The organism is Pseudomonas sp. LBUM1641 (genome assembly GCF_059716235.1).
In genome coordinates, this window is the sequence record NZ_CP166815.1 from 3424169 (window position 1) to 3481839 (window position 57671).

Consider the following 57671-nt stretch of genomic DNA (forward strand, 5'->3'; position numbering starts at 1 on the left):
GATGCGGTCCAGGTAGGCTGCCAGGTAGCAGAAACACAGGAACGGAATCAGCTTCCAGGTGATCTTGTGGTAGAGCGTGTTGACCGGATCGGCGACCGTAGTCGCGGGCGCTGCATTCGCAATGGGCATTGGGGTGTCTCCTGGCGGTGACTTATGGTTTTTATACAGCCGCTTTTTTTTCAGCACTTCGGAGTGCTGAGAAAGCGACGTCCAAAGGCAGTGTCAGAAGAGTGCAAGACCGCGCTCTGTGGCGCGGTTCTTAAAGAAACGTTATTGCTCCTTGAACTTGTTCATCGCCTCCTGCTTGCTGACCACGTCGCCGTACTTGCTGTCGATATCAAACAAGTTGGCTTCATGGGGCGCCGGGTGACGGTCGCCGACGCATTCGCGCACGACGATGGTACGAAAGCCATGTTGCACTGCATCGACTGCGGTGGCGCGGATGCAGCCGCTGGTGGAGCAGCCGGCGAGCACCACGGTGTCGATGCCCTGGGCGTGCAGCATCGGGGCCAGGCTGCTGCCGAAAAACGCGCTGGCGTATTGTTTGGTGATCACCACTTCATTGGCCAGGGGCAGGACTTCGGGGCAGAAGGCTGCCATGGGGTTGCCTTCGACCATGTCTTTCATCACCGGGGCCTTTTTTACCCAAATACCGCCGTCGGCGAAATGGCCGGGATGGTAACGGATATTGGTGTGCACCACGCTAATCCCGTGACGCCTGGCGCAGGCCAGCAGTTCGATGCTTTCGGCCACGGCGATGCGCACTTCGGGGGCAAACAGCGGCGCGCCTTCGGTGGTATAGCCTTGCATGAAGTCGATCATCAGCAGGGCGGATTTTTTGCCGAAGCCGATTCGGTTGCCCCAGACGCCCTGGTAGTTGGCGTCGGCGGATTGTTCGGTCATCTATCAGTCCTCGGTAATGGACAGTGCACATACCTTGTGGCGAGGGAGCTTGCTCCCATTGGACTGCGTAGCAGGCCTATTTTTTGGGGGCGCTTCGCACCCCAGCGGGAGCAAGCTCCCTCGCCACAAAAGCGTTTTTAGTAGGCGCCGGAGAGTAGGGCGCCGGCGCCGGGGACGATGGGTTCCAGGTCCAGGGCCTTGAGCATGGCGTAGGTGGTGGCGATGGCGGCGGTGAGTACCGGCAGGCCGGTTTGTGCTTCGACCTTGGCCACCACCGGCAACGACTGCATTTGCACGCAGGCCGACAGCACGATCACGTCGACGCCTTCCAGGTTCATCCCGGCAACGATGGCCGGCAGGTTGGCCGGGTCGTGGCGGGCCACTTCGAGGTTGTCGGGGATCTCCAGGGCGCGCCAGTCCACCACTTCAAAGCCTTCTTCGCGAATGTAGTTCACCACCAGTTCGGTCAGCGGTTTCATGTACGGCGCGACGATGGCGATGCGCTTGGCGCCCATGACGTTTAGGCCTTCGATCAGGGCTCCGGCACTGGTGATCACCGGGGCGTTGGCGTCGTTGTCGGCAGTGGCCTTGCGCAGGCGTTGCTCGGATTTACGGTGGTAACCCAGCCCCATGGCCATGATCGCCACCAGGCAGGCGTAGCCCAGCACGTCGACCTTGGCGTCGGACAGCTCGATGGCGCAACGGTCGGACTCGCCGTCCATCGCCGCCAGTTCTTCCTTGCGCACTTGCTTCATGCGCATGCGGCTGGAGTGAAAGGTGAAACGTTCCGGGCGGATCGCCTGGCGCGCGTTGAGCATCGCCGGGATCTCGGTTTCCATGGTGGTGTTGGAACTCGGCACGATCTGGCCGATACGGTAAGGCTTGAGCATGATGGTCTCCGTTATGCAGTCAGGGGCTGGCCGAGGAAGTCGCCGAAGGCAGCGAAAAAGCCTTCAAGGTCGTCCCAGGGAATCATGTGTCCTGCATTTGGCACATGGGCGACCTGTAGGGTTGGCTGTAACTGTCGGACTTGCGCGACATCTTCGGCCTGAATTACACCGCCGCGTCCGGCAACAATTAACAGGGCAGGGGCCTCCAGGTGCGGCAGGTCCTGATGGAAGTCGACGGTGTGGAAGTCGTTGAAGGCGCGAACGATGGCCGGCTCGTAACAGGTGTGCAGCCATTCGGCGCGCAGTTGCAGTTGTTCGTCGGTCCAGGTGGCGCAGAAGGCGCGCATCGCCTCCGCATCCATGCCGACCAGGGACTGACGAATCGAATCGACGTACCACGGCAGCTTGCTCGGGTATTCCCGGCGACCCGGGCCGGACACCGGCGGGTCGATCAGCACCACACGGTTGACGCCCTGTGGATGGCGCACCGCACTGCGCACCGCAAACCGCGCGCCCATGGAGTGGCCTACCAGGTGATAGCTCTCGAGCTTGAGGGCGTCGGCAAAGGCGCCGATATCATCGGCGCAGGTGTCGGCGCTGTAGTCCAGTTCCGGGCCGGTGGACGACAGGCCACGCCCGCGCACATCCAGCACATAAGTATCGAAATGCAGGCCCAGGCGTTCCGCAACAAAACCCCAGGTAATCGCCGGGCTGGTGATGCCGGGAATCAGGATCAGCGCCGGGCCTTTGCCGCCATAACGCAGGTAATGCTGGCGAATACCGTTGGCCTGGACGTTGCCACCGTAGAGAAAGCTGCTCACGCGGCCACCCCCGACTTCAGCTGCTGGGCGTAGAGGTCATAGCCGTAGACCCAGTCCGGATCTTCCTGGGTGCGCAGCCAGGTGTTGGCGTTGGACACGGCCTGTACCCGGGACGCGCGTTCCTTGCGGTTGGCTTCATACAGTTCGAAGGCGGTGCGATAGTCGCTGATGCCGGTTTCCTGCAGGCAGCGTGTGAGCATCGCTGCGTCTTCGATGGCCATGCCGGCGCCCTGGGCCATGTGCGGCTTCATCGGGTGGCAGGCATCGCCCAGCAATACCAGGCGGCCGCGGCTCCACAGCGGCAGCGGGTTGCGGTTGCGCAACGGCCATTTGGTCACGCTTTCGGTGGATTCGATCAGGGCCTGGACGGTGGGGTGGTAGCCCTTGAAGGCGTCGAACATCTCTTCGCGACTGCTGTCGACGAAGGCGCCCTGGAAGTCCCATTCCGGGTGCGGCACGCCGGTGACGTAGTAGTACTCGTCGCGCCTGCCGGTGGTGTAGTAAACCATCATGTGCCGGTCCTCGGTCCACCACTTGATGCAGTCTTCAAACTTCAGGTCGTACTTGGCCAGTTGATCGCCCCGGATCAGCGCGCGGTGGGCGACCCAGCCGCTGTACAGCGGCTTTTCCGCGCCCAGCAGCTCTTCACGAATACGCGAGTTGATGCCGTCGGCACCGATCACGATGTCGGCGTAGGTCACCTCGCCGTCGGCGAAGGTCAGGCGTACCTGGGTGTCGGTTTCCTCGAGGGTTTCCAGGCGTTTGTTGAAGTGCAGGGTGCCGGGCTTGAGGGTGGACATCTGCAGCGCGTGCAGGTCGCCGCGGTGCACGGTGATGTAGGACGCGCCGTAGCCGGTCAGGGGAATGCGGGACAGGTAGTCGCCGGTTTCACCGTCGCGGCTGAACCAATGCTCGGGGTGAGAGCCCATCAGGTCCAGCTGCTTTTCAATGCCCATGCGCCGAAAGATTTTCATGATGTTGGGGCCCATGTGGATCCCGGCACCGAGACGGGAAAACTCCGGCGCCTGCTCGTAGATGTCCACGTCGAACCCTGCCTGTTGCAGCAGGGTGGCAGCGGCGGCACCGCCAAGGCCGGCGCCGACGATTGCGATTTTTTGTGTGCTTCCCATGGGGCGTGGTCCTCTTTTTCGAATGATGGCCGGCGGCGTCAGTCCGCAAGGTTTTTAAAGTGTATACGCTCATTTTTTCAAATGAAAAGCCCGCGCTTGAAAAATTGTTTTTTTGGCCAGATCGATCCCCTGTAACCGAGTGTCGCCATATAACATTGGGTTTGTGTGGATTTGTAACGTTTTGGCGTGGCGCTTGCAGTCCATCCTAAAATCAGTTCTTATCGTGATTAATTGGCGTATACGCTATAAAAACGCACTAGAGTGAAGCGCACTGCAAGATCTTGGTGCAGCAGCTGAGGAGACAGGAAATGCCGGTAAGTGATTGCGAACTGACCCAGATGTTTGAGCACGTGTTGAAGCTCTCTAAGGTCGACCCGACCCAGAGCGTTGCCGTGCTCAAGAGCCATTACTCCGACCCGCGCACCGTGCGCGCGGCGATGGATGCGGCGCAGCGCCTGGGGGCCAAGGTGTATGCGGTGGAATTACCGTCGTTCAACCATCCCCGGGCGATGGGCAATGACATGACCGCCTACTGCGGCGACACCGCGCTGACCGGCAACATCGCAGCCCAGCGGGCACTGGAGGCGGCGGACCTGATCGTCGACACCATGATGCTGTTGCACTCGCCGGAGCAGGAACAGATCCTCAAGACCGGCACACGCATCCTGCTGGCGGTAGAACCCCCGGAAGTACTGGCGCGCATGCTGCCGACCGAGGAAGACAAAGTGCGCGTGCTGGCCGCTGAAGAACTGCTGAAAAAGGCCCGCTCGATCCACGTCAAATCCCGCGCCGGCAGTGATTTTCGTGCAGCGCTGGGGCAATACCCGTCCGTCACCGAATACGGCTTTGCCGACGAACCGGGACGCTGGGATCACTGGCCCAGCGGCTTCCTGTTCTCCTGGCCCAACGAAGAAACCGCCGAAGGCGTGCTGGTGCTGGATATCGGCGACATCCTGCTGCCGTTCAAGACCTACACCCGCGAGAAAATCACCCTGGAAATCGAGAAGGGCTTCATCACCAAAATCCATGGCGGTTTCGAAGCCGAATACCTGCGCGACTACATGAAATACTTCAACGACCCTGAGGTTTATGGCATCTCCCACATCGGCTGGGGCCTGCAGCCACGGGCGCAATGGACCGCCATGGGCCTGCACGACAAGAACGACGGCATGTGCATGGACGCCCGGGCGTTCTACGGCAACTTCCTGTTCTCCACCGGCCCGAACACCGAAGTCGGCGGCACCCGCAAAACCCCGTGCCACATGGACATCCCGCTGCGCAATTGCGACGTCTACCTCGATGACCAAGCCGTCGTCATCGCCGGCGACGTCGTAGCCCCCAAGGCCTCCCTGGCCCCCTGACACCTCCACCTGTAGGAGCGAGCTTGTTCGCGAAAAACTCAAGGACACCGAGGGAAACCAGACCCCCCGTGTCATCGTTGACGACCTTCGCGAGCAAGCTCGCTCCTACAGATGTAAGATGCCACCCCATCAACCACCGCCTCCCCGAGCCCGCCGTGCCTGATTCCTACGTTTTCTCCGAGCAAGTCGGCCACCTGTTGCGCAAGGCCTACCAGCGCCACCTGGCGATCTTCCAGCAGAACGTCGGCGACTCCCAGCTCACCGCCGTGCAGTTCGTCACCCTGTGCGCCCTGCGCGATCACGGTGCAAGCTCGCTCACCGAACTCGTCAAGGCCACCGCCGTCGACCAGGCGACCATCCGCGGCATCGTCGAACGCCTCAAGGCCCGCGAACTCATCACCCTCGAACCCGACCCCCAGGACAAACGCAAAGTCGTGGTCAACCTGTCCGACTCCGGCGCCGCCCTGGTGCAGCAAACCGTACCTTGCGCCGCCACCATCACCGAACTGACCCTGAGCAACCTCAACCCCGCCGAACGCGTCGCCGTACTATTCCTGCTACGCAAAATGATCGACGACCCCCAAACCCCCTGACTCCCCCCCGTAGCAGCTGTCGAGCCCCAGCGAGGCTGCGTCGGCCGCACCGCCGTTATCGAGCCAGGCACAAACCCGCGTCGGCCGCCACGCAGCCTCGCTGGGGCTCGACAGCTGCTACGGCGAAATTGGGTTGTCCCCGATAGGCTGGCACCGTTTTTGCTCTACTTTGATGTAGTAACCACTTCACCAGTCAAGTGTGTCGCGAGACCCCAGCTACGCGACGCTTTTTTTTGACTGTTTGATGTAGTGGGCACTTCACCAAACCCAACGGGCGAAGCGAATGATCAGCCAGCACATCACGGTAACGCTTGAGGTCAACGGCCACACCCGCGAAGTCAGCGCAATGGCCGACACTCCGCTATTGCTGATCCTGCGCAATGACCTGCGACTCAACGGCCCCAAATACGGCTGCGGCCTTGGGGAGTGCGGCGCCTGCACGGTAATCATCGACGGTGTGGCTGCACGCTCCTGCGTCTTCCCACTGTCGGGCGCGGTGGGCCGCGACATCGTCACCCTCGAAGGCCTCGGCACCCGCGAAACCCCGCACCCGGTGCAACAGGCCTTTATCGACGAGCAGGCCGCGCAGTGCGGCTACTGCCTCAACGGCATGATCATGACCGCCAAGGCCTTGCTCGACCGCAATCCCAACCCCAGCGAAGCCGAGGTGCGCAGCGAACTGTCGGGCAACCTCTGCCGCTGCGGCACCCATATCGAAATCCTCCGCGCGGTGCTGCGTGCCGCCCGCCAAACGCCTTGAACGTGGATCGATGACCATGACTGACACAATCCCTTCCCGCGACCAATGGCTGGCCAAGGCCGGCGTCCTGCTGATCGTCGACGACGTGCTGCCGCCCTCGGGGCCGGTGGCCAAGGGCGGCACACCGACGGTCAAGCCCAAGGAACTGGGGCTGTTTATCGCGGTGAACGATGACGGGCTGGTGTACGCCTTCAACGGGCATGTAGACCTGGGCACCGGCATTCGCACCTCCTTGGCGCAAATCGTCGCCGAGGAACTGGACCTGGCCATGGAACAGGTGCGCATGGTGCTGGGCGACACCGAACGGGCGCCGAACCAGGGCGCGACCATCGCCAGCGCAACCTTGCAGATCTCCGCGATCCCGTTGCGCAATGCCGCCGCCGAAGCCCGGCGTTTCCTGCTGATGCGGGCGGCGCAACGTTGGTCGGTCAATGCACAGAGCCTGAAGGTCGACGCGGGCGTGATTAGCGCCGAGGACGGACGCACCACCACCTATGGCGAACTGGTCACGGGCGAGCATGACGAACTGCGCATCAGCGGCGATGCACCGCTTAAAGCCACCGCCGATTACCGCCTGGTGGGCAAAGGCGCAGCCCGGGTGGATATCCCCGGCAAAGCCACCGGCGAACTGACTTACGTTCACGACATGCGCGTGCCGGACATGCTCCACGGCCGGGTAATCCGCCCACCTTATGCGGGGCTGGATTGCGGTGATTTTGTCGGCAATAGCCTGCTGAACGTAGACGAATCATCCATTGCCCATATCCCGGGCATTGTTGCCGTGGTGGTGATTCGCGATTTTGTTGGTGTGGTGGCCTTGCGTGAAGAGCAGGCGATCAAGGCTGCCCAGGAACTGCGGGTTCACTGGAAACCCTGGAATAACCAACTGCCGGACATGAGCGATGTGGAACAAGCGATTCGTGACAACCCACGGGTACGCCGAACCGTGCTCGACCAAGGCCACGTCGACGAAGCCCTGGCCGCCGCCAGCCAGCGCATGCCGCGCACCTACCTGTGGCCGTACCAGATGCACGGCTCCATCGGCCCGTCCTGCGGCGTGGCGGATTATCAGCCCGGGGTCAGCCGGGTCTGGTCCGGCAGCCAGAACCCGCACCTGCTGCGAGCTGATCTTGCGTGGTTGCTGGAGTGCCCGGAAGCATCCATCGACGTGATCCGCATGGAGGCGGCCGGCTGCTACGGCCGCAATTGCGCCGACGATGTATGCGCCGACGCGTTGCTGTTGTCCCGCGCCGTGGGCAAGCCGGTGCGGGTGCAACTGACCCGCGAACAGGAACACCTGTGGGAGCCCAAAGGCACCGCGCAATTGATGGATGTCGACGGCGGCCTGAACGCCGACGGCAGCATCGCCGCCTATGACTTTGAAACCAGCTACCCGTCCAACGGCGCGCCCACCCTGGCGCTGCTGCTGACCGGCCGGGTCGAGCCGGTGGCGGCGATGTTCGAAATGGGCGACCGCACCTCAATCCCGCCCTACGACATCGAGAACATGCGCGTCACCATCAACGACATGGCGCCGATCGTGCGCGCCTCGTGGATGCGCGGCGTGTCGGCGTTGCCCAACACCTTCGCCCATGAATCCTATATCGACGAACTGGCGTTTGCTGCCGGGGTCGACCCGGTGGAATACCGCCTGCGTTATCTGAAGGATGAGCGCGCCATCGACCTGGTGAAATCCACCGCCGAGCGGGCCAACTGGGCACCGCGCACCGCGCCGATGCAAACCGCCAACGAAGACCACCTGCTGCGAGGCCGGGGCTTTGCCTACGCGCGCTATATCCACAGCAAGTTTCCCGGCTTCGGCGCGGCGTGGGCGGCCTGGGTGGCGGATGTGGCCATCGACAAGCAGACCGGCGATGTCTCGGTAACCCGCGTGGTGATCGGGCATGACTCGGGGATGATGATCAACCCGGCGGGGGTGCAGCATCAGATCCACGGCAATGTGATCCAGTCCACCAGCCGTGTGCTCAAGGAGCGCGTGACCTTCGAAGAGTCCACCGTGGCGAGCAAGGAGTGGGGCGGTTATCCAATCCTGACCTTCCCTGAAGTGCCGCAGATCGACGTACTGATGATGCCGCGCCAGGACCAGCCGCCGATGGGCGCCGGGGAGTCCGCCTCGGTACCCAGCGCGGCGGCGATCGCCAATGCGATCTACGACGCCACCGGCATTCGTTTTCGCGAGCTGCCGATTACCCCCGAGCGCGTGCTGGCTGCGCTGAATGCCGGCACGCTGGGTGAGCCGGCGAAGTCCCCGGAGAAGCGCCGCAAATGGTTGTTCGGTTCATTGTTCGCAGCGTTTGGCGCGGTACTGGGCATGGCCGCCACCGCGTGGCCGTTTCACAGCGAAATCGCGCCGATCGCGCCGCCCAGCGCCGGCACCTGGTCCAAGGCCACCCTGGAGCGCGGGCGTTTGCTCGCGGCCGTAGGGGATTGCGCGGTGTGCCACACGGCGCCGGGTGGCGCCGCCAATGCCGGCGGGCTGGCCATGCACACGCCGTTCGGCACGCTCTACAGCAGCAACATCACCCCGGATGAAAAGACCGGGATTGGCAGCTGGTCCTACCCGGCGTTTGAGCGGGCGATGCGCGACGGCATCAGCCGCGACGGGCGCAACCTGTACCCGGCGTTTCCCTATACCGCGTTTCGCAACATCAACGATGCGGACATGCAGGCGCTGTACGCCTACCTGATGTCCCAGGCGCCAGTGAGCCAGGCGCCGGTGCCGAATGCGATGAAGTTTCCGTTCAATATCCGGCCGTTGATGGCCGGCTGGAATGCACTGTTTTTGCGCCGAGGGGAAATCAGCGTGCAACCGCAAAGAAGCGAGCAATGGAACCGCGGCGCCTATCTGGTCAACGGGTTGGGGCACTGCGCGGCGTGCCACTCGCCGCGCAACCTGATGGGGGCGGAGAAGGGCGGTAAAGCGTTCCTCGCGGGCGGCAGGGTGGATGGTTGGGAAGCGCCGGCGTTGAATGGCTTGTCCAAGGCGCCGACGCCGTGGACCGAGGACCAATTGTTTACCTATCTGAGCACCGGTTATTCCGATGTCCACGGCGTCGCGACAGGGCCGATGGGGCCGGTGGTGACTGAGCTGGCGAAGCTGCCCAAGACCGACATCCGCGCGATGGCGGTGTACCTGGCCTCGCTGAATGACAGCGCGGCGGCCGAAGCGCAAGTGGTGGCGGCCGCGACGGTGCCCAATGCCAATGGGAGAAGGGTATTTGAAGGTTCGTGCAAAGCCTGCCATGCCGACGGGCAGGGGCCGAAACTGTTCGGAGTCAGCCCGTCACTGGCGACTAATACCAATGTGCACAGTGATCAACCGGACAATCTGATCAAGGTGATTTTGCAAGGGATCAGCACCCCGGCGACCAAGGACCTGGGTTACATGCCGGCGTTCAAGGACAGTCTGTCCAATACCCAAGTGGCAGAATTGGCCGCCTACCTACGCGGGCGCTTCGCACCCAATGCACCGCAATGGAACCGCTTGGAGCAAAAGGTCGCTCACCTAAGAGCCAACCCAGGTACCCATTGATTCACGCGGGCAAAAATGTGGGAGCGGGCTTGCTCGCGAAAGCGGTTCGTCAGTCGCCAAATGCATTGACTGATACACCGCATTCGCGAGCAAGCCCGCTCCCACATTGAGATCCGGGTTCTACCGTTGGACAGGCGGTGTCAGGCATACCCCACGCAATACCAGATCACTGATAAACCCCAGCCAATCCCGCTGCTGTGTCTTATCCGCCAAATCCTCCCCCAAAAACGAACTCAGCGTGTGCTGGTTGGAGTTATAGAAGTAGCACAACGAAGCAATCATCAAGTACACATGCTTGATGTCCACATCCTCGCGAAACAGCCCCTGCGCCTGGCCCGCCTCAATGATCGGCCGCAACACCCCAACCGCCTCCCCGGACAACCGCCGCAGCTCACCCGACTGCTTCGCGTGCTTGCCCTTGTGCAGGTTCTCGATACTCAGGATCGCCACAAACTCGGGATGCTTGACGTAGTAATTCCAGATAAACCCCACCAGCGCCTGCAACGCTTGCACCGGTGCAGTCAGGTCGAGCTTGAGTTTGCTTTCGGCCTTGTTGAACTGTTCATAGGTGTGCTCCAGCACACACACAAACAGGTGCTCTTTGCTGCCGAAGTAGTAATACAGCATGCGGTCGTTGGAGTCGGCCTCCCGCGAGATGCTCTCGACGCGCCCGCCGGAATAGCCGTCGCGGGTGAAGACCTTGACCGCCGCCTGGAGAATCCGCGCGCGGGTCTGGTCGGCTTGCTGGGCGCGGATACCGGTCTTCTTGATCACCATCGAAAAGCCTCTGCTGCGCGGCGTAAAGGCCCGGAATATAGCATGGGCATTATTCCGTTACCGACAGGCTCTGTCACAAATGCGGCATAACGCTGGGGCTTGGATCGGAAACGTATTACTTTCTAGTTCTTCTAATAAACAGAGTATGCAGGGATGAAATACCAACCGTTTACCCGAACGTTGATTGCCACCGCGTTGGTGCTGACCGTCAGCGGTGTACAGGCGGCCTCCCAGGCCCCGGTGGCTGGCGAAAATGGCATGGTGGTCACGGCTCAGCACCTCGCTACCCATGTGGGCGTGGACGTGCTCAAGGCCGGTGGCAATGCCGTGGATGCGGCGGTGGCGGTGGGTTACGCCCTGGCCGTGGTGTACCCGGCGGCTGGCAACCTGGGCGGCGGCGGCTTCATGACCGTGCAACTGGCCGACGGGCGCAAGACCTTCCTCGACTTCCGCGAAAAAGCACCGCTGGCGGCGACTGCCGACATGTACCTGGACAAGGACGGCAACGTCGTCCCCGACCTCAGCTCCAAGGGTCACCTGGCCGTCGGCGTACCCGGCACCGTGTCGGGCATGGAATTGGCGTTGAGCAAATACGGCACCCTCAAGCGCGCCCAGGTGATCGCCCCGGCGATCAAGCTGGCCGAAGACGGTTTTGCCCTGGAGCAGGGCGATATTGACCTGCTGCACACTGCCACCGACGAATTCAAGAAAGACAAAGACCTGCGTGGCATCTTCCTCCACGGTGGCGAGCCGATGCTGGTGGGCCAGAAACTGGTGCAGAAAGACCTGGCGAAAACCCTGCGGGAAATCTCCGCCAAGGGCACCGACGGCTTCTACAAAGGCTGGGTAGCCAAGGCGATTGTCGATTCCAGCCAGTCGGGCAAAGGCATCATCACTCAGGCCGACCTGGACAAATACAAGACCCGCGAACTGGCGCCCATCGAGTGTGACTACCGTGGCTACCACGTGGTCTCCGCGCCACCACCGAGCTCCGGCGGCGTGGTGATCTGCGAGATCATGAACATCCTCGAAGGCTACCCGATGGCCGACCTCGGCTATCATTCAGCTCAAGGCTTGCACTACCAGATCGAGGCCATGCGCCACGCCTACGTCGACCGCAACAGCTACCTCGGCGACCCGGACTTCGTGCAGAACCCGGTTGAGCACCTGCTGGACAAGGACTACGCCGCCAAACTGCGCGCCGCCATCGACCCGCAGAAAGCCGGGATCTCCCAAGACATCAAGCCCGGGGTTTCGCCCCACGAAGGCAATAACACCACCCACTACTCCATCGTCGACAAGTGGGGCAATGCCGTCTCGGTCACCTACACCCTCAATGACTGGTTCGGCGCCGGTGTAATGGCGAGCAAGACCGGGGTGATCCTCAACGACGAAATGGACGACTTCACCTCCAAGATCGGCGTGCCTAACATGTACGGCCTGGTCCAGGGCGAAGCCAATGCCATCGCGCCGGGCAAGACGCCGCTGTCGTCCATGAGCCCGACCATCGTCACCAAGGACGGCAAAGCGGTGATGGTGGTGGGTACGCCGGGGGGCAGCCGTATCATCACGGCCACCTTGCTGACCATCCTCAATGTGATCGACTACAAGATGAACATTCAGGAAGCCGTGGACGCCCCGCGTTTCCACCAGCAATGGCTGCCTGAGGCGACCAATATCGAGCGCTTTGCCCTGAGTCCCGACACCCAGAAAATCCTCGAAGGCTGGGGCCACAAGTTTGCCGGCCCGCAGGATGCGAACCACCTGGCGGCGATCCTGGTGGGCGCACCGTCCCTGGACGGCAAGCCGGTCGGCAATAACCGTTTTTATGGGGCCAACGACCCACGGCGCAATACCGGGTTGTCGTTGGGCTACTGAGGTCAATCGCGCCTGAAAACGGAACGACCGAACACCTTCCGGGCTCTACTCCAAGAGCCCTGGAAGGACCCTTCCCATGAAAGCGCTGAAGATCGCGACCTTCAACATCAATGGCATCCGCGCCCGCCTGCCCAATCTGCTGGAATGGCTGGCGCGGGAACAGCCCGACATTGTCTGCCTGCAAGAACTCAAGGCGCCCGACAGCCTGTTTCCCTTCAACGACTTTGACGCCGCCGGCTACGGTGCGTTGTGCCTGGGCCAGGCCTCGTGGAACGGCGTGGCGATTCTGGCCCGCGACGCGCAACCGCTGGAAAGCCGCCGGGGTTTGCCCGGCGATGACGCCGACCATCAAAGCCGCTACCTCGAAGCCGCCGTGCACGGCATTCTGGTGGGCTGCCTGTACCTGCCCAACGGAAACCCCCAGCCGGGGCCGAAATTCGACTACAAGCTGGCGTGGTTTGAACGGCTGATCGACTACGCCAGGCACCTGCAGTCCAGTGAACACCCGGTGTTGCTGGCCGGGGATTTCAATGTGGTGCCCACCGACCTCGATATCTACAACCCGCGCTCCTGGCTCAAGGACGCATTGCTGCAACCGCAAACTCGTGACTGTTACCAGCGCCTGCTGGAGCAAGGCTGGACGGACGCCTTGCGCCATCTGTATCCCGATGAGCGGGTTTATACCTTCTGGGATTATTTCCGCCAGCACTGGCAGAAAAACGCCGGCCTACGAATTGACCACTTGCTGCTCAATCCGGCGCTCAAGCCTTATCTGAAAGGCGCCGGGGTGGATGCGTGGGTGCGCAACGAGCCCCATGCCAGCGACCATGCGCCGACCTGGATCCACCTCGGCACCCGCAAGGCCCGTTAGAGCCCGCGGATCAGCTCAAGCACCTCGGCCTTTTTCAGCGGGTGCTTCATGTGTTGCGAGAGCAGCGCCATCGCCCGCTGATGTTCACAGGCAATCACTGCTTCCACTTCATCGCCACGGCAGAGCAGGGCGATGAAGTGGTGGTGCTGTAGGTCACCTTCCACGTGGAGTTGGTTCCAGTGGCGGGGATGGCCCAGCAGCTCGAAGGTCTTGCTGAAGTGATAGGTCCAGAAGAACGGCACATCGGCAAACGCCTGCTCGGCTCCCAGCATGTTGCGCGCCGCCAGCACCCCGAGTTGCTGCGCCACGCGCCAGTGTTCGATTCGCGCCGGGTGGTCGTTCCATGGGAAGGTCACCATGTCACCGGCCGCCCATAAACCTGGCGCGACGCGCAAACTCGCGTCTGCTTTCAACGATTGGTCATCGGCGGTTTCCAGTCCGTGTACGAACCCGGTGGCGGGTGTTACGCCGACGCCCATCAGTACGAGGTCTGCGGCCAGTCTGTGGCCGTTTTTCAGCACCACTGTCGTCACGTCCCCGTGTCCTTCCAGACGCTCGGGCTCGCTGGCGCTGTGGAATATCACGCCGTTGGCTTCATGCAACTGGCGCAGTGAGGCGCCAATGCGCTTGCCCAGTTGCGCTGCGAGCGGAATCTCGTGACGGCCCACCACCTGGACCGTCAAGCCGCGTTTGCGTAACGCTGAAGCGGCCTCCAGGCCAATAAAGCTGTCGCCGATGATCACCGCGCATTTGCCCGGTTGCGCAGCCTCAACGATGCGCGCCGCGTCATCCCGCGAGCGCAGCACAAAGACGTTATTCAGTACGGCTCCTGGGATATCCAGTGGTTTGGCCTGGCCACCGGTGGCCAGCAGCGCCGCGTCATAGTCGAAGCGGCGACCGTCTACGAGTTGGAGGCATTTGGCGTGAGGGTCAAGGTTTTGGACTTCGCCGTGGATCTGGATGTCGGGGTAGCTGGCTTCATCCAGCAACGGTGGGGTTTCGTCGGGCGGCATCTCGCCTGCGATGACGAATTTGCTCAAGGCGGTGCGGTCGTAGGCAGGATTTTGCTCCTGATCGATCCACAGCAGGCGGCCGCTGAAGCCCTCGCGGCGCAGGGTGGCGACGGCCGCCGAACCGGCTGCGCCGGCGCCAATCACGATAAAGCAGCGGGAATCATTGGCTTGTGGGGCGGATGAAGAGGGCAGCGCTTTGTCGCCCACACTGACCACGCCATCGTGAATCTCCACCGGGTACTGCGTGAGCTGCACCAATGCGGGCGGCTCGCAGACCTGGCCGTCATCTACCCGGAAAGCCGCCTTGTGCCACGGGCAAATGATCCTCCCGTCACAGATTACGCCTTGCTCCAAAGGCGCCCCGGCGTGGGGACACTCCGCCTGATAGGCCCGCACCTGACTACCCGAACGCACCAGCAGGAGCTTGTGGGCGGCGGTTTCAACACGAACGCCACGGTCTTCGGGCAAGTTGATCAAGCGGGCAACAATGCGCATGTTCATAGGCCAATCTCCTTTCAAGGATTGACCTGTGCCCTGGGTGGAGAACTGCGTTGACCCGATAACCGGTCTTCAGCGCTGTGGGAGCAAGTGCTCAACCGCTGAAAATGCTTGTTGCCTGCGCGCTTGCCAATTGCCCCGGATCACCTGCAGTGGCAGGTGCTGTTGCTCCAGCCAATCGAGGCTGGCCTGAAAGAATGCGAAGCGGTCGGCAAACTCCGGCTGGCAGCGCTGGCCGTCGGCAGTCCATTCCACGTCTTCCGGCGACAGCAGCAGGTGCAAGTCGTAGTGGCGGGCCAGCAGTTCGCTGTCGAGCCAGGTCGGGCAGTCGCCAAACAGGGTCTGGCTCCACAGCTTATTGGTCAGCAGGTTGGTATCCAGGATCAGCAAGTCTGGCTGCCGGGCGCGGGCGGCGTCTTCCCAGGCCAGTTGGCCACGGGCGATGTCGGGGATATCGGCGAGGGTGGTATCGCGCTGGTGGTGGTCGATGAAATGGCGCACGTATTCGCCCACCATCACACCGCCAAAATGCGCCTGCAATTGCGCGGCCAGCCAGCTTTTACCGCTGGATTCCGGGCCGGCCAATACCACGACTTTCATGCGTGCAACGCCGGGTCGGCGCGCCATTCGCGCCAGCCTTGCACGGCGATCACGGTGAACAAGGCATAGAGTGCGGCGGTGAGGTACAGACCTTTGTAGAAGAACAGGCCGACGAAGATCACATCCACGATGATCCACAACGGCCAGCACTGCACGCGTTTTTGCGCCATCCACATCTGCGCCACCAGGCTGAAGCCAGTCAGGGCCGCGTCCAGCCAGGGTTGTGCGGCGTCGGTCCAATGGGCCATGGCGGCCCCCAGCAACAGGCTACCCAGGGCGCCCACGGCCAGCCCTTGCAGGATCGGTTGCAGCCCCAGGCTGGTGACCTGGCGGCCTTGCCTGACCTCGCCGGCGCGGGTCCACTGCCACCAGCCGTAGAGTTGCAGGCCGGCGTAGATGACTTGCAGGAGCATGTCGGAGTAGAGCTTCACATCGAAGAAGATCCAGGTGTACAGCAGCACCATCACCAGGCCGATGGGCCAGCACCACGGGTTCTGTTTAACCGTCAACCAGACAGCGATCACCCCCAGGGCGGCGGCAAACAGTTCAAGCCCGGACATGGTGGTTCCTTGGGGGAGTCGAAGAGGGCGGTGATTGTAACCAGAGTGGTGGGCGCGGGGTAGAGCTCCCCTGTGGCGAGGGGGCTTGTCCCCCGTTGGGCTGCGCAGCAGCCCTGATAAGGTAAACGCGTTTTTTCAGGAAAACCGAGTGGCAGGATTTGGGGCCGCTTCGCAGCCCAACGGGGGACAAGCCCCCTCGCCACAGAAGCCCCTTCAGCAGAGATCTGGGTTAGACCTTGAACTGGCGTAGCAGTCCGTCGAGTTGTTCGCTCAGGCCTTTCAAGTGTGCACTCGCGACGCTGGACTGCTGCGCCGCCAGTGCCGTGCTGTGGGACAAGCCGGCTGCCTGGGTGACGTTCTGGTTGATGTCTTCCACCACATGCGCCTGCTGCAACGTGGCGCTGGCAATCGAAGCGTTCAAACCATTGAGATTACGCAAAGCCTGGCCGATGGCGGTGAGGCTCGCGCCGGCCTGACCCGCTTGTTCGATGGTCAGTTGCGACGCCTGGTGGCTGTCGCTGATGACCTTGACCGCCGCTTCCGAATGGCCTTGCAGGCGCTCGATCATCGCCTGGATTTCAGCCGTGGATTTTTGCGTGCGCTGGGCCAGCAGCCGTACTTCGTCGGCCACTACCGCGAAACCACGGCCTTGCTCCCCGGCGCGGGCTGCTTCGATGGCGGCGTTGAGGGCCAGCAGGTTGGTCTGGTCGGCGATGGAGCGGATCACTTCCAGTACCCCGCCAATCTGCGTGCTTTCAGTCGACAGCGTACGAATCACCTCCACCGCCTGGCTGATGGTGCTGGAGAGCTGGTCGATCCGTTGCAGGCTGCCGTCGATGTTGAGTTGGCCCTGTTCGGCCTGTACTTGGGCATCGCGCATTTCGCTGGCAGCGTGCTCGGCATTCTTGGCCACGTCCTGTACGCCATAGGTGACTTCGTTGATCGCGGTTGCGACCAATTCCATCTGCTGTGATTGCTGCTGGCTGCGGTCATGGGCGTCACTGGCGTTGCTGCCCAGTTCGCTGGATGACTGGCCCAACGCATTGGCGCAGGTCTGCAACTGCCCGACCACCTGCCGCAACTTGGCGGTAAAACTGTTGAAGTGCCGGGACAGTTGAGTGACCTCGTCCTGGCCGTGGGTGTCGAGGGTGCGGGTCAGGTCGCTTTCGCCACTGGCGATATTGGCCATGGCGTTCACTGCTTGCTGCAATGGGCGCACGATGCTGCGGGCAATCAACACCACCAGCAGGGCCATGATCACGGCAATCACCAGGCCGACCATTGAGGCTTTCCACACCTGGCCGCGGAATTCGGCTTGCACGTCATCGACATACACGCCGGAGCCGATGATCCAGCCCCAGGGTTCGAACAGCTGTATATAGGAGGTCTTGGCCACCGGCGCATCGGCCCCGGGCTTGGGCCAACGGTAGTTCACCATCCCGGCGCCCTTGGCCTTGGCCAGGATCACGAACTCGTTGAACACCGCAAAGCCGTCCGGGTCGCGGATCGCCGACAGGTTCTGGCCGTCGAGCTTGGGGTTGGCCGCGTGCATGATCATCACGGGCGTGAGGTCATTGATCCAGAAGTAATCATCCTTCCCATACCGCAGCCCGCGCACTGCGCTCAAGGCTTGCTTCTGCGCCGCTTCACGGGTCAGGACGCCGCTGGTTTCGAGGCTGTGATAATAAGTCAGGATCCCGCTGGCGGTTTGCACCACACGCTGGGTCTGCTCGCTCTTGGCCTGGTAAAGGTCGCCATGAATCTGCTTGAGCATAAGCAGGCCGAGGGTTAGCAGCATCAGCACGGCGACAATCAGGATCAGCCAGAGACGCCGGCTGATGGACATACTGCGCAAACTGTTCATGGTCCTGTCACTCCGTGTTCTTATAATTTTGGGCGCTGCTTCGACATTTCCGGCTTGTCTGATAGGCTTTCGGCCCAGAATCAAAAAACCTGAGTCCTGCCTGATTTTTCACGGAATTTTCGCAGTTCGGCCTTGATTATTTGCACTGTGCTTGCAGCGCATTCTTCGTTAGTGAACGTCTAAAAAATATGAACGAGGCATGCCGTGGGCATGACCTTTGGGGGAATCGATGGATCTTTGGACCGCCGTACAGGCACTGATACTCGGCGTTGTAGAAGGGTTGACGGAGTTTTTGCCGATCTCCAGTACCGGGCACCAGATTATCGTCGCCGACCTGATCAACTTCGGTGGCGAGCGCTTTGAAGCGTTCAACATCATCATCCAGCTCGGCGCGATCCTGGCGGTGGTGTGGGAGTTTCGACGCAAGATCCTGGATGTGGTGATCGGCTTGCCGACCCAGCGCAATGCCCAGCGTTTTACCATCAACCTGATCATCGCCGTATTGCCGGCGGTGGTGTTGGGGGTGATTTTCGCCGACCTGATCAAGCACTACCTGTTCAACCCGATCACCGTTGCGGCGGCATTGGTAGTGGGCGGCATCATCATGTTGTGGGCCGAGCGTCGCCAACATGAAGTGCACGCCGAAACCGTCGACGACATCACCTGGAAGGACGCCATCAAAGTCGGCTTCGCCCAGTGCCTGGCGATGATCCCGGGTACCTCGCGCTCCGGTGCCACCATCATTGGCGGCCTGTTGTTCGGCCTGTCACGCAAGACCGCCACCGAGTTCTCGTTCTTCCTGGCGATGCCGACCATGGTCGGCGCGGCGGTGTATTCGGGCTACAAGTACCGTCACCTGTTCCAGCCGGATGACCTGCCGGTGTTTGCCATCGGGTTCGTCACCTCGTTCATCTTTGCGATGATCGCGGTCAAGGCGCTGCTCAAGTTCATCGCCAGCCACAGCTACGCGGCGTTTGCCTGGTACCGGATCGCCTTCGGCCTGGTGATCCTGGCCACTTGGCAGTTCGGCTGGATCGACTGGTCAGCCGTCAAGCCATGAACATCCAGCATCCGCGCTTGAAGGCGCTGGTGTTTGTACTGTTGTGCGCCGCGCCGCTGTTTGGTTCGGCGTTGCTGGGGTTCCGCGGGGTTTCGCTGATCCCGCTGGTGGCCTATGGCGGGGTCAGTGTGGTGGCGTTCTTGTTGTACTGGAGCGACAAGCACAAGGCCCGTGAAAACAGTTGGCGCACCCCGGAAAATGTCCTGCACGCGCTGGAGCTGGCAGGTGGTTGGCCGGGGGCGTTGATTGCCCAGCAGGTGTTCCGCCACAAGACGCGCAAGGTGTCTTATCAGGTGGGCTTCTGGTTGATCGTGTTGCTGCACCAGGTGTTCTGGATTGACCAGTTGTTCCTCGGCGGCACGCTACTCTCGATTTTCTAGCAACAAGCCGACCTGCGTGCGCTTGGGCAGCTTGCTCACCACCAATTGGTGGGAACGCTGCAACAGGCCACGCAGTTCTTCAGCGCCCAGCGGGTAGGGCGTTTCCATGATGATCCACTGCGCCCGTGCCAGGTACGGCGCCGGATGGATGCCCGGGCGGTCCACATGCCCGAGGAACAACTCCTTGTCGACCTTGAACGCCAGCGAGTCACCCCGCAGATTCTGCAGGGCAAACATCTTGTTGCCGGCAATCGAAAACACCCGCACGCCGCCCCATTTGTAGTCTTCCCGCGCACCGGGCAGGCCCAGGCAAAACGTGGCGACTTGTTCTTCGGTCATTCTCATAGCAAACGGTCTCCACACCCTTTGAAGGCGTTATCCAGGTGGTCGATCCAGGCGCGCACGGCCGGTAATACGCCGCGCCGATGTGGGTAAACCGCCTGCAACCAGCCGCCGGGCAATGACCATTCGGGCAGCAGTTGCACCAACTGGCCGCTGGCCAATTCCTCCTCGCAATACATCATCGGCAGCACTGTGAACCCCAGGCCGGCGAGGGCGCAGGCCTTGCGTACCAGGAAATCGTCGATGCCCAAACGGGCTTCCATGACCAGGTCGTGGCTGTTGCCTTCCGGGCTCAGCATGCGGAAGTGCACCATGCGGTCTGCTTCCAAGGCGCCCAGCACCGGCAATTGTTTGAGGTCTTCCAAGCTGTTGATCTGCCGCTCACGCACAAAGCCGGGGCTGGCGACAATCGCCGTCTGGGCCTGGCGCAGGCGTTTGGTCACCAGCAACGGGTCTTCATCCCCCAGTTCCCGCACGCGCAAGGCCACATCAATGCCTTCGGCCACCAGGTCGACGCGGCGGTTGACCAGGGTCATGTCCAACTGCACCAGCGGGTTGGCGGTGAGAAACTCCGCCACCACGGTCTGCAGGAATTGGTGAGCCAGGCCCACCGGGCTGCTGACCCGCAGCCGGCCACGGGGCTCGCTGGACATGCTGGCCACCGCCTCGTCGGCCATTTCTGCTTCCAGCAGCATCGCCTGGCAGTGGCGCAGGTAGCGTTCACCCACGGCAGTCAGGGTCAGTTGGCGGGTGGTGCGTTGCAGCAAACGGGCGCCGAGGCGTTCTTCCAGTTCGGCAATGCGCCGCGACAGCCGCGACTTGGGGATTCCCAGCAGCCGGCCGGCGGCGGCGAAACCGCCGGCTTCCACTACTTTGGCGAAATAGTAGAGGTCATTCAGATCTTGCATGGTGGGCCTATTGTCCTGTGTATGGGACGAACTATCCGCGTCCCGCGCAGGCAAATCCACCCTAAAATGTAGGAGCGAGCTTGCTCGCAAAAAAAACCGGTACGGCGCGTGCATTCAGGATGCCCGCGTTATCGTTGACGTTTTTCGCGAGCAAGCTCGCTCCTACAGGGGGGAAGCAGGGCTTCTCGATGAGCGGGTAGTGTTGGCTGGCCAGTGAGGTGCCGGCGGGTTACCTTTTGGTTTTTCCGGCCAGTGCATTCCAATGAGCCTTGAGCATCCGCGTACCCGCCGAATCATCGAGCTGATGGGACAGTTGGCGCCCGTTGAGGGCTACAACCTGACGCCCCTGGATGACGTGCGTTTCCTGCGTTCCAACCGGCCGCTGACGCGAATTCCGGTGCTTTACGACCCGGGTATTGTGATCGTGTGCCAGGGCCGCAAGCGCGGTTACCTGGGTGAAGACATTTATGTCTACGACGCCCAGCACTACCTGGTGGTGTCGGTGCCGGTGCCGTTCACCATGGAAACCGAGGCCAGTGAAGCAGAGCCGATGCTCGCGGTGTATTTGCGCCTGGATTTCAACCTGGCCGCCGAACTGATGCTGGAACTCGATGCGTTGGCTCCGCAGCCCGAAGCGAGGCCCAAGGGCATGTACTCCTCGCCAATGGACGACAAGCTCAGTGAGTCGTTGCTGCGATTTCTGGAAGTGATGAGCGTGCCGGTGGAGGCGCAGGTGCTTGGGCCGACCCTTATGCGGGAAATCTACTACCGCATCATCACCGGGGAGCAGGGCGGTTCGATGCGCGCGGCGCTGAATCGCCAGGGCCAGTTTGGCAAGGTGGCCCGGGCGATTCGCAAGATTCACGCTTGTTATGCTCAACGCCTGGACGTGGAGGAGCTGGCCAAGGAGGCGATGATGAGTGTGCCGAGTTTTCACGCGCACTTTCGTACGGTGACTGACACTTCGCCCATGCAATACCTGAAGTCGACGCGCCTGCACCAGGCGCGATTGCTGATGCTCAGGAGCGACATCACTGCCGCCACAGCCTGCGCCAAGGTCGGGTACGAGAGCGCCTCGCAGTTCAGTCGTGAGTTCAAGCGGTTTTTTGGTCGTACGCCCCATGAAGAAATTGACTGGATGAAGCGCACCTACGCGCTGCCGGCGCCGACCACTGCGTCCATCTATGTGTCATCCCACTAAAAGCACTGTCCTGTAAGTGGGACGAACAATCGCATTTTGCCCGACTAATCGCCGATTGGTTTCATCTGTAGGCTTATTTCCATTCAGTCGCCCTTGGCGATACTTACTTGGAGATGAACCATGAAACTATTGCATATCGATTCCAGCATCCTCGGCGACAACTCGGTTTCCCGTCAGTTGAGCGCAGGTGTAGTCAAAGCCTGGCAGGCAGCAGAGCCGGGTGTCGAAGTGGTTTATCGTGACTTGGCCGCTGACGCCATCAGTCACTTCTCCGGTGTCACCCTGGGCGCCCTGGGCACCGCCGCCGAATTGCGCGATGCCGTGCAAAAGCACGAAGCTGACCTGAGCGCTTCCACCCTGGCCGAATTCCTGGCCGCAGACGCCGTAGTGCTGGCTGCGCCAATGTACAACTTCACCATCCCGACCCAACTGAAAGCCTGGATCGACCGCATTGCCGTCGCCGGCCAGACGTTCCGTTACACCGAAGCCGGCCCGGAAGGCCTGTGTGGCGGCAAGAAAGTCATCATTGTCTCCACGTCCGGCGGCTTGCATGTGGGCCAGCCGACTGGCGCAGCCCACGAAGACTATCTGAGCGTGTTGTTGGGTTTCCTCGGGATCACCGACATCGAGTTCGTCCGTGCCCACGGCCTGGCTTACGGTGACGAGGCCCGCACCAAGGCACTCAGCGACGCCCATGTATTGATCAGCGACCAGTTGTTCGCCGCAGCGTAAGACTTGTGTAAATTTTGCTGTTCCTCGATATCAATCTGATTCGAGGCGCCTAAACTCTGTATTCTGCTCGCCTGAAAAGCGATCAGAGTACGGAGTTTTTTCGTTTACCCGCTGTCACTACTTTGGCCCAGGTTATGCACGCATGGGTAAACCCTGCCCGTCCGAGCGCCTGAACCATGGATATTTCAACAGCTACGCGGGCTTACGCAGCAAAGGTGGACATCCCCATGATGCGTCTTTGTGCAATCCTGGTTCTTTCTCTGCTCGGCGGCCTGATTTCAGTGCAAGCCGCGCCCGCACCGCACCCTCATTGGAGTGTGGGCTTCCATCGCATGACTTTTCTTGATCCGCTGGATTTGCAGCCGATGAAGGCCGTTGCGTTCTATCCGTCCACCGACCAGGAACACGTTACCCAGGTGGGCACTTATCACATCGCTGCCACTGAAGACTCGAAAATCGCCATCGGCCGCTTTCCGATGTTGATGCTGTCCCATGGCAATACCGGCACACCCCTGGCCCTGCACGACCTCGCCACCTCCCTGGCACGCAAGGGGTTTGTCGTGGTGGCGGTGCTGCACCCCGGCGACAACTACAAGGATCACAGCCGCCTGGGCACCTTGAGCAACCTGTATGGGCGCCCGATCCAGATATCTGAAGCCATCACCGCCACCCTCGGCGACCCGATGCTGTCGCCGTTCGTCAACGTCGATCAGGTGGGTGTCATCGGGTATTCGGCCGGCGGCGAAACCGCGTTGATCCTCGCCGGCGCCAAGCCGGACCTGGACCGCCTGCGCCGCTACTGCCAACAACGCCCTGAAGATCGCGACGCCTGCACCACCAAGGGCGAACTGATCGTCGACCGTGACGATTTGCAGCCCCAGGCCGACCCGCGCATCCACGCGTTGATGTTGATGGCGCCGTTGAGCCTGATGTTTGGCCGTCACACCCTGGCCGACGTGCATGTGCCGGTGCTGCTCTACAGCGGCGATGGCGACAAGCTGGTGGCCGTGGACAAGAACGCCGAGGCCCTGGCGCGCAAACTGCCGGAGCCGCCGAACTTCAAACTGTTGGCCGGGGCGGGGCACTTTGTGTTCATGGCGCCCTGCGATGAGAGCCAGTTGGCCGCGATGCCCGCCATGTGCACCGATGCCGACGGGGTTGACCGTGAGAGCATTCACCGCGACCTGATTTCCGAGGCCGGGCGGTTTTTCAACCACACCCTCGGGCAATCCACCCGGGCGGGTTTGCAGACGGCTGATCAGTAAGCGCGGCGCTTGAGCATCAACGTCAGGCCCAGGCCGGTGACCGAGAGCAGGGCGGCGCAAAAGAAGATCCACGAATAGCCCAGGTTCAACGCCACGGCGCCCATCACCGGGCCGGCAATCGCCAGCGCCAGGTCAAAAAACACCGCATACGCACTCAACCCGGCGCCCCGGCTGCTGTTGGGCACCTGCTTGATTGCCTCCACGCCCAGCGCCGGGTAGACCAGCGACAAACCAAAGCCGGTCAGCCCGGCGCCGATCAAGGCCACACCGGGGGACGGTGCCAGCCACAGCAGCGTGAGCCCGAGGGTTTCGATGGTCATGCAGGCAATCGCCGCCGTGAAGCCGCCGAAGCGGTTGATGGCGGAGATGAACACCAGGCGTGACAGTATAAAACACACGCCAAATACCGTCAGGCACCAGGCGGCGCCGGTCCAGCCAAGGCTCAGGTAGTAGAGGGTGACGAAGGTGGTGAGGGTGCCGTAGCCAATCGATGCGAGACACAGGCTGGTGCCAAACGGCGCGATACGTCCGAACACCGCCCAAAAAGGCAGCCGCTCGCCGCGCACCACGGGCACTGAAGGCTTGTTGCGGATCAGCAACAGGCCCAGGGCGGAAAGCACCGTGAGGGCGATGCCGAGGCTGGTATAGCCGTAGTCGGCAACCATCACCACGCCCAGCGGTGCACCGATTGCAATTGCGCCGTAGGAGGCGATGCCGTTCCACGAGATCGAGCGTGCTGTGTGTTCGGCGCCGACTGCGCCCATGCACCAACTGATGGTGCCGACGCCGATCAGGCCCTGAGCCACCCCCAGCAACAGGCGGCTGACAATCAATATGCCGAGGCTCAGCAGGGGAAGGCTTTGTACCAGCGTGGCGATAAATGTCAGCACGCCGCTCAGCAGGATTCCGCTCAAACCCAGCACGATGGCGCGTTTGGTGCCTACGTTGTCAGACATGCGTCCGGCCATCGGGCGGCTGAGCAGCGTGGCCAGGTATTGCGAGCCGATGGTTATTCCGGCGATTATTGCGCTGAAGCCCAGTTCGCCGTGGACGTAGCCGGGGATCACCGCAATCGGCAGGCCGATGCAGATAAACGCGATAAAGGTGTAGAAGACGATGGAGACGATCTGCAGGGTGATCGACAAGGAGCTGGGGGCGGCGGGCTGTGTGGCAGGCATGGGAACTCGTTCGCGGGCGGGCGGTGAGCGCATCATGGCAAGGGCTTGGGGTAAAAGGAAGCAGGCTAACTATATTTGGTGTGTTTGAGGTGGGGGTGTATATCCGTTGTTTTTGTGATGGCTGATAGGGGTTCCGCTCTTACAGCGGGTCACTTTTGGAAAAGAGCCCCAAAAGTAACCAAAAGGGCTCTTGCCCCACCACTCGGCACCTCGCCTAGGCTCGGTGTGCCCTCACTCCGGCTTTGGAGCGTGGGCCGCCGCGATGGGCCATCCTTGGCCCAGCGCGGCTAACCCGGCGTCCTGCCGGGTTACCCACGCTCCAAAGCCTGCGTTCGGCCAGCGTGGTTTAACGGGGCGCCTAAGATCAAGATCAAAAGCGAGAGCACAGCGGCCTACAGGCCGGCTTGAGTGTGGTGAAGCAACAGCAACAGCAACAGCAAAATCAGAAGGGGGCACGGTCAAATGTGGGAGCTGTCGAGCTTTAGCGAGGCTGCGAAGGCGGCACAGTCGATAAAGAGGTTGCCTGACACACCGCTATCGCGGTCTCGCTGGGGCTCGACGGCTCCCACAGGGGGCGGGGGAAGTTTGGTGGTTGTGTGTTCAGTCGCAAGCACTCGGGTTGAATCGCCCCGGGTTTCGTAGACACCTCCATGCCTTAAACTGAGGCCAATCAGGAGGTGCCATGAGCAACCCACGTTATCCCGAAGAATTCAAAATCCAAGCGGTCAATCAAGTGACCGAAAAGAAGCTGCCTGTCGCTGATGTGGCGGCGCGTCTTGGCGTGTCGACGCATAGCCTCTATGCCTGGATAAAGCGCTACAGCAAACCTCAGGCAGAACGGCAGCAAGACGACGATCAGCACGCTGAACTGCGTCGTCTGCGAGCGGAACTCAAGCGGGTCACTGAAGAGCGAGACATCTTAAAAAAGGCCGCCGCGTACTTTGCCAAGGAGTGCGGCTGAAGTACGCCTTTATCAAGCAGCGCGCGGGCGACTATTCCATTCGACGGCTTTGCCTGACGCTGAAAGTCCATCCCAGTGGTTATTACGCTTGGTTGTCTGAGCCGCAATCTGCACGCGCTAAAGACGACCAGCGATTGCTGGGTTTGATCAAGCACTCGTGGCTGGAGAGCGGCGGAGTTTATGGCTATCGCAAAATCCATGACGACCTGCGCGAGGTCGGTGAAGCTTGTGGTCGGCATCGTGTGGCGAGGCTGATGCGTCTTGAAGGTCTGCGCTCTCAGACAGGGTATCGACGCCGTCCTGGCAAATACGGCGGTAAGCCAGCGGTCGCCTCACCCAATTTACTGGAGCGCCAGTTCGATGTCGTAGAACCTAACAAAATTTGGGTCACCGACATCACCTACATTCGTACGTATGAAGGTTGGTTGTATTTGGCGGTGGTGCTGGATCTGTTTTCTCGTCAGGTCATTGGCTGGTCAATGAAGGCGCAGATGACCAGTGATTTGGCCATTGATGCGTTATTGATGGCGGTTTGGAGGCGAAAACCGAAACAAGAGGTGATGGTTCATTCCGACCAGGGCAGCCAGTACAGCAGCTCCGATTGGCGCAGTTTTTTGAAGGCAAACAATTTGGTTGCCAGCATGAGCCGCCGAGGCAATTGTCATGACAACGCCGTGGCCGAGAGCTTTTTCCAGCTTCTGAAACGGGAACGGATCAAGCGAAAAATCTACACCACGCGGGAAGATGCTCGCAGTGATGTGTTTGATTACATCGAAATGTTCTACAACGCAAAACGCCGCCATGGTTTCAACAATCAGCTGTCACCGGTAGAGTTTGAAAAACGTTACGCAATGAGCTTGCAAGGTGTCTAGAGAATCCGGGGCGATTCATTGTGTGTTCGGTCGCAAGTGCTCGGGTTGCGCAAATCAAATGTAAGAGCTGTCGAGCCTTAGCGAGGCTGCGAAGGCGGCGGCATGGTCGATGAAGAGGTTGCCTGACACACCGCCATCGCGGCCTCGCTGGGGCTCGACGGCTCCCACAGGGTTTGGGGGAAGTCTGGGGGTTGTGTGTTCGGTCGCAAGCACTCGGGTTGCGCAAATCGAATGTGGGAGCTGTCGAGTCCTAACGAGGCTGCGAAGGCGGCGGCACAGTTGATAAAGAGGTTGCCTGACACCGCCATCGCGGCCTCGCTGGGGCTCGACGGCTCCCACAGGGGTTCGGGGGAAGTCTGGGAGTTGTGTGTGTGATCGCAGCGCAAATCGACTGTTTGTGGCCCTTGCTCTTGCTTCTACCACTCAGGTCGGCTCTCAGGCCGCCGTGCTGTTGACCTGGCTTTTGATTTTGATCTTAGGCGCCCCGTTAAACCACGATGGCCGCAAGTAGGCACGGTGGAGCGGGTAAACCGGCAGGACGCCGGTTTAGCCGCGACGGGCCAGGGACGGGCCGTCGCGGCGGCCCGCGGAGCCGAGCCGGAGTGCGGGCATGCCGAGCCTGGGCGAGGCACCGAGTGGTGGGGCAAGAGCATTTTGCTTACTTTTGCGCTGTTCAAAAGTGAGCCGCTGTAAGAGCGGAACCCTAAGCAGCCGTTACCGAAGCAACGGATATGTCCCCAACCGCAACCCCAACCCCAACCGCAAAAAAAAGCCCCATCACATTGGACGGGGCTTTTTGCATTTCAAACAACTAGCAGTGCTTAGAAAACCACACCCTGACTGCGCAGGTAATCATCATAAGTACCGCTGAAGTCGATCACACCACTCGGGCTCAGCTCGATAATGCGAGTGGCCAGGGACGACACAAACTCACGGTCATGGCTGACGAAAATCAGCGTGCCCGGATAGTTCTCCAGCGCCAGGTTCAACGCCTCGATGGACTCCATGTCCAAGTGGTTGGTCGGTTCGTCCATGATCAGCACGTTCGGCTTTTGCAGGATCAGCTTGCCGAACAACATACGGCCTTGCTCACCACCGGAAATCACCTTCACCGACTTCAGGATCTCATCGTTGGAGAACAGCATGCGGCCCAGGGTGCCACGAACCACTTGTTCGCCTTCCTTGGTCCAGCGGCCCATCCAGTCGAACAGGTTGGACTCGTCTTCGAAGTCCGAAGCGTGGTCCTGGGCGTAGTAGCCCAGTTCGGCGGCTTCGGTCCATTTGACGGTACCGGCGTCCGGGGACAGTTCGTTGACCAGGGTGCGCAGCAGGGTGGTCTTGCCGATACCGTTCGGGCCGATGATCGCCACGCGCTCGCCGGCTTCAACCTGGAAGCTGAAGTCCTTGAACAGCGTCTTGCCGTCAAAGCCTTTGGCCATGCGATCAACGATGACCGCCTGGCGGTGCAGCTTCTTGGTCTGGTCAAAGCGGATGAACGGGCTGACGCGGCTCGATGGCTTGACTTCGGCCAGTTGGATCTTGTCGATCGCCTTGGCGCGGGAAGTGGCCTGCTTGGCTTTCGAGGCGTTGGCCGAGAAGCGGCTGACGAAGGATTGCAGCTCGGAGATCTGGGCCTTCTTCTTGGCGTTGTCCGACAGCAACTGCTCGCGGGACTGGGTCGCCACGGTCATGTATTCGTCGTAGTTGCCCGGGAACAGGCGCAGCTCGCCGTAGTCCAGGTCGGCCATGTGGGTGCAGACGCTGTTCAGGAAGTGACGGTCGTGAGAGATGATGATCATCAGGCTCGAACGTTGGGTCAGGATGTTTTCCAGCCAGCGAATGGTGTTGATGTCCAGGTGGTTGGTCGGCTCGTCGAGCAGCAACACTTCCGGATCGGAAAACAGCGCCTGGGCCAGCAATACGCGCAGTTTCCAGCCTGGCGACACTTCGCTCATCGGGCCATTGTGCTGCTCGATGCCGATACCCAGGCCCAGCAGCAATTCACCGGCGCGGGATTCGGCGGTGTAGCCGTCCATTTCGGCGAAGTCGGTTTCCAGCTCGGCCACGGCCATGCCGTCGTCTTCGGTCATTTCCGGCAGCGAGTAGATGCGGTCGCGCTCGGCCTTGACCTTCCACAGCTCTTCGTGACCCATGATCACGGTGTCGAGTACGGTGAATTCTTCGTAGGCGAACTGGTCCTGGCGCAGTTTACCCAGGCGCACGTTCGGCTCCAGCATGACCTGGCCGCCGGACGGGTCGAGGTCACCACCGAGGATTTTCATGAAGGTCGACTTGCCGCAACCGTTGGCACCGATCAGGCCATAACGGTTGCCTGCGCCGAACTTGACCGAAACGTTCTCAAATAGCGGCTTGGCGCCGAACTGCATGGTGATGTTAGCTGTGGAGATCAATTACTTTACCTATCAATAGCTTGGAGTGCGCTAATTTGAGCCGGGCCCATTTTGTGGCCCGGGCCAACGGGCATACGTCGGCAGCGACATCAAGGCTTGAGCCCAGTCGCTGAGCAGAAAAATGGGTGCATGTTGGAATTTGGCGCGCATTGTCGCATATGTCAGGCGGGAGTTGTATGGCGCTGCACGGATGGATTCGCCCGAGTCTCGGGCATCGCCACCCACACCAGCCCCAACGCGACGGCAGCCACACCCGCGAGGGTCAAGAACGCGGCGTTGTAACCTGCCCACTGCACGACAAAACCCGCCAGGCTGCTGCTCAGTGCCGCGCCCAGTCCGAATACCGTGGACAGCGCGCCCAGGCTGACGTTGAAGCGCCCGGTGCCTTGGGTGAGGTCTTTGACAATCACCGGAAACAGCGCGCCGAACACCCCGGCCCCGACGCCGTCGAGCATCTGTACCGCCACCAGCCAATAAGGATCACTGGACAGCGTATACAGCACGCCCCGCAGCGGCAGGATCATGAACCCCGCGAGCAACAGCGGTTTGCGCCCCCACACGTCGGCTTTTACGCCCACCAGCCAGGCCACCGGCACCATCACCAACTGAGCCGCGACGATGCAGGCCGAGGTCAGTGGCGTGGCCATTTGCAGGTTGATCTGCGACAGCTTCTGGCTGACCAGCGGCAACATGGCTGCATTGGCCAAGTGAAACAGTGCGCAGCAGATCGCGAACAGCATTAATGGCTTGTTCGCCAGAAGCACGGTCATCCCCGACGGCTGTTCGTGTTCGGCACCGTGGGCAGGGTCGAAACCCCGCGCGACTTCGTGATCGATTGCTTCGGCTGACACGCAACTGACCGCAATCACGCTGGCCACCGCCATGACCGCCATCAGGTAAAACACCGCCACGGGGCCAAACAGATAGGCGAATCCACCGGCGAGCAGGGCTGCCACCGCGTTACCGGCGTGGTTGAAGGTTTCGTTGCGGCCGGTGCGGCGGGTGAAGGCGCGCGGGCCGGTGATGCCTAGGGAAATCGCCGAGATGGCCGGCGCGAACACCGAGGCCGCTGCTGCACTGGCCGCTTGGGTCAGCGCCACCAGGCTGAAGGAACTGACGAAGGGCAAGAGCAGGCAACTGGCGGTCACCAACAGGGCGGCGACCGCGATCACGGCCCGCTTGCTGCGGGTGCGGTCAATCAGCGCTCCGGCGGGCGTCTGAGTGAGCAGTGCCGCGATGCCGGCGATGGTCATAACCACGCCAATACTGGCGGGGTCCCAGTGGTGCACGGCCAGCAGATAAATCGCCAGGTAGGGCCCCAGTCCGTCACGGACATCCGCCAGGAAGAAGTTCAGGCTGTCCAGGGACAGGGTGTTGCGCAGCTCAGAGCGAGTGGCCATGGCACGGTCTTCAAGCGAGAGGTCGGTAGCGATAATGACCCATGGCACGTGGTGATAGTTTCTGACGCAAGCGTCGTACAAGCACAAACATTTACAAAGTGGAGCCATGTGTATCGAAAAATAGCGCCGGAGGAGGTTTTTTCAGGGATTTTTATTGTTAACAGTTGAACATCCCATAAGCCTGGCTTATTTTCCGCACGTTCGCCCTACAGTGAAGGCTCTTTACCGGTTCAAGGATGGCGAGGCTTTTGGTGTAGGGCGGACTTCTTTTGTCGCAATGACTAGGACGTTTTGGAGACGCAATGGACATGCTGTCAGCCCAAGAGGCTATATCCAGCAACAAGGACGCTTGGAACGAATCCGCCAGGCTGCATAAAAACACCGCCAACTGGAAGGCCTTGCTTGAGGATGTCGCCAAGCCCGGCTTTTCGCGTTTGGACCCGACGTTGACCGCATTGCTGCGCAAGGTCGGTGTCGAGGGCAAGGACGTGGTGCAACTGGGCTGCAACAATGGCCGCGAAAGCCTGTCGCTGTTCGGGTTGGGCGCGCGCACGGTGGTGGGGATCGATCAGTCCGAGGCCTTTCTGCAGCAAGCCCGTGAGTTGGCCGACGCGTCCCCGTACAAGGCGGAATTCATCGAGGCCGACATTCACCATTTGCCCCGTGGATTGGCCGAACGCTTTGACCTCGCCTTGATTACCATCGGCGTGCTGAACTGGATGCCGGACATCGCGTTGTTCATGGCCCACGTCGCCAGCACCCTGAAGCCAGGCGGTAGCCTGGTGATTTACGAAACCCATCCGTTCCTGGAAGTATTCGACCCGACGGCGCCCAACCCGATGTTGCCCGTCAGCTCGTACTTTCAGCGCGAGCCTTTCGTGCAGCAGGAGGCCATCGTTTACGAGGGTGAGACTGAAGGTGTTGCGGCTGCTTCTTACTGGTTCGTGCACACCCTGGGAGAAATCGTCAGCGGGGCCATCACGGCCGGGCTGCAGATCAGCCATCTGCAGGAGTTCGCGCACTCCAATCGCGAGGAACTCTACGACCAATATGAAAACCAGCCTGCGCAATTGCCCATGTGCTACACCCTCACCGCCATCAAGCGCCCGGCCTGACTGGCTGCCGAACAGGCAAAAAAAAGCCCGCGAGGACGGCGGGCCAAGGTGTTCACTGGAGTAGGTAGCCTTCACCCTATAGGCCGATAAGTGAAGGCCATGTGAAAACCATGTCGCAAGAACGGATGTTCAGCCTCTTCAGCTTTTGCGCACAAAGGTACGCATGGTTTGCCCCGGGCCAGTACTGAAACGGGTAGGGCGGGGCATACCTTCATCTGCTGCGATAAACATGAAGTGATCACCTTCCAGCTGGTAACTCGCGAGCAACTGCTTGCCAGCATCTTCACCCATCGAATCAACCCAGGTAATGCTTTTGGGGGCCGCGCTGGCATCGAGCGTAAAGCTGCCTGCCAGTAACACCTCACCGTCGACGGTCACCACCTGGAATTGATCACCCGCGATCGTCGTAATAGCGCCGGGAGCACTGTGCTCATCGGCAGGGTTGAGCACGCCGCTGTCTTCGAGCGCCGTTTGTTCCCAGGCTCCCTGAAGCGCCTGAAAGTCGTCCTTTGAAACAGATGTCATACAAATTCCTTTTTTTGATTAAAAAATGACCAGTCAATGCAGCGGATTTCCGAGGCCTGACGGATTAACTGAATCGATTTTGTGAGAAATGTCTTGTTTCACATGACTGTGTACGAATTTTCCTAATAATGCCGGGTGTTTAGCGCTATTTTATGCGCTGTTTCAGACACGGTTCTTTACAAGTTCGTCTACGCTCAGCGCATCGGCAATGACATCCAGGTATCTGAACGGAAACAACCTCCAATTGTGTGGGACTTTTCTGGGTTCTCAGTGGTCCGATGACCATCGATAGATCGTGTGTGTCTTGTGCACAGGGCGTTGTCCCTGGTTTTCAAGTGGTTATTCATGAATATGTGCGGCCGTTGACGTCGACTTTTTAAGGTGCTCCAGTTTTGAATAAAACTCCTCGGTTCCAAGCTCATGCGGCATCGGACGAAATTGACCTGTTTGAACTGTTTAACGGTATCTGGCGGCAAAAAAAGTTGGTGTTGGGATGCACGCTTCTGGCGGGTGTCCTGGGGGTAGGCTACGCATTTCTGGCGCCACGAGAGTATCAGGTCAGCAGCGTGCTGCGTCCTGCCGCCATCAACGAACTCGATGCACTGAACCGTTCCGAAGTCTACAAGCTGCCCCCGGCCGATGCCTTGAACAAGGTGGGGGCGCAACTCGATTCCTACGAAGCTCGCCTCGGATTCTTCAAGTCCCATGAAGACCTGTTCAAGGCGTTTCAGAAATCCGGACAAAGCCTTGAACAGAGTTTTGAGGAGTTCAACCGAAACTCCATCAACCTGATCCTGCCTGACCCGAAAAAAGCCGACTCCCTAAGCAGCTATATCCGGCTCGAGTTGCAGTACCCGAAAGACATCGATGGCGTGGCCATTCTCAACGGTTTTGTGGACTACGCCATTGATATGGAACGTGCCCAGGTCGGCGCGGACCTGAAAGTAATCCTCAATAACCGCCAAAACGAACTCAAGGGCAAGATTGACGCGGCTCGCTCCAACTACGAAACCGATAAGGAATCGAAGATTGCCAAGCTGCTTGAGGCCGACAGGCTGAAGCGGGCCCAATTGGAAGACGAGTTGGGTGCCCTGCGCCTGCAAATGAAAATGGAGCGAACGGATCGGTTGGCGGAGCTGGCCGAGGCCATTTCCATCGCCAAGTCGATGGGCATCAAGACGCCGACGACGCCTTCCTCTATGGCGGATGCATCGCGCAGCGGCTCGAATCAAGTCATGCGCACCGAGGTCAATAACCAGAAAATCCCGCTGTACTTCCTTGGTACCGAAGCGCTAGAGGCAGAGCGTACGGCCTTGCAGGCGCGTACCAACGACGACTTCACCAACAGCCGCATTGCAGAGATTGGCAAAGAATTGCAGATGCTGCAGGTCAACCGTGAAGTGGAAGTGCTGAAAAAACGTGGGAATGAAGACATCTTCTTGCAGGATGTTGAACCGTTGCGAGCTGAAGTCGCGCGACTGAAGAGCCTTAACATCGACATGAGTGGCCTGAAACTGGTCACCATTGACCGCCGTGCCCAGGAGCCGCTGAGCCCGATCAAGCCTAAAAAAGGCTTGGTTATTGCGCTGAGTCTGGTTGGAGGATTGGTGTTGGGTGTGCTGATTGCGCTGGGCCGCCATTTTGTCTTGGCGCGGCGCGAGTCTGTGCCTTATTCGCAGTTGGATGAGCATCGGCTTTCCCTGCGCCCACGCAAGGATGACGAACCGCAAGTTTAACCCTGACAGCCCTCGGGCTTGCCGCCTGGCAAGCCCGCTCCCGCCCCCTCGCAGCACACTCAGTGGACACCTTTTCACAATTCTTGATTAACCTTTGGTTACAAAGTGTGGCTAAAATAGCTGCTAATGGCCATGACGGGATTGTCGCCCAGCCCGTCGTGTTGCCTATTTGTGAATTGTGATTTCAGGTGCTGCATCTTCAATCCTCGGCCGTCGTGGGCACGCAGGAGCAGCCTGTTCTCTTCTGACTTGTGACGAATACCTTGAAACTCATCATTGTTGCTCTCTACGTTGCCTCCATTGCGTACGTTCACCTGCGTGGCCGGGTGCGTCACAAGCTGGGCCGCCAGCTCAGCGATCACTCGACCTTCCTGGCTCCGGTGAACTGCTTTCTGTACCTCTTCTCTAAACTGCCCAGCCGACCGTACCTGTCCCCCAGCGACTTTCCAGACCTGAGCCCGCTTCAGGAACACTGGGAAGAAATTCGCCTGGAAGGCCAGAACCTGCTGCGCGCAGGCGAGATCAAGCGCTCTGACCAATACAACGACGTGGGCTTTAACTCGTTTTTCAAGTCGGGCTGGAAGCGTTTTTACTTGAAGTGGTACGGCGACAGCCATCCGTCCGCGATGAAGCTGTGCCCGCGAACCACTGAGCTGGTGCAAAGCATTGGCTCGATCAAGGCGGCGATGTTTGCCGAATTGCCACCGGGCTCCAAGCTGGTACGCCACCGTGACCCGTACGCCGGTTCCTACCGATACCACCTGGGGCTGGACACGCCGAACTCCCCGGGCTGCTACATCAACGTGGACGGTGAAAACTACTATTGGCGCGACGGCGAGCCGGTGATGTTTGACGAGACATTCATCCACTACGCCGAAAACACCACGGAGCAGAACCGGATCATTCTGTTCTGCGATATCGAACGCCCGATGAAGTACCGCTGGGCGGCTGCGTTCAACCGTTGGTTCAGTCGCAACGTAATGGCTGCTGCCGGATCGCCCAACGACGCCGGTGACAAGACCGGTGGCTTGAACCGTGCCTTTACCCGCCTGTACAAGATTCGCCTGCGGGGCAAAGAGTTGAAAAAGCGCAATCGCACCCGTTACTACCTGGAGAAGTGGGCGATCTTCGCCGGTTTGGCGTTGATCTTCATCCTGATCTGAACCGGGCTGGGGAGCGCATCAGCCAGGCGGATGCGCGCCCAGCTTGTCCCACATCTTCTTGCTGATCTTCTGCCGATTGGCATAGCCCGCCCACGGGTCCTTCTTCAAACCCTGCAAACGCTCGTGCAGGTTGGCGACTGTCCATTGCTGGGCACCGTGCAAACCCTTCAACTCATCACGACTCACGGGTACCGACACCGGCAGGCCAGGGCGTGCGCGCACCGAGTAGGCCGCCACTGTGCTGGCGCCACGGGCGTTACGCAGGTAATCGATAAAGATTTTGCCGATACGATTTTTCGGGCCTGAGGTCGCGGTAAAACGCTCCGGCAACTGCTGCGTCATGAACTGGGCAATCGCCTTGGCGAAGGCTTTTACCGTTTCCCAGTCGTCCCGGCGCGCCAGCGGCACCACCAAGTGCGGGCCTTTGCCACCGCTGGTCTTGACGAACGCTTCCAGCCCTAACTCTTCCAGCACCGACAGGGTCAGTTGTGCCGCTTCGAGCATGCTTTTCCATGGCAGGGCCGGGTCCGGGTCAAGGTCGAGCACAAACAGGTCCGGGGTTTCGATCTTGTCTGCGGTGGCGCCCCAAGTGTGCAACTCGACGGTGCCCATTTGCACCGCGCCGATCAGCGCGGCCGGGCTGTCGATTTCCATCAGCCGCGCATGGCCTGGATCCAGGGTCTGGTCCAGTTGCTTGATATTCGGGATCGCCAGGTGTTCGGAGTGCTTCTGGAAAAACTGTTCACCGGCAATGCCTTCCGGTGCCCTGAGCAAAGACACAGGACGGTTACTCAGGAAGGGCAGGATCCATTCGCTGATGCCCTCGTAGAACTGCGCCAGTTGTAGTTTCTGTGTAGCGCTTTGGGTGTCGATGACTCGGTCGGGATGGGTAATCTTGACCCCGACCACAGCACCGGCCTCCGTTGTTTTTTTGCGCGGTTTTTCCTTCAGCGGCTTTTTCTTCAGCGACTTGGCTGCTCGCGGCTGTTCATGAACAATCTGCTCCACCGGCTTATCGGTACGCAGCCCGACAAAGGCCGCCTGGCGCACCACGCCTTCGCGGGTCCATTCGGCGAATTGCACTTCGCCCACTAATTGAGGTTCGACCCAATGCACGCCACGTGCCTGGGCGCTGGTCAGCGGTTTGGCCAGCGGCGACGCATCGCGCTCCAAGGCTTTCAACTGCTCACTGATCTTCTTTAATGCGGCCTGATCAAAGCCGGTGCCCACGCGTCCGGCATACACCAGGCCGGTGTCATCATTGACCGCCAGCAGCAGCGCACCAAAGCCGCTGCGTGAACCTTGCGGCCGGGTGAAACCGACGATCACGAACTCCTGGCGCAGCCGGCACTTGAGCTTGATCCAGTCCGGGCTGCGCTGGGAGACGTACAGGCTGCCCGCACGTTTACCGATCACGCCCTCCAGCGCCAGGTCACAGGCGCTTTCGAAGATGTCCCGCTGGTTGGCGGCAAACGACTCGGAGAAGCGCAGCAGCTTGCTCTTGCTACGAGGCAGTACTTTCTTCAGCGCGGCGCGGCGTGCTTCAACAGCCGTTTCACGTTGGTCGCGACCATCCAGAAACGGCGCATCAAACAGGTAATAGACAATATCGAGGCTGCGGCCGATATCAAAGGCGTTCTGCAACGCCTGGAAGTCCGGCAACCCATCAGCGTTCAGGCTGACCACCTCGCCATCGAGCCAACTGTCCTTGAGTTTAAGCGCCTCCAGGGCCTTGGCCTGGCGCGGTAGCCGGTCTGTCCAGTCATGGCCATTGCGGGTGAACAGCCGCACTTCACCGTCACGAATACGCGTGAGGATGCGGTAGCCGTCGAATTTGATCTCGTACACCCAGTCGCCGTCCGGTGCACGGTCCACCAGGGTCGCCAACTGTGGCGTTAACTGATCGGGCAGGGCGGTTGAGGATTTGCGCGTGGTTTTCTTCGCAGCAGCTGGTTTTTTCGGGCGTCCCACCGTTGCATCAGTCAGCACGCTTTTCGGCTCGGCCTGGACCACGTCGTAATCAGCCAACGGGCGCGCCTGTTGATCGTTTTCCTTGATCAACAACCACTGCTCCTTGTCGCCGCTGCCCTTGAGCCGGGTACGCACCAGCGTCCAGTCGCCGGCGAGCTTTTCGCCGATCAGGGTGAATTTCAGCTTGCCGGCCGCGTAGGCTTTGCGCGGGTCGTCGTGGGGCTGCCACACGCCGCGATCCCAGACGATCACGTCACCCGCACCGTATTGGCCAGCGGGAATGCTGCCCTCGAAACTGCCGTAGCCCAATGGGTGGTCTTCCACATGCACTGCGAGGCGCTTCTGGCTCGGGTCCAGACTCGGGCCCTTGGGCACTGCCCAGCTTTTGAGCACGCCATCCAGCTCCAGGCGAAAGTCGTAATGCAGGTTGCGCGCATCGTGCTTTTGAATCACGAAGGTCAAGGCCTGGGCCCGGCTCCTGCCGCGAGGCGCACTGCCTGCAGGTTCGGCGGTTACATCGAAGTCGCGCTTGGCGTTGTATTCACTCAGGGGCTTGGCCATGGAGGTCTACCTCATGAAGCCTTGCGGGTTTTTTTCGCGGCAGGTTTCTTCGCCGGGCTCTTGCCTGCCAGGCTGCGCTTGAGCAGTTCCGTCAGGTCGATCACATCGGCTGATTTGCGCTCATCCTCACCCTCGCTGGATTCCACGTCTTCGATCTTGCCGGCCTTGGCCTTCTTCGCCACCAGCGCCATGATCTTTTCCTGGAAGCTGTCGCGATATTCTTCGGGCTTCCAGTCAGCGCTCATGTCTTCCACCAAGCGCTTGGCCATGTCGAGCTCGCCCTTGGCCAGGGTGGGTTTGGTCACGTCGCTGCCCAGTTCCAGCTCATCCAGGCCACGCACTTCTGCGGGCCAGCGCAGCATCACCAGCACCAGTGCCGACTCCAGCGGCATCAGCGCCGCCAGGTGCTGCTTGGTGTGCAGCACCACGTTGGCCAGGGCGACCTTGCGGGTTTTCTTCAGGGTTTCCCGCAGCAGCGCATAGACCTTGCCGCCGCGCTTATCGGGCGCCAGAAAGTAAGGCGTGTCGATGTTCTGCAAAGGGATCTGGTCGCTGGCCACAAACGCGATGATTTCAATGGTCTGGGTGGACTTGGGGTGGGCCGAGCGAATTTCGTCTTCGCTGAGGATCACGTAGCGACCTTTCTCATAGGCCACGCCCTTGACGATATTGTCCTTGGTGACTTCCTTGCCGGTGGTCTTGTTGATGCGCTTGTAACCCACCGGGTCCATGCTGCGCTTGTCCAGCCAGTCGAAGTCGACGCCCTGGGAGGACGTGGCCGAGACCAGCGATACAGGGATGTGTACCAAGCCAAAACTGATTGCGCCTTTTCCAGATAGCCCGTGGCATGTCGGTTTTCCTGAAGCTGTAGGGGTCTTCAGGTGACACGGCGGTTTCGACAAAAGTTTCCCTGGCCAGCCGGCTGGCACCGTGGTTTCAGACAGATCGTGTTACACCTGATGAGAAACTATTTAGTTACCAAAGCCGAACCCAAGGCGTAGCGTGTTATCGAAAGCACGTATTACTCGCGCCCAGAGAGGCTTTGTCATGAACACCCGTTTGCGTCACCTTGCTGTATTGGCGATGGGCCTGGCCTTGAGTTCGTTGGCACAGGCACAAAACCTGCCTGGCAGCAGCAACAACCCCTACAACGGCCCGATTCACCAGGCCAACCCCAACAGCATGCAGGGTACCCAGCCCAACGCGCCAGCTGCGCGGGGTACCTACATTCCACCGGCGCAGCGGCCACCGACCCTGCAAAACGGCGGCATCGGCAATAGCGTCCAGCGCCGCGACAGCCGACAGACCCCGCCGGCCATCCAGCCCAAAGCTCCCACTCGCGACGCCAATGGCAATCGCGGCGATTGAGTGTGTAAAAACGACAAGGAAACCCACCGTATGTTTCTACGCAAAACCCTCCTGGCGACCTTCTGCGCCGCTGCCCTGCTGCCCCTGACGCTGCCCGTTTCGGCGGCCGACACCCAACAGTTCCCCAGCGAGCAGGGGAGTATCACTGTCACCCCGATTGCCAAGGGCCTGGATCATCCCTGGGCCGTGGCCTTCCTGCCGGACAAAAAAGGCTTCCTGGTCACCGAGCGTCCCGGCAACCTGCGGTTTGTCAGCCCGGACGGCAAACTGTCCGCGCCCCTGACGGGCGTGCCTGAAGTGTTTGCCAAAGGGCAGGGCGGTTTGCTGGACGTGGTGTTGTCACCGGACTTCAAGGAGGACCGCCTGGTGTACTTGTCCTACGCCGAAGGCGGGGGCAAGAACGGCACTGCCGGCACCGCCGTCGGGCGCGGACGCTTGAGCGATGACCTGAGTGGCCTGCAGGACTTCAAGGTGATCCTGCGCCAGGAGCCCAAGCTGTCCACGGGCAACCACTTCGGCTCACGGCTGGTGTTTGACCGCGATGGTTACCTGTTCGTGACCCTGGGAGAAAACAACGACCGACCCACCGCCCAGGACCTCGACAAGCTGCAAGGCAAAGTCGTGCGGATCTTCCCGGATGGCCGTATACCCGAAGACAACCCCTTCGTCGGCCAGGAAGGTGTGAGGCCGGAAATCTGGTCCTACGGCCAGCGTAACCCCCAGGGCGCGGCGCTGAACCCGTGGAGCGGCACCCTCTGGGAAAACGAGCACGGCCCGCGTGGCGGGGATGAGATCAACATCATCGAGCGTGGGAAAAACTACGGCTGGCCGCTGGCGACCCACGGCATCAACTATTCCCTGACGCCGATTCCCGAGGCCAAGGGCAAGACCGCCGAAGGCACCGTTGCACCGCATCACGTATGGGAGAAATCACCAGGCGTCACCGGCATGGCGTTCTACGACGCCGACCGCTTCAAGGCTTGGCAGCACAACGTGTTTATTGGCGCACTGGTGAGCCAGGAGTTGATTCGCTTGCAATTCGACGGTGACAAGGTCATCCACGAAGAGCGGCTGCTGGGCGGTTTGAAAGCGCGGATCCGCGATGTGCGTCAGGGGCCGGATGGCTACCTGTATGTGCTGACAGATGAAGATAACGGCGTGTTGTATCGGGTAGGCCTGAACCAGGACTGACAACCGTTCAACTGTAGGAGCGAGCTTGCTCGCGAAAAACCTGAGGACGACGCGGGTTGCCAGGCTTCCCGCGTTATCGTTAACGTCCCTCGCGAGCAAGCTCGCTCCTACAGGTTGTTGTTTACAACCCCAGCTCTGACAACCCCGGGTGCTCATCCGGACGCCGTCCCAGCGGCCAGTGGAACTTGCGCTCGCTTTCCTTGATCGGCATGTCGTTGATGCAGGCGAACCGGTTCGCCATCAAGCCATTCTCATCAAACTCCCAGTTCTCGTTGCCGTAGGAGCGGAACCAGTTGCCGGAGTCGTCATGCCATTCATAGGCGTAACGCACCGCGATGCGATTGCCAGTAAACGCCCACAACTCCTTGATCAACCGATAATCCAGTTCCTTGGCCCATTTGCGGATCAGGAAACCTTTGGCTTCTTCGCGGTTATGGGCGAACTCGGCGCGGTTACGCCATTGGGTATCCAGGGTATACGCCAGGGATACCCGTTGCGGGTCGCGGGAGTTCCAGCCGTCCTCGGCCAGGCGAACTTTTTCAATGGCCGACGCACGGGTGAATGGCGGCAACGGCGGGCGTATTTCTGCGTTGGATGACATGGGACGGCTCCTTAACAGGTTTAAAAGTCAGGTCAAAGTTGCAATAAAGTTCGCGCCATGAATTGCGCGTTATCGGCAGCGGTTGAGTCGCCCATGACCAGGGCTACGGTAATGGCGCCATCAATCAGGATCAGCAGGTGCGCGGCCTGGCGTCCCGGGTCGGAGGTGCCATGTGCTTGGCAAAGTTCGAGGGCGTACTCGAACAATTTCTGTTTATGGGCCTTGGCCAGCAGGCGCACCGGGTCTTGCGAGTCGCCGGTTTCGCCGCTGGTGTTGATGAAGGCGCAGCCGCGAAAGTCATCGGAGCCAAACCAGGTCTTCAAGGCGCTGAACACGCCCAGCAGGCGCTCGCCGCTGGTGGTGTGGCGCTCAACTTCGGTACGCAGCCACTGCATCCAGCGCTCGTCGCGGCGTTGCAGGGCGGCAATGATCAGTTCGTCCTTGTTGGCAAAGTAGCGGTAGACGCTCTTTCTGGAGACACCGGCTGTTTTCACCAGAAGATCCATGCCGGTGGCAGCGATGCCATTACGGTAGATCAACTTTTCGGTAACGTCGAGGATAATGTCGCGAGTGATATCGTTCATGCGAACTACAGTAGAACGATCGTTCTCCTTGGTCAATTAATTATTTTTAACCCTGGGCGGGAAGACCTGAGCCACCCCATGGTGTAAGCTCTCGAGTCCTTCGGATTCGACCCATTGCGAGCCCTATGCCGTCGTTATTCAAACGTTCCCTGTTGCCCAAGCTGCGCGGTTTTCCCCTCACCCCCGACGCCATCGACGTGCTGTCCGGTGCGGCCGAGTACCGCCGTTGCCTGCTGGAGAAAATCTCCCAGGCCACCCAGCGTATCTACATCGTGGCGCTGTACCTGCAGCAGGATGAGGCCGGGCAAGAGATCTACGACGCGTTGCACGCTGCGAAGGCGGCACGGCCCGGGCTGGATATCGTGGTGGTGGTCGACTCGCTGCGGGCCCAGCGCGGTTTGATCGGGGCTGGCAAGCAACCGGGCAACAGCGCCTGGTACCAGGCCATGACCCAGTCCCACAGCACCGAAGTGCCGGTGTACGGCGTGCCGGTGCAAACCCGCGAACTGTTCGGCGTGCTGCACCTCAAGGGCTTCGTGATCGATGACAGCGTGCTGTACAGCGGCGCCAGCCTGAACAACGTGTACCTGCACAAGTTCGACAAATACCGTTATGACCGTTACCACCTGATCCACAACAAGGCGCTGGCCGACTCGATGCAGCACCTGGTGGAGCACGGCCTGGTGGCGTCCAAGGCCGTGCATCGGCTGGACCTGCCCAACCCGCCGACCACCCGCAGCCTGCGTAACGACATCGGCGACCTGCGCAGCCGGCTGAAGCACGCGGTGTATGACACCACGGCCGGGCAGTTGCCAAACGGCAACCTGACGGTCAGCCCGTTGCTCGGCGTGTGCAAGAACAACCCCCTGAGCCGGGTGATCTGCGAGCTGATCGCCAGTGCCCAGCACCAGCTGACTATCTGTACGCCGTACTTCAACCTGCCGCTGCCGGTGACCCGGGAAATCAACCGCGCCCTGGCGCGCGGGGTGAAGATCGACATCATCGTCGGTGACAAGACCGCCAACGACTTCTACATCCCGCCGAGCGAGCCGTTCAAGGTTATTGCCGCGCTGCCGTATCTCTACGAAATCAGCCTGCGTCGCTTCGCCAAGCGCCACCAGCGCATGATCGACAGCGGCCAGTTGAACCTGCACCTGTGGCGCGACGGCGACAACACCTACCACCTCAAGGGCATGTGGGTCGACCAGCGCTACACCTTGCTGACCGGCAACAACATCAACCCGCGAGCGTTTCGCCTCGACCTGGAAAACGCCTTGCTGATCGATGATCCGAAGGGTGAATGGGTAGGGCCTCGGCGCACCGAGCTTGCGGAGATTTTCCAGCACACCTCGCGGATTGAACGCTACCAGCAACTGGAAACCCTGGTTGAGTATCCGGCGGCCGTCGGCAAGTTTTTGCGTCGGGTCAGCCGGGTGCGGATCGAGCGCCTGCTCTACCGCATTCTGTAAACCTCAGGCCGGTTGCCTTGCCGCCGGCCAGCACGCGATCAACAGCAGCAGCGCTGCCGCCACCAGGTAGGGCAGGCGCGGCTCGATCGCGTAGATCAAGGTCCCGGCCAACGGCCCGACCACCACGCCCAGGCCTTGGGCCGCACCCACCGAACCCGCCGTGGCGCCTTGCTCCGACGCATCCACCGCATTCGCCGCCAGCGCTGCGAAGGATGGGAAGATCCAGCCCATGCCGGCCGCGGACACAAAAAAGCACAGCCACAGGATCCAGGCCGTGTCAGCGAACATGCTGCCGGCAAAGCCCAGCGCCGAGACCACTGCGCCCACACGAATCATCCGCAGCGGCGGCCATTCCAGTTTGCGCACCACCAGTTGCGAACAGATCAACGCCAGCCCGACCATGGTCAGGGCGATACCGGCGGTTTGTGCCGCATCGGCCGGGTTCATCTTCAGGCGATCCAACGCGAAAAAGCCCACGGTTATCTGCGCAATCGACACACACAGCATCGCGACAAACGCCACCACCAGCGGGCGACGCAGGCGTGGGTCCGAGAGGTTGACCGGCTTGGGCGGCTGTTTGAGGTGCAGCTCCTGGCGCGGCAATTTGGCCAGCAGCAACAAGAAGCCCAACAGCGGTAACACCGCCATCGCATAAAACGGCAGGCTCAGGCTGTGACGCGCCAACAGCGCCGCAATCGCCGGGCCCAGCACCAGGCCGCAGGCGTTGGCGGCGCCGAGGGAAGCCATGGCCTTGGCGCGGTGCTCAGGCTCGATGTTGTCGGCCACCAGCGCATAGCCGCCCACCGGTATCGCAGCGTAGAACACGCCGATCAGGCCACGCCCCAGAATCAACCCGATAAACGCCAACATGGCCGACGGCAGCAGTTGCAGGGACGCATCGATAAACACGCACAGCGCCCAGTAGGCGAGGGTGAAACCACCGGTGCCCAGCAGCAGCACACGGCGCCGGCCCAGTCGGTCACTGGCCTGGCCCCATGGACGAGCCAGAAGCATCCAGATCACCCCGGACACGGTGACCGCCGCACCTGCCTGCCAGGTGGCCAGGCCAAGCACCCGTGCGATCGGGCCAATCAGCGAGACAAACGCCATCATCGCCATGGTGCAGGCCATGTTGGCCAACAGCAGCGGCCTCAGGTTGAACGGGCGGTCAGTGTGCAAAGTCGCGAGTGCAGCGTCTTGGGAGCTGTTCATCGGTTATCCAAGGGCAGGAGAAAAGGGCAGTCGTGCATCCACCATCACCAGCGGGCGGCCATGCACCTGTTCCAGGCGGCCACTCACACCATAAACGTTTTTCAGCAACGCCTGATTGATCACCACTTGCGGTGGCCCGGCAGCGGCCAACTGACCGTTGTGCAACACCACCACCTGATCACTGAAGCCCAGGGCGAGGTTGATGTCGTGCACCACCACCAGGGTGATCAGGTTGCGTTCGCGGGTGGCCTGGGTGATGGCTTCCACCACCTGGCACTGGTGATACAGGTCCAGGGCGCTGGTGGGTTCGTCCAGCAGCAATACCCGAGGCTGGCGCACCAGGGCCTGGGCCAGGCCCACCAGTTGGCGCTGGCCACCGGATAGCGCATCGATCGGGCGGTCGGCGAGGGCGGTCAGGTCGAGGTCGGCGAGGATTTTTTCCACTCCCTTGAGCACCGCCGGGCTCGGCCGCCCAGGCGCAAAACCCGCGCCGCGATGGCCGGCCATGGCCGCACTCAGTACCGCTTCGAAGGCGCACAGGCGCGTGCGTTCCGGGAGACTCTGGGGCAGGTACACCACTTGTTGCGCGCGCTCGACTTGCGGCAGGCGATTGAGATCGACACCCGCCAGCCAGATCTGGCCGTGCGCCTTGTGCAGCCCGGCGATGCCACGTAACAAGGTCGACTTGCCGGCAGCGTTGGGGCCGATCAGCGCGGTGATGGTGCCGGGCAGTAACGCCGGCAGGTGAATGTCCTGCAGTACGCTGCGACTGCCGTAGTGCATGCTCAATGCTTGTGTGCTTAATCCGGTCACAGGGCACCTCGGCGGTTACGCATCACAATCGCCATGAAAAACGGAATCCCCACCAGTGCGGTGACAATCCCCACCGGAATCAACACGCCGGGCATCAGCGCCTTGCTGGCAATCGACGCCATCGACAGGATCAAGCCACCGCTGAGCACGCTCGCTGGCAGGAACAAGCGGTGATCTTCACCGACCAACAGCCGCGCGATATGCGGAGCAATCAGCCCGATAAAACCGATGGTGCCGACGAACGAAACCGCCAGCGCCGACAGCAGGCTGATGCGCAGCAACGACAGCACCCGCAGGCGGCCGACATCAATCCCGAAACTGCGGGCGCGTTCCTCGCCCAGGGTCAAGGCAGTCAACGCCCAACTCTGACGCAGGGAAAACGGCAGGCACAGCAGCAGCGCTGCGGCGAGGATCGCGAGCTTTTCCCAGGACGCCCGGGCCAGGCTGCCCAGGGTCCAGAACACCAGTTGCTGAAGGCTGTCCTGGCTCGCCACAAACTGCAGCAGTGCCACCAGCGCATTGAACGCAAACACCAGGGCAATCCCGAACAGCACCAGGCTCTCCACACCAAACCCACGCCAGCGTGCCAACAGATACAGCAATGCCACCGATGCCAGCGCGAACAGAAAGGCGTTGGCCGAAATCAGGTACTGCGCCGGCACGCCAGGAATGCCCAGCCCGAGCACAATGGCCAGAGCTGCGCCGAAGGCAGCGGCGGCGGAAACGCCGAGGGTGAACGGGCTGGCCAGCGGGTTATCCAGCACCGTCTGCATTTCGGCGCCGGCCAGAGCCAGTGCCGCGCCCACCAGTACCGCCATCAACGCGTAGGGCAGGCGCACGTTCCATACGATCACCGCCTCCACCCGGGGCATCGAAGCCGGGTCCCACAGCACTTGCAACAGGCGCGTCAGGCTCATGCCGGAAGGCCCGGTGGTGATGTCCACCGCCAGGGAAACCACCAATGCCAACGCCAGCGCCGACAGCAGCAATACCCGTCGTCCATGGCGGTGGCGATAGCGCTCACCTGCGCCATCGGCGCTCGCACAGGCTTGCACCTGCGTCATGGCACAAGGCTCGTGGTGAATACGCCGCTGGCGGGAATCGGCATAAAGCGCCGGTACAGTTCGGCTCGGGTCTGTTCCGGATCGAGGTCGGCGAACAACTCAGGGTGCAGCCACTTGGCCAGGGCCTGCACCGCGATCAAGTGTTCCGGCGAGTCATAGAAAATATGCCAGAGGCCATGCACATTGCCTTCACGTACCGCCCGCAGTTCATTCAGCGGCGCGCGCTGGGACACTTGCTTGAGACTGTCGTTGGCCTGCTGCGGCGTGGCCGAATAGCCGAGGGTCACACCGCCCTGGCCGTGGCCGAACACGCCGGTGGCGACGTACACATCCGGGTCGCTGGACAGGATGTACTCGACGTTCAATGTGCCGATCGGGCCGGGAATACGCCCGTCGGCGATGTTCTGGCCACCCGCGAGCTTGATCATTTCCCCGAAGTTGCCGGTGCCCGGCGAACCACAGCAATCCTGCAGGCCGGCCAGCATGTCGATGAAGATCTTCGGCCGTTTTACCGTCCCGGCCTTGGCCAGGGTATCGGTGACCTTGGCCAGCGAGGCCTGGTAAAACGCGATGTAGTCCTCGGCTTGTTGATTACGGTCCAGGGCCTTGCCCAGCAGGCGCATGCTCGGCACCGTGTTGCTCAGCGGGTGGTCGCTGAAGTCGACGAAAATCACCGCCACGCCGGCCGCTTCCAGCTGCTTGACCGCCTCGCTGTCGGGGCTCGGGCCATGGCCACCGCTCAAGGCCATGATCGCCAGGTCCGGGTGTACTGCCAGGGCTTTTTCCACACTGAAGGTCTCGGCGGAGGTACCGCCTACCAACGGTACGTTGTCGGCTTCAGGAAAGTGCTTCTGGAACGCGGCGTAACCCTGCACGTCCAGGCCGCGAAAATCCCCTTGCCAGCCGGCGACGCGGGTAAACGGGTTCTTGCCTTCAAGGAGCGACAGCGAGTAGATCATCCGGCCTTCGCCCAGCAGGATATGCGAGACCTTGTCCGGTACGTCGACCTTGCGCCCCGCCAGGTCGGTGACGGTGTGGGCGCAGGCCAGGCCGCTCATCAACAGGCCAAGACCGAGCAGCAGGCCGCGTTGCAACAACAGAGGGTGTTTCATGAACGATTTCCTTGAACAGTTGGGCGCACGTGGCGGACGCGTTTGCGCCACCACAACAACAGCCCGGTGAGATAGAGCAGCGGCAATGCCAGGCCGCAGAGAAAGGCCAGGGCCGCGCCGGGCAAGCCGAGCAACAGGTGGCCGTGGGCGGCGGAGAACAGCGGTTTGATCGCGGCGGGGTTGGCGAAGAACCAATCGGGCCGGGCCAGCCAGGCGCCGCTGCCGGCAATCACCGCCAGCGGCAGGCACAGCCAGGCGGCTGCGACGTTATGCCATTCCCGCAGTCGGCGCAGGCCCTGGCTGCCCGGGCGCAAGCTGGCGGCTTTCCACCAGCTGCGCCGCCCCGGCCACCACAGGTACAGGCCGCTGCCCACCGAGCCCAGCAGCACCAGGCCACAGGCAAACAGGGCGATGGCGCCAATGGGCGGCGGCAACAGCAGTGCTCGGTGCAGCGCCACCAGCTTCGCCAGCCACAGGTCATCGAACACAAAGAATGCCCGTGGCTCGGCGCTGTAGGGATCGATCATCGCAATGCCGATGCCGGGCCGATCCTTAAGGGCACCGAAGACGATCGCGTTGTCCGACTCCAGGAAACCCTGGCGCGGTTTTGCGGCGCCAAAGACTTTCTGGAATTGTGGGTAGGCACTCATTGCCGTGCTGATCCACTGCGCGTCATCCAGCAGTGCGCCGTGTTCACCTGGAGCCAGGTCCAAGGCCTGGCTGCCGACCTCCCAGCGCAGGATCGGCCCCTTGAGTTCCAGCAGCGCACCACTCAAGCCAATCAAGGCCAGCAGCAGGCCGACGCTCAGCGCCAGCCATCGATGCACGCGAAGCCACCACCCACGCATGGCGGTTACCAGCGATAGCGCAGACTGGCGATGACACTGCGGTCATACCCGGCACTGCAACTGGAGAGGGAGCAGCCTTCGTAATAGTGCTTGTCGGTCAGGTTGGTGGCATTCACCGCCAGGCGCAGGCCCTTGGCCGCCGGGATCAGCTTGTCGAAATCGTAGTGCACCGCCGCGTCGAGCAAGGTGTAGGAGGGCACACTCACAGTGTTGGCAGCATCGGCCTCGGTGGAACCGATATAGCGTACGCCAACGCCAAATCCGAGCCCGGTGAGCGGGCCAAAGGGCAGGGTGTAATCGGCCCACAGCGAGGCCATTTTTTCCGGGGTATCGGTGGGGCGGTTGCCCTTTTCCAGCGGGTTGTTGCTCTTGCTGACTTCGGCGTCGTTGTAGGTCAGGGTTGCCAGCAGGTCCAGGCCCTTGGCGAGGCTGGCCTTGCCTTCCAGCTCCACGCCGCGCACGTTGACCTCACCGGTCTGCACGCTGTTCCGCGGGTTGCTCGGGTCGGTGGTCTTGACGTTCTGCTGGGTCAGGTCGAACAGCGACAGGGTGATATAGCTGTCGATCCCGGGCGGCTGGTACTTGATGCCGACTTCCGACTGTTTGGCGGTGCTCGGTTTGAAGCTGGTGCCGTAGAAATCAGTGCCGAGCACCGGGTCGAACGAGGTGGCATAGCTGATGTACGGCGACAGGCCGTTGTCGGCCAGGTAAACCAGGCCTGCACGGTAGGTGAACTTGTTGTCGTCCTGCTTCTGCCCGGTGTCGGTCAGGCGGTTGTCGGTGCGCGCACTCGAATGATCCTGGCGACCGCCGACGGTCAGTACCCAGCGGTCGTTGAAGGTCATCTGCTGCTGGGCGTAGAGCCCGGTCTGGTCGGCGCGCTGCAAGGTGCTCGCGAATGGCGTGTTCGGCGCGAACACACCCCCGTGCACCGGGTTGTAGATATCGATCGACGATGCCGCGCCGCCGTTGAGGTAATAGTCTTCACGGGTGCGCCGGTAATCGACCCCCAGCAGCGACACCATCTGCACCTCGCCAAGGTTCCAGCGAGCCTGGGCGTTGTTGTCCAGGGAGTACACGTCGCCGACGATGCGGAAGCGGTAGGCCGCCCGGTTCAAGGTGCGCAGGTCCGGCGCCAAGGACATGCCGCTGGCGGTGTTGGTCAGCAGGTTGACGTGGCCATAACGTGCGCTGGAATTCAGGCTCCACACATCGTTGATCCGGTGCTCCAACAGGTAGCCCAGCGAGTATTGCGTGCGGCCATTGTCCAGCCCCGGCTCGTCTAGAAAGACGTTGTGTTTGACCTTGCCATTCGGGTTCGGCTTGAGCGTGCCCACCGTCGGCAGGAACACCCGTGGCGCGCCGAACTCGTCCTCGGAATAGTCAGCCAGGACGGTCAGGCTGGTGTCGTCGTTCGGCCGCCAGGTAAACGACGGCGCGATGAAGGTTTTGTCGTCCTTGATGTGATCGAACTGGGTACCGCTGCTGCGCTCCAGGCCCACCAGGCGATAGAGAAACTGGCCCTGGTCATCCAGTGGCCCGCTGAAATCGAACTGGCCCTGGGCGCGGTCGAAACTGCCGCCCTGGACCTGCACCTCATGGAACGGTTGGTCCAGGGGCCGCTTGGTGATCTGGTTGACCACACCGCCCGGTGCGTTCTGGCCGAACAGTACCGAGGCCGGGCCCTTGAGCACGTCGATGCGTTCCAGGCCATAAGCTTCAGCTTTTGGCCAGGCCTGGGAGGTGGTGCCGCGCAGACCATCGCGCAACATGCCGGTGCTGGTCACGTCAAAGCCGCGAATCGACAGGTTGTCGAAGCGCTGGCTGGCGGCGGTGGTGTTGGCCTGTACGCCGGCGGTGTAGCGCAACGCTTCAGTCACCGATTGCACTTGCTGCGCGTCCATTTGGTCGCGGGTGACCACCGAAATCGATTGGGGAATTTCATTCAGGGCCGTGTCGGTCTTGGTCCCGCTGAGGCTGCGCTTGGCCACGTAGCCGGCCTGCTGCCCGGTGGGGCTGTCGGCCTGGGCGCCGGTGACCACGCTGCTGTCGAGCACCAGGGCGTGATCGGTGTCCGCCTCGGCGGCCAGCACATGGCTCATCTGGGTCAGCGACAGGCCCAGGGCCAGGCCATGGACCAAGGTTGCCAAGGGCTTGCGACTGGTTTTCAAGTGCGGGACTGCGGTATCGATTGGCAAACCTGGGGTGTCTCGGTACAGAACGCGGGTGCCCATGCTTCACTCCATGATGAGGTGTTCAATGCGAATGCAAACGTATCTCATCTAGGTGGTGTGACGCAGGGCTATTGCTTTGGGTCGAGCGACCATTTCTTTCGTTTGCGGGGCGGGGCAGGAACTTTCGCAAAACCCTCAGCGCAACGCCTTGGGCGAAACCCCGAAACGCTTGCGAAACGCCGTGGAGAAATGCGCCGGGCTGTAACCCACGCGGTACGCGGCGCTGGACACATTGGTCTCGCCGCTGGCGAGCAGGCGATAGGCTTCGGCCAGGCGCTGTTCCTGCAAGTACACGTAGACACTGGTGCCGAATACCTGACGAAAGCCCGCCGTCAATTTGCGTGGGTTAAGGCCGACTGCGCGAGACAGCTCGGCCAATGACGGCGAAGCCTGCAACGAACCGAGCAGCAGGTCGCGGGCGGCATGAATGCGTTCGATGTCCGCTGAGTTGCAATGGGATTCCTGCACCGGGCGCGACTCGGTTTGCGCGAGGATGCCTTCCACCCCCAGTGCTGTCAGCTCCAGGGCCTTGCCGCCCAGATAGAAGGAGCGGGCAGGGCCCTGCAACGGGCAGGTGAAAATCTGTTGGGCAAGGGCGAGCAACGGTTTGCTCGCGGGCTGACAGAACATCATCGGCCCGCCGCCGCGTTTATCCAGCAGGCGTTCAGGCTCCAGGCCAACGCTGCGAATCGACGGGAAATCCAATTGCACGGTGGTGTAGCGCACCGGCACGCCGCTGGCGAACAAGTGGTCGCCGCAATGTTCACCCTGATTGGCCACGGCACACAGGGTCGGCCCGCGAATCTCCACTTCCTGCTGGCCTTCGACCCGGCAATTGAGTTGGCCGCTGAGCACCAGGATGATCTTCAAACCTTGCCACAGCGGCTCTTGCATCCACATCTGGCTGTCCATCAACACGGTCCCGGCGGACAGGGTGATTTCCGGCACGACGGTGGCGGCACCCGTGTTCAAGGTGTTGGGAAAGTTGAGGGTGAAATCCCTTTGGGTCGGTAGCGGCGCAGCGTGTGGGCTGAGCATGGCGGACTCCCTGTGAACCGGAAAAGAGGGGCATACGCTAGCAGGAAATTTCCTACCTGTAATTAAGAATGATTATCCTTTAGCCGAAAGCCCGGACCACGCCTCATCGCTGCAGGCCGCAGAAACTCACGCTGTAGCGCAATCAAAAGAAAAAGCCGCGCAAACGAATGTCCTGCCGGTTGCCGTGCTGCGGCTTTTGCCTATTAATAATCACTCTCATTTCCGCAGCCCTTGGCGACTCATGGATGAACCGCTCAATGACGCATTCTCCCTAGCCTTTTCACCTTTGTCCCGCAGGCCTTTTGTTCACGGCATCGGCCCCTTATTGCCGAAAAAAACTCTGGAGACCCCATGACTTTCATTGACGACTGCCCCGATTGGCCCGAAGCGTTTGCCCAACGCTACCGCGACGCCGGCTATTGGCGCGACGAGACCTTTGGCGACCTGCTGCGCAACGCCGCCCGCACCTTTGGCGAGCGTGAAGCGATCACCTATGGAACGCTGCGGGTGAGCTATCGCCAACTGGATCAACGGGTCGATCAACTGGCCAGCGGGTTCTCCCGGCTGGGGTTGATGGCAGGGGACAACGTGGTGGTGCAACTGCCGAACTGCGTGGGTTTTGTCGAAGTGTGCTTCGCTCTGTATCGCCTCGGCGTACGGCCAATCTTTGCTTTACCGGCCCATCGTCATCTGGAAATCGGCCGCTTCTGTGAGTTTGCCCAGGCCAAGGCATACCTCTGCGCTGACGTCACGGCAGGCTTTGATTATCGCGGCATGGCCCGTGGCTTGAAGGCGGCCCATGGCGACCTTGCGTGGGTGATCGTGGCCGGTGAGGCTGAAGAATTCATCGCGCTCGAAGACCTTTATCTGGACGACCCGCAGCCAACCTTTTCTGCGCCGCCCGCGGATGCCGTCGCGTGTTTCCAGTTGTCCGGTGGCTCCACCGGCGTGCCGAAACTGATCCCGCGTCGCCACAATGAATACCTCTACAACGTGCGGACCAGCGCCGAACGTTGCGGCCTGACCGACGCCACGGTGTACCTCGCCGCGCTGCCCATGGCCCATAACTTTCCCATGTGCTGCCCGGGGTTCATGGGCACCTTGCTGATGGGCGGCCGCGTGGTGTTGAGCGCCTCGCCAAGCGCCGAAACCTGCTTCGCCCTGATCGAGCATGAACGCGTGACCCATACCGCGCTGGTGCCGCCACTGGTGCTGGTCTGGCTGGACGCTGCCCAGGCGCGCGGGCATGGCCTGCCGGGCTTGCAGTTGCTGCAAGTGGGCGGCGCCAAGCTGAGCTTTGAAGCGGCACGCCGTGTGGCGCCCACCCTTGGCTGTCGCCTGCAGCAAGTGTTCGGCATGGCCGAAGGGCTGATTTGCTACACCGATCCCAACGACCCGCCACAACGGGTCTTGCACACGCAAGGCCAGCCAATGTCCCCGGCCGACGAAATCCGGGTGGTGGACGACAACGAACAGGACGTGCCGCAGGGCCAGGTCGGCCAGTTGCTGACCCGTGGGCCGTACACGATTCGCGGTTACTACCGGCATCCCGCGCACAACGCCCAGGCGTTTACCGCCGACGGTTTCTACCGCACCGGCGACCGGGTAATGCTCACCGACGACGGCTACCTGATGGTCGAAGGTCGCGACAAGGACGTGATCAACCGCGGCGGCGAAAAAATTGCCGCCGAAGAAGTCGAAAACCTCCTGCTCAGCCATTCTGCCGTCGCCGATGTGGCCTTGGTGGCGATGCCGGACGCCTACCTCGGCGAACGCACCTGCGCCTTCGTGATTCCCCGTGGCACGGCACCGCGCCCGCCGGAACTGCTGCGCCATCTGCGTGAGCAAGGGTTGGCGGCCTTCAAGCTGCCGGACCGCTTCGAATTTATCCCCGGTTTCCCGCAAACCGGCGTGGGCAAGGTCAGCCGCAAGCACCTGCGGGAGGCTATCCAGCAGTTGTATTTCGGGGCAAAAAAACCTGAGGGAAGCGCCGCCCGTGGCTGATCAAGACTCGCTGCGTGAACTGCTCGCGCCTGTACGTGGCCGGCTGATCGGCGCCATGCTGCTGCAAGCCATGGCGACCCTGATCGGCCTGCTGCCGTTGATCGCGGTGGCGGAACTGGCGCCGTTGTTGCTGGACGGAAAACTCGATCTGCACGATGGGTTCTGGTGGTTGTTGGCCGGTGCCGGCGCTTTGCTGTTGCGCATGCTCGGGCTGGCTGCTGCCTTGCAGATGACCCACCTGGCCGACAGTGACCTGCAACGCCAGGTTCGCCAACGGCTGGCCGCGCATTTGGCGCGGGTTCCGCTGGCTTGGTTCAGCGCCCGTGGTGGGCAAAAAGTCGACCGTGTTTTGCTCGACGACGTAGGTGCGCTGCATCAACTGGTGGCGCACCTGCCAAACAACCTCGCCGCCGCATTGGTGGCGCCTCTGGCGTGCCTGTTGTACCTGCTGACGGTGAGTGTGCCGATGACCGTTGTGGTGCTGCTGCCTCCAGCGCTGGCGCTGTGGCGACTGCGAGCCTTGCGCTCCCAGGCTTATCGGGATGACCAGAAGGCACTGGGCGCCGCGCTGGGCAACCTGTCCCTGGCCACCCAGCAATTTGTGCAGAGCATCGCCATGGTCAAGTCATTCGGCCGGGCCGATCGGGTGCAGTCAAAGTTCTTCGGTGCGGTGGAACGTTTCGCCAGTTTCTTTTCCTGCTGGGCCCAACGCTGGGCCGGGCTTGGGGCGAGTGTCGAGGTGCTGCTTTCGCCGTTGCTGGTGCTGGCCCTGGTGCTGTTGGGCGGTGCGTCGCTGGTGGCTTGCGGTTGGCTGATGCCGGTGCAACTGCTGCCGTTCCTGCTGCTGGGGCCAGCCCTGGCAGCGCCGGTTGCGGCCATCGGGCATGGCGCCGATGCACTGGTGCAGGGCCGCATGGCCGCCAGCCGTATCGCCACCGTGCTCAACAGCGCGACGTTGCCGCAACCTCGCGAATCCCGCGAGCCCAAAGGCCGCCAGGTGAGCTTTGAAGGCGTGGACTTTCGCTACCCCGACGGCACGCAGGTGCTGCATGACATTGACCTGGATCTACCGCCCGGCACGCTCACTGCCTTGGTGGGGGATTCAGGTGCCGGCAAGTCCACCCTGGCCACCTTGCTTGCGCGCTTTGCCGACGTGAGTGCCGGCGCGATCCGTATCGGTGGTGTCGACCTGCGGGACATGCACAGCGCCACCTTGTATCGCCAGGTCGCCTTTGTGTTCCAGGATGTGCGTCTGCTGCGCACCAGCGTCCTCGACAACCTGCGCCTGGCGCGCCCCGACGCCACGCAAATCGAGGTGGAAGCCGCCGCCCGGGCCGCGCAGATTCACCAGCGCATCCTCGCGCTACCCCAGGGTTATCACACCGTCCTCGGAGCCGGCGTGCAGCTGTCCGGCGGTGAAGTGCAACGCCTGGGCATTGCCCGGGCGATGCTCAGTGAAGCGCCGATCCTGATTCTCGATGAAGCCACCGCCGCCAGTGATCCTGAATCCGAAGCCGCGATCCAGCAGGCGCTGTCTCGCTTGGCCCGTGGCCGCACGGTGCTGGTAATCGCCCACCGCTTGAGCAGCATCCAGGACGCCGACCAGATCGTCGTGCTGCAAGGCGGGCGGATTGTCGAGCGCGGTACGCATCACGGCTTGCTGGACCAGCAGGGCACTTACGCCGGGCTGTGGGCCGCTGAGCAGTTTTCGGCGGCCGCACTGAAGAGGGCACGGGCATGATTCGCGCGCTGTTACGCAGCCTGCAACCCCGTGAAGCCGGCTTGTTGCGGCGTGCGCTGATCGCGATGGCTTTGAGTGCGTTGGCCCAGGGCGCAGCGTTGGCGTTGTTGCCGATGGCCTTTGCCCAGTGGTTCGGAAACACCACCCCTTGGGCCTGGGCCATCGGTTTCACCGGCATGGCCTTGTTGTGCCTCTGGCTGCGCCGGTATGCCCAGCTGGCGGGCTATCGCGCCGGTGCCGAAGCAGCCCAGGCGTTGAACCGACGCATTGGTGACAAGCTGGTGCAACTGCCGCTGGAATGGTTTGTGGAGCGGCGCAGCGCTGAACTGAATCGCCTGGTGACTCACACCGTGCTGCAAATCATGAGCACCCCGGCGCACCTTTTGCAGCCAATGGCCAATGCGCTGTTGACGCCTTTGGCACTCCTGCTGGCGCTGTTTTTCTACGACCGCTCCATGGCGTTGGCGGCACTGGCCGCGTTGCCGTTGCTGGTGCTGGTGTACCACTGGGGCGTGCGCTGGGGCGGGCAAGCTGAAGTACTGAGCGAAGCCGCAGCCAATGAAGCGGCGGCCCGGGTGATGGAGTTTCTGCGCCAGCAACCGTTGCTGCGCTCCAGCGGGCGCACCGAGCAAGGCTTCGACCTGCTCACCGAGGCCCTGGCCCAGCAGCAACAGGCACAACGTCACGCCCACTGGCGCACCTTTCCCGCCGCGCTGGGTTTGGCTGTGGTGTTGCAGGCTGGCTACAGCGCCATCCTGTTATGCGGCCTGTATGCCGTGCTGGGTGGCACCCTCGATGCGGCGAAGTTCCTGGCGCTGGCGATTCTCGCCACCTGCCTGGTGGAGCCAATGGGCGCGCTGGTCAACCTCGGCACCACGTTGCGCCAGACCCGCCACGCCTTGAATCGCCTGCGCCACCTGCTGCAGATGCCGGGGTTGCCTGAACCTCTCGAACCCCAACCTGCCCTGGGTTACGACGTGCAAGTGCGGGACGTAGGACTGGTCCGCCAGGGCCAGGCGATCTTGCAAGGCATCGACTTCACGTTGCAGGAGCGTTCGCTGAACCTGGTGGTGGGGGCGTCCGGCTCCGGCAAGTCCAGCCTGTTGCGCCTGCTGGCGCGCTTCAGCGATGTAAGCAGTGGCGCGATTCACCTCGGCGGTGTCGACCTGCGGCAACTGTCGGCCCTGGCCCGAGATACCCAGGTCGCCTTGATGTTCCAGGACAGCCCGCCGTTGCCGGGCAGCCTGCTGGACAACCTGCTGCTGGGCCGCCCCGACGCCAGCGAAGAACAATGGCAGCACGCCGCCCGCGCCACCGGCCTCGACCGCCTCGCCGAACGCCTGCCCCAGGGCTGGCACACCGTGCTGGGCGAGCAGGGCGTCAGCCTGTCCGGCGGCGAACGCCAATGCCTGGCGTTGTCGCGGGTGTTACTCAAGGACGCGTCGCTGATCCTGCTGGACGAGCCGACCGCCGCCCTCGATGCCATCAGCGAGGCGCGGGTCAATCGCACCCTGTTGCAACTGGCCCGCCGGCACACGGTGGTGCTGGTCACCCACAAACCGACCTTGGCGCCCCATGCCGACCAGATTCTGCTGCTCGACCACGGCCAGTTGGCCCAGGTCGGCCGCCATGACGCGTTGATGGCCACGCCCAGCCGTTACCGCGAGTTGTTCCACGAGCGCGAAGCGATCAATCGCTGGCGCTTGCGCCCAGACCCTATCGTTCCCCAAAGGACCGTCCCCCATGACCGATAACCCATCACTGGCATGCGTTCATCCTGCACCCGGCGGCCTCGCACACAGCCCCGAGGCGCTGTGCGCTGGTGTCGCGCAGTTGCTCGACTATGCCCCCCAGGACCTGGAGTCCGATGCCTCGCTGATCGAGCAGGGCCTGGACTCGGTGAGCATGATGCGCCTGCCGGCCTTGCTCGCCCGCGAAGGTGTGCAGGTGAGCTTTGCCGAACTGATTGAGCTGCCGACCCTTGAGGCCTGGTGGTTGCTGATCGACCGCCGTCGCGGGCAGGCGACGCACCTCAAGCCCGTCGCCATCGACAACGATTTCGCCCTCACACCGTTGCAGCAGGCTTACTGGTTTGGCCGCGACCCGGCCATGCCGCTGGGGGGCGTTGGCTGTCACCTGTATCAGGAACTGGACGGGTATCAGGTCGACGCCCAACGCCTGGAAAGCGCGGTGATGCGCCTGACTCAACGCCATCCCATGCTGCGCGCCTGTTTCCCGAACGCCACTTGCCAGCGCGTGCTGCCGACCAGCCCGTGGCCTGGGTTGACCGTGCATGAACGGCCGGATGAGTTGGCCTTGCGTGAGCGCCTGGCGCACCGCTGCCTGGATGTGCGCCAGGGCGAGGTGTTCGATGTGCAACTCAGCCGCTTGCCCGACGGCCGCAGCCGGGTGCACCTGAACATCGATTTGCTGGTGGCGGACGTCCTGAGTATCAGCGTACTGCTGCGGGATCTGGCGCTGATCTACAGCGGGCAAGAGGCGCAGCTGCCACGTCTGGAGTGGGATTTTGCCCACTACC

At 61.6% G+C, this 57671-nt stretch carries 48 protein-coding genes and 1 pseudogene (2 of these 49 running past the window's edge); 22 read left to right on the top strand and 27 right to left on the bottom strand.

Going from position 1 to position 57671, the window contains the following annotated elements:
• The 5 genes from ACA046_RS15650 to ACA046_RS15670 form a co-directional block, all read right to left on the bottom strand.
• A protein-coding gene (locus ACA046_RS15650; RefSeq protein ID WP_459021140.1) for an MFS transporter crosses the window boundary here: on the bottom strand, window positions 1-129 show its beginning. The gene continues 1182 nt to the left of window position 1, outside the view; 129 of the gene's 1311 nt are visible here — the first part of the coding sequence; its start codon is at window positions 127-129; its stop codon lies off the left edge, out of view.
• A 141-nt stretch (window positions 130-270) separates the two neighbouring features.
• Window positions 271-903, bottom strand: a complete 633-nt coding sequence (locus ACA046_RS15655; RefSeq protein ID WP_459021138.1) for an N-carbamoylsarcosine amidohydrolase — start codon at window positions 901-903, stop codon at window positions 271-273.
• A 137-nt stretch (window positions 904-1040) separates the two neighbouring features.
• Window positions 1041-1793: a maleate cis-trans isomerase family protein gene (locus tag ACA046_RS15660; RefSeq protein WP_459021136.1), complete on the bottom strand. Its 753-nt coding sequence runs from the start codon at window positions 1791-1793 to the stop codon at window positions 1041-1043.
• An 11-nt stretch (window positions 1794-1804) separates the two neighbouring features.
• Window positions 1805-2614 carry an alpha/beta fold hydrolase gene (locus ACA046_RS15665; RefSeq protein ID WP_497676978.1) on the bottom strand — a complete coding sequence of 270 codons (810 nt, stop codon included), beginning with the start codon at window positions 2612-2614 and terminating at the stop codon, window positions 1805-1807.
• A complete protein-coding gene (locus ACA046_RS15670; protein ID WP_459021132.1) occupies window positions 2611-3744 on the bottom strand; it encodes an FAD-dependent monooxygenase in 1134 nt (377 codons plus the stop codon). The genes ACA046_RS15665 and ACA046_RS15670 overlap by 4 nt, the downstream gene beginning before the upstream one ends.
• Window positions 3745-4052: 308 nt before the next feature.
• Here ACA046_RS15670 and ACA046_RS15675 point away from each other — a divergent pair, with 308 nt between their 5' ends.
• The 4 genes from ACA046_RS15675 (at window position 4053) to ACA046_RS15690 (ending at window position 10011) form a co-directional block, all read left to right on the top strand.
• Window positions 4053-5105, top strand: coding sequence for a 2,5-dihydroxypyridine 5,6-dioxygenase (locus ACA046_RS15675; RefSeq protein WP_076013601.1), 1053 nt, complete (start codon window positions 4053-4055; stop codon window positions 5103-5105).
• Between the two features lie 155 nt (window positions 5106-5260).
• Window positions 5261-5698: a MarR family winged helix-turn-helix transcriptional regulator gene (locus ACA046_RS15680; RefSeq protein ID WP_063029853.1), complete on the top strand. Its 438-nt coding sequence runs from the start codon at window positions 5261-5263 to the stop codon at window positions 5696-5698.
• Between the two features lie 283 nt (window positions 5699-5981).
• The gene (locus tag ACA046_RS15685) at window positions 5982-6458 is read left to right on the top strand and encodes a (2Fe-2S)-binding protein (protein WP_459021130.1); all 477 of its coding nucleotides are present in this window, start codon (window positions 5982-5984) and stop codon (window positions 6456-6458) included.
• A 16-nt stretch (window positions 6459-6474) separates the two neighbouring features.
• Complete coding sequence (locus ACA046_RS15690) at window positions 6475-10011, top strand: molybdopterin cofactor-binding domain-containing protein (protein ID WP_497676979.1); 3537 nt, start codon at window positions 6475-6477, stop codon at window positions 10009-10011.
• Between the two features lie 120 nt (window positions 10012-10131).
• Here the strand turns inward: ACA046_RS15690 and ACA046_RS15695 are convergent, their stop codons facing one another.
• On the bottom strand, window positions 10132-10788 hold the full coding sequence (locus ACA046_RS15695; protein ID WP_167664221.1) for a TetR/AcrR family transcriptional regulator: 657 nt from the start codon (window positions 10786-10788) through the stop codon (window positions 10132-10134).
• Window positions 10789-10941: 153 nt separating this feature from the next.
• Between ACA046_RS15695 and ggt the strand changes: the two genes are divergently transcribed.
• Together ggt and xth are read left to right on the top strand one after the other, a co-directional pair.
• Window positions 10942-12666, top strand: coding sequence for a gamma-glutamyltransferase (ggt, locus tag ACA046_RS15700; protein ID WP_102605003.1), 1725 nt, complete (start codon window positions 10942-10944; stop codon window positions 12664-12666).
• A 76-nt stretch (window positions 12667-12742) separates the two neighbouring features.
• Window positions 12743-13537, top strand: coding sequence for an exodeoxyribonuclease III (gene xth / locus ACA046_RS15705; protein WP_497676980.1), 795 nt, complete (start codon window positions 12743-12745; stop codon window positions 13535-13537).
• Here the strand turns inward: xth and ACA046_RS15710 are convergent.
• The 4 genes from ACA046_RS15710 to ACA046_RS15725 form a co-directional block, all read right to left on the bottom strand.
• Window positions 13534-15051, bottom strand: a complete 1518-nt coding sequence (locus ACA046_RS15710) for an FAD-dependent oxidoreductase (protein ID WP_497676981.1) — start codon at window positions 15049-15051, stop codon at window positions 13534-13536. The genes xth and ACA046_RS15710 overlap by 4 nt on opposite strands.
• A 69-nt stretch (window positions 15052-15120) precedes the next feature.
• Entirely contained in the window at window positions 15121-15648 is a 528-nt protein-coding gene (locus ACA046_RS15715; protein WP_497677091.1) for an AAA family ATPase, read from the bottom strand.
• Window positions 15645-16208, bottom strand: a complete 564-nt coding sequence (gene pnuC, locus ACA046_RS15720) for a nicotinamide riboside transporter PnuC (protein ID WP_497676982.1) — start codon at window positions 16206-16208, stop codon at window positions 15645-15647. The genes ACA046_RS15715 and pnuC overlap by 4 nt, the downstream gene beginning before the upstream one ends.
• 229 nt (window positions 16209-16437) lie before the next feature.
• Window positions 16438-18072 (bottom strand): methyl-accepting chemotaxis protein, encoded by a 1635-nt coding sequence (locus ACA046_RS15725; RefSeq protein ID WP_497676983.1) that lies wholly within the window; start codon window positions 18070-18072, stop codon window positions 16438-16440.
• A 229-nt stretch (window positions 18073-18301) separates the two neighbouring features.
• Between ACA046_RS15725 and ACA046_RS15730 the strand changes: the two genes are divergently transcribed.
• Window positions 18302-19132, top strand: a complete 831-nt coding sequence (locus ACA046_RS15730) for an undecaprenyl-diphosphate phosphatase (RefSeq protein ID WP_076013590.1) — start codon at window positions 18302-18304, stop codon at window positions 19130-19132.
• Window positions 19129-19512: a DUF1294 domain-containing protein gene (locus ACA046_RS15735; protein WP_497676984.1), complete on the top strand. Its 384-nt coding sequence runs from the start codon at window positions 19129-19131 to the stop codon at window positions 19510-19512. The genes ACA046_RS15730 and ACA046_RS15735 overlap by 4 nt, the downstream gene beginning before the upstream one ends.
• Here the strand turns inward: ACA046_RS15735 and ACA046_RS15740 are convergent.
• Window positions 19495-19857 (bottom strand): MmcQ/YjbR family DNA-binding protein, encoded by a 363-nt coding sequence (locus ACA046_RS15740; protein WP_177068075.1) that lies wholly within the window; start codon window positions 19855-19857, stop codon window positions 19495-19497. The genes ACA046_RS15735 and ACA046_RS15740 overlap by 18 nt on opposite strands.
• Window positions 19854-20762 carry a LysR substrate-binding domain-containing protein gene (locus tag ACA046_RS15745; protein WP_258345522.1) on the bottom strand — a complete coding sequence of 303 codons (909 nt, stop codon included), beginning with the start codon at window positions 20760-20762 and terminating at the stop codon, window positions 19854-19856. Before ACA046_RS15745 ends, ACA046_RS15740 begins: the two co-directional genes overlap by 4 nt.
• A 262-nt stretch (window positions 20763-21024) precedes the next feature.
• Here ACA046_RS15745 and ACA046_RS15750 point away from each other — a divergent pair, with 262 nt between their 5' ends.
• From ACA046_RS15750 to ACA046_RS15760, 3 genes are all read left to right on the top strand, one after another.
• Window positions 21025-21963, top strand: a complete 939-nt coding sequence (locus tag ACA046_RS15750) for an AraC family transcriptional regulator (protein WP_497676985.1) — start codon at window positions 21025-21027, stop codon at window positions 21961-21963.
• A gap of 120 nt (window positions 21964-22083) precedes the next feature.
• Window positions 22084-22695 carry an FMN-dependent NADH-azoreductase gene (locus ACA046_RS15755; RefSeq protein ID WP_322145379.1) on the top strand — a complete coding sequence of 204 codons (612 nt, stop codon included), beginning with the start codon at window positions 22084-22086 and terminating at the stop codon, window positions 22693-22695.
• A gap of 227 nt (window positions 22696-22922) precedes the next feature.
• A complete protein-coding gene (locus ACA046_RS15760) occupies window positions 22923-23960 on the top strand; it encodes an alpha/beta hydrolase family protein (RefSeq protein WP_076013584.1) in 1038 nt (345 codons plus the stop codon).
• Here the strand turns inward: ACA046_RS15760 and ACA046_RS15765 are convergent.
• Entirely contained in the window at window positions 23954-25138 is a 1185-nt protein-coding gene (locus tag ACA046_RS15765) for an MFS transporter (RefSeq protein WP_497676986.1), read from the bottom strand. The genes ACA046_RS15760 and ACA046_RS15765 overlap by 7 nt on opposite strands.
• A gap of 682 nt (window positions 25139-25820) precedes the next feature.
• Between ACA046_RS15765 and ACA046_RS15770 the strand changes: the two genes are divergently transcribed.
• Window positions 25821-26971 (top strand): IS3 family transposase gene (locus ACA046_RS15770; RefSeq protein ID WP_497675450.1). Its coding sequence is split into 2 segments (ribosomal slippage): window positions 25821-26055 and window positions 26055-26971, totalling 1152 coding nucleotides; the frame shifts between segments, so codons are not numbered across the junction.
• 821 nt (window positions 26972-27792) lie between these two features.
• On the opposite strand, the gene ACA046_RS15775 is transcribed toward ACA046_RS15770, so the two are convergent.
• Together ACA046_RS15775 and ACA046_RS15780 are read right to left on the bottom strand one after the other, a co-directional pair.
• Entirely contained in the window at window positions 27793-29382 is a 1590-nt protein-coding gene (locus tag ACA046_RS15775) for an ABC-F family ATPase (protein ID WP_076013582.1), read from the bottom strand.
• Between the two features lie 161 nt (window positions 29383-29543).
• Window positions 29544-30782 carry an MFS transporter gene (locus ACA046_RS15780; RefSeq protein ID WP_459021106.1) on the bottom strand — a complete coding sequence of 413 codons (1239 nt, stop codon included), beginning with the start codon at window positions 30780-30782 and terminating at the stop codon, window positions 29544-29546.
• A 302-nt stretch (window positions 30783-31084) separates the two neighbouring features.
• Here ACA046_RS15780 and ACA046_RS15785 point away from each other — a divergent pair, with 302 nt between their 5' ends.
• Window positions 31085-31897 (top strand): class I SAM-dependent methyltransferase, encoded by an 813-nt coding sequence (locus ACA046_RS15785; RefSeq protein WP_459021104.1) that lies wholly within the window; start codon window positions 31085-31087, stop codon window positions 31895-31897.
• Between the two features lie 138 nt (window positions 31898-32035).
• Here the strand turns inward: ACA046_RS15785 and ACA046_RS15790 are convergent, their stop codons facing one another.
• Window positions 32036-32422, bottom strand: coding sequence for a TIGR03067 domain-containing protein (locus ACA046_RS15790; protein WP_459021102.1), 387 nt, complete (start codon window positions 32420-32422; stop codon window positions 32036-32038).
• Between the two features lie 392 nt (window positions 32423-32814).
• Between ACA046_RS15790 and ACA046_RS15795 the strand changes: the two genes are divergently transcribed.
• Window positions 32815-34158, top strand: a complete 1344-nt coding sequence (locus tag ACA046_RS15795; protein WP_497676987.1) for a Wzz/FepE/Etk N-terminal domain-containing protein — start codon at window positions 32815-32817, stop codon at window positions 34156-34158.
• A 263-nt stretch (window positions 34159-34421) separates the two neighbouring features.
• Window positions 34422-35321, top strand: a complete 900-nt coding sequence (lpxO, locus tag ACA046_RS15800) for a lipid A hydroxylase LpxO (RefSeq protein WP_076013577.1) — start codon at window positions 34422-34424, stop codon at window positions 35319-35321.
• Window positions 35322-35339: 18 nt separating this feature from the next.
• On the opposite strand, the gene ligD is transcribed toward lpxO, so the two are convergent.
• Both ligD and ku read right to left on the bottom strand, forming a co-directional pair.
• Entirely contained in the window at window positions 35340-37853 is a 2514-nt protein-coding gene (ligD, locus tag ACA046_RS15805) for a DNA ligase D (RefSeq protein WP_497676988.1), read from the bottom strand.
• A gap of 11 nt (window positions 37854-37864) precedes the next feature.
• Window positions 37865-38702: pseudogene (ku, locus tag ACA046_RS15810) on the bottom strand (non-homologous end joining protein Ku).
• Between the two features lie 198 nt (window positions 38703-38900).
• On the opposite strand from ku, the gene ACA046_RS15815 reads away from it, so the two are divergent.
• Both ACA046_RS15815 and ACA046_RS15820 read left to right on the top strand, forming a co-directional pair.
• Window positions 38901-39221: a hypothetical protein gene (locus ACA046_RS15815; protein ID WP_076013574.1), complete on the top strand. Its 321-nt coding sequence runs from the start codon at window positions 38901-38903 to the stop codon at window positions 39219-39221.
• Window positions 39222-39251: 30 nt separating this feature from the next.
• Window positions 39252-40412: a PQQ-dependent sugar dehydrogenase gene (locus tag ACA046_RS15820; protein WP_076013573.1), complete on the top strand. Its 1161-nt coding sequence runs from the start codon at window positions 39252-39254 to the stop codon at window positions 40410-40412.
• Between the two features lie 121 nt (window positions 40413-40533).
• Here ACA046_RS15820 and ACA046_RS15825 read toward each other — a convergent pair whose 3' ends face one another.
• Entirely contained in the window at window positions 40534-41013 is a 480-nt protein-coding gene (locus ACA046_RS15825) for a nuclear transport factor 2 family protein (RefSeq protein WP_497676989.1), read from the bottom strand.
• Between the two features lie 32 nt (window positions 41014-41045).
• The gene (locus tag ACA046_RS15830) at window positions 41046-41597 is read right to left on the bottom strand and encodes a TetR/AcrR family transcriptional regulator (protein WP_497676990.1); all 552 of its coding nucleotides are present in this window, start codon (window positions 41595-41597) and stop codon (window positions 41046-41048) included.
• Window positions 41598-41722: 125 nt separating this feature from the next.
• On the opposite strand from ACA046_RS15830, the gene pssA reads away from it, so the two are divergent.
• Window positions 41723-43066 carry a CDP-diacylglycerol--serine O-phosphatidyltransferase gene (gene pssA / locus ACA046_RS15835; protein WP_459021088.1) on the top strand — a complete coding sequence of 448 codons (1344 nt, stop codon included), beginning with the start codon at window positions 41723-41725 and terminating at the stop codon, window positions 43064-43066.
• Window positions 43067-43069: 3 nt separating this feature from the next.
• On the opposite strand, the gene ACA046_RS15840 is transcribed toward pssA, so the two are convergent.
• The 7 genes from ACA046_RS15840 to ACA046_RS15870 form a co-directional block, all read right to left on the bottom strand.
• Window positions 43070-44278, bottom strand: a complete 1209-nt coding sequence (locus ACA046_RS15840; protein ID WP_459021086.1) for an MFS transporter — start codon at window positions 44276-44278, stop codon at window positions 43070-43072.
• Window positions 44279-44281: 3 nt separating this feature from the next.
• Complete coding sequence (locus ACA046_RS15845) at window positions 44282-45061, bottom strand: ABC transporter ATP-binding protein (RefSeq protein WP_459021084.1); 780 nt, start codon at window positions 45059-45061, stop codon at window positions 44282-44284.
• A 26-nt stretch (window positions 45062-45087) separates the two neighbouring features.
• Window positions 45088-46155: a FecCD family ABC transporter permease gene (locus tag ACA046_RS15850; protein WP_375378906.1), complete on the bottom strand. Its 1068-nt coding sequence runs from the start codon at window positions 46153-46155 to the stop codon at window positions 45088-45090.
• The gene (locus ACA046_RS15855; RefSeq protein ID WP_497676991.1) at window positions 46152-47267 is read right to left on the bottom strand and encodes an ABC transporter substrate-binding protein; all 1116 of its coding nucleotides are present in this window, start codon (window positions 47265-47267) and stop codon (window positions 46152-46154) included. The genes ACA046_RS15850 and ACA046_RS15855 overlap by 4 nt, the downstream gene beginning before the upstream one ends.
• Complete coding sequence (locus ACA046_RS15860; RefSeq protein WP_497676992.1) at window positions 47264-48115, bottom strand: PepSY-associated TM helix domain-containing protein; 852 nt, start codon at window positions 48113-48115, stop codon at window positions 47264-47266. Before ACA046_RS15860 ends, ACA046_RS15855 begins: the two co-directional genes overlap by 4 nt.
• A 5-nt stretch (window positions 48116-48120) precedes the next feature.
• A complete protein-coding gene (locus tag ACA046_RS15865) occupies window positions 48121-50349 on the bottom strand; it encodes a TonB-dependent siderophore receptor (RefSeq protein ID WP_497676993.1) in 2229 nt (742 codons plus the stop codon).
• Window positions 50350-50484: 135 nt separating this feature from the next.
• A complete protein-coding gene (locus ACA046_RS15870) occupies window positions 50485-51387 on the bottom strand; it encodes an AraC family transcriptional regulator (protein WP_010169525.1) in 903 nt (300 codons plus the stop codon).
• A 351-nt stretch (window positions 51388-51738) separates the two neighbouring features.
• Here ACA046_RS15870 and ACA046_RS15875 point away from each other — a divergent pair, with 351 nt between their 5' ends.
• The 4 genes in view from ACA046_RS15875 to ACA046_RS15890 are tightly spaced (each overlapping or abutting the next) and all read left to right on the top strand, a layout consistent with a single transcriptional unit that may run on beyond the window.
• Window positions 51739-53391 (top strand): (2,3-dihydroxybenzoyl)adenylate synthase, encoded by a 1653-nt coding sequence (locus tag ACA046_RS15875; RefSeq protein ID WP_497676994.1) that lies wholly within the window; start codon window positions 51739-51741, stop codon window positions 53389-53391.
• A complete protein-coding gene (locus ACA046_RS15880) occupies window positions 53384-55132 on the top strand; it encodes an ABC transporter ATP-binding protein (protein ID WP_497676995.1) in 1749 nt (582 codons plus the stop codon). Before ACA046_RS15875 ends, ACA046_RS15880 begins: the two co-directional genes overlap by 8 nt.
• Window positions 55129-56886 carry an ABC transporter ATP-binding protein gene (locus ACA046_RS15885; RefSeq protein WP_497676996.1) on the top strand — a complete coding sequence of 586 codons (1758 nt, stop codon included), beginning with the start codon at window positions 55129-55131 and terminating at the stop codon, window positions 56884-56886. Before ACA046_RS15880 ends, ACA046_RS15885 begins: the two co-directional genes overlap by 4 nt.
• Window positions 56876-57671, top strand: the 5' end (the start) of a protein-coding gene (locus ACA046_RS15890) for a non-ribosomal peptide synthetase (RefSeq protein ID WP_497676997.1). It continues 2612 nt past the right edge of the window; only the first 796 of its 3408 coding nucleotides appear in the window; the start codon lies at window positions 56876-56878; its stop codon lies beyond the right edge, outside the window. The genes ACA046_RS15885 and ACA046_RS15890 overlap by 11 nt, the downstream gene beginning before the upstream one ends.

What these genes read in the sequence shown, in the direction of transcription:
- ggt (WP_102605003.1), top strand. Translation starts at nt 10,942, where the DNA reads ATGAAATACCAACCGTTTACCCGAACGTTGATTGCCACCGCGTTGGTG.
- ACA046_RS15760 (WP_076013584.1), top strand. Translation starts at nt 22,923, where the DNA reads ATGATGCGTCTTTGTGCAATCCTGGTTCTTTCTCTGCTCGGCGGCCTG.
- ACA046_RS15860 (WP_497676992.1), bottom strand. Translation starts at nt 48,115, where the DNA reads ATGCGTGGGTGGTGGCTTCGCGTGCATCGATGGCTGGCGCTGAGCGTC.
- ACA046_RS15725 (WP_497676983.1), bottom strand. Translation starts at nt 18,072, where the DNA reads ATGAACAGTTTGCGCAGTATGTCCATCAGCCGGCGTCTCTGGCTGATC.
- ACA046_RS15755 (WP_322145379.1), top strand. Translation starts at nt 22,084, where the DNA reads ATGAAACTATTGCATATCGATTCCAGCATCCTCGGCGACAACTCGGTT.
- ACA046_RS15840 (WP_459021086.1), bottom strand. Translation starts at nt 44,278, where the DNA reads ATGAACAGCTCCCAAGACGCTGCACTCGCGACTTTGCACACTGACCGC.
- ACA046_RS15740 (WP_177068075.1), bottom strand. Translation starts at nt 19,857, where the DNA reads ATGAGAATGACCGAAGAACAAGTCGCCACGTTTTGCCTGGGCCTGCCC.
- ACA046_RS15655 (WP_459021138.1), bottom strand. Translation starts at nt 903, where the DNA reads ATGACCGAACAATCCGCCGACGCCAACTACCAGGGCGTCTGGGGCAAC.
- ACA046_RS15845 (WP_459021084.1), bottom strand. Translation starts at nt 45,061, where the DNA reads ATGCACTACGGCAGTCGCAGCGTACTGCAGGACATTCACCTGCCGGCG.
- ACA046_RS15830 (WP_497676990.1), bottom strand. Translation starts at nt 41,597, where the DNA reads ATGAACGATATCACTCGCGACATTATCCTCGACGTTACCGAAAAGTTG.
- ACA046_RS15730 (WP_076013590.1), top strand. Translation starts at nt 18,302, where the DNA reads ATGGATCTTTGGACCGCCGTACAGGCACTGATACTCGGCGTTGTAGAA.
- ACA046_RS15785 (WP_459021104.1), top strand. Translation starts at nt 31,085, where the DNA reads ATGGACATGCTGTCAGCCCAAGAGGCTATATCCAGCAACAAGGACGCT.
- ACA046_RS15850 (WP_375378906.1), bottom strand. Translation starts at nt 46,155, where the DNA reads ATGACGCAGGTGCAAGCCTGTGCGAGCGCCGATGGCGCAGGTGAGCGC.
- ACA046_RS15820 (WP_076013573.1), top strand. Translation starts at nt 39,252, where the DNA reads ATGTTTCTACGCAAAACCCTCCTGGCGACCTTCTGCGCCGCTGCCCTG.
- ACA046_RS15865 (WP_497676993.1), bottom strand. Translation starts at nt 50,349, where the DNA reads ATGGGCACCCGCGTTCTGTACCGAGACACCCCAGGTTTGCCAATCGAT.
- ACA046_RS15765 (WP_497676986.1), bottom strand. Translation starts at nt 25,138, where the DNA reads ATGCCTGCCACACAGCCCGCCGCCCCCAGCTCCTTGTCGATCACCCTG.
- xth (WP_497676980.1), top strand. Translation starts at nt 12,743, where the DNA reads ATGAAAGCGCTGAAGATCGCGACCTTCAACATCAATGGCATCCGCGCC.
- ACA046_RS15875 (WP_497676994.1), top strand. Translation starts at nt 51,739, where the DNA reads ATGACTTTCATTGACGACTGCCCCGATTGGCCCGAAGCGTTTGCCCAA.
- ACA046_RS15885 (WP_497676996.1), top strand. Translation starts at nt 55,129, where the DNA reads ATGATTCGCGCGCTGTTACGCAGCCTGCAACCCCGTGAAGCCGGCTTG.
- ACA046_RS15660 (WP_459021136.1), bottom strand. Translation starts at nt 1,793, where the DNA reads ATGCTCAAGCCTTACCGTATCGGCCAGATCGTGCCGAGTTCCAACACC.
- ACA046_RS15690 (WP_497676979.1), top strand. Translation starts at nt 6,475, where the DNA reads ATGACTGACACAATCCCTTCCCGCGACCAATGGCTGGCCAAGGCCGGC.
- ACA046_RS15715 (WP_497677091.1), bottom strand. Translation starts at nt 15,648, where the DNA reads ATGAAAGTCGTGGTATTGGCCGGCCCGGAATCCAGCGGTAAAAGCTGG.
- ACA046_RS15780 (WP_459021106.1), bottom strand. Translation starts at nt 30,782, where the DNA reads ATGGCCACTCGCTCTGAGCTGCGCAACACCCTGTCCCTGGACAGCCTG.
- ACA046_RS15710 (WP_497676981.1), bottom strand. Translation starts at nt 15,051, where the DNA reads ATGAACATGCGCATTGTTGCCCGCTTGATCAACTTGCCCGAAGACCGT.
- ACA046_RS15825 (WP_497676989.1), bottom strand. Translation starts at nt 41,013, where the DNA reads ATGTCATCCAACGCAGAAATACGCCCGCCGTTGCCGCCATTCACCCGT.
- pnuC (WP_497676982.1), bottom strand. Translation starts at nt 16,208, where the DNA reads ATGTCCGGGCTTGAACTGTTTGCCGCCGCCCTGGGGGTGATCGCTGTC.
- ACA046_RS15790 (WP_459021102.1), bottom strand. Translation starts at nt 32,422, where the DNA reads ATGACATCTGTTTCAAAGGACGACTTTCAGGCGCTTCAGGGAGCCTGG.
- ACA046_RS15675 (WP_076013601.1), top strand. Translation starts at nt 4,053, where the DNA reads ATGCCGGTAAGTGATTGCGAACTGACCCAGATGTTTGAGCACGTGTTG.
- ligD (WP_497676988.1), bottom strand. Translation starts at nt 37,853, where the DNA reads ATGGCCAAGCCCCTGAGTGAATACAACGCCAAGCGCGACTTCGATGTA.
- ACA046_RS15685 (WP_459021130.1), top strand. Translation starts at nt 5,982, where the DNA reads ATGATCAGCCAGCACATCACGGTAACGCTTGAGGTCAACGGCCACACC.
- ACA046_RS15815 (WP_076013574.1), top strand. Translation starts at nt 38,901, where the DNA reads ATGAACACCCGTTTGCGTCACCTTGCTGTATTGGCGATGGGCCTGGCC.
- ACA046_RS15870 (WP_010169525.1), bottom strand. Translation starts at nt 51,387, where the DNA reads ATGCTCAGCCCACACGCTGCGCCGCTACCGACCCAAAGGGATTTCACC.
- pssA (WP_459021088.1), top strand. Translation starts at nt 41,723, where the DNA reads ATGCCGTCGTTATTCAAACGTTCCCTGTTGCCCAAGCTGCGCGGTTTT.
- ACA046_RS15695 (WP_167664221.1), bottom strand. Translation starts at nt 10,788, where the DNA reads ATGGTGATCAAGAAGACCGGTATCCGCGCCCAGCAAGCCGACCAGACC.
- ACA046_RS15670 (WP_459021132.1), bottom strand. Translation starts at nt 3,744, where the DNA reads ATGGGAAGCACACAAAAAATCGCAATCGTCGGCGCCGGCCTTGGCGGT.
- ACA046_RS15750 (WP_497676985.1), top strand. Translation starts at nt 21,025, where the DNA reads ATGAGCCTTGAGCATCCGCGTACCCGCCGAATCATCGAGCTGATGGGA.
- ACA046_RS15855 (WP_497676991.1), bottom strand. Translation starts at nt 47,267, where the DNA reads ATGAAACACCCTCTGTTGTTGCAACGCGGCCTGCTGCTCGGTCTTGGC.
- ACA046_RS15745 (WP_258345522.1), bottom strand. Translation starts at nt 20,762, where the DNA reads ATGCAAGATCTGAATGACCTCTACTATTTCGCCAAAGTAGTGGAAGCC.
- ACA046_RS15735 (WP_497676984.1), top strand. Translation starts at nt 19,129, where the DNA reads ATGAACATCCAGCATCCGCGCTTGAAGGCGCTGGTGTTTGTACTGTTG.